At 70.1% G+C, this 57122-nt stretch carries 53 protein-coding genes, 1 tRNA gene and 1 pseudogene (2 of these 55 only partly in view); 20 read left to right on the top strand and 35 right to left on the bottom strand.

Features of this window, described 5'->3' with window-relative positions; all coding sequences use genetic code 11:
* The 12 genes from lysS to ftsH form a co-directional block, all read right to left on the bottom strand.
* Positions 1–1513: the 5' portion of a lysine--tRNA ligase gene (gene lysS / locus G6N23_RS01410; protein ID WP_085261433.1), read on the bottom strand. The gene continues 14 nt to the left of window position 1, outside the view; 1513 of the gene's 1527 nt are visible here — the first part of the coding sequence; the start codon lies at positions 1511–1513; its stop codon lies off the left edge, out of view.
* Positions 1514–1543: 30 nt separating this feature from the next.
* A complete protein-coding gene (locus G6N23_RS01405; protein WP_085261432.1) occupies positions 1544–2356 on the bottom strand; it encodes a type III pantothenate kinase in 813 nt (270 codons plus the stop codon).
* Between the two features lie 2 nt (positions 2357–2358).
* Positions 2359–2775, bottom strand: coding sequence for an aspartate 1-decarboxylase (panD, locus tag G6N23_RS01400; protein ID WP_019738037.1), 417 nt, complete (start codon positions 2773–2775; stop codon positions 2359–2361).
* Positions 2775–3746 carry a pantoate--beta-alanine ligase gene (panC, locus tag G6N23_RS01395; protein ID WP_085261431.1) on the bottom strand — a complete coding sequence of 324 codons (972 nt, stop codon included), beginning with the start codon at positions 3744–3746 and terminating at the stop codon, positions 2775–2777. Before panC ends, panD begins: the two co-directional genes overlap by 1 nt.
* On the bottom strand, positions 3743–4645 hold the full coding sequence (locus G6N23_RS01390) for a Rossmann-like and DUF2520 domain-containing protein (RefSeq protein WP_085261430.1): 903 nt from the start codon (positions 4643–4645) through the stop codon (positions 3743–3745). The genes panC and G6N23_RS01390 overlap by 4 nt, the downstream gene beginning before the upstream one ends.
* 124 nt (positions 4646–4769) lie before the next feature.
* Entirely contained in the window at positions 4770–6233 is a 1464-nt protein-coding gene (locus tag G6N23_RS01385; RefSeq protein WP_085261429.1) for a DUF6779 domain-containing protein, read from the bottom strand.
* Positions 6234–6377: 144 nt separating this feature from the next.
* On the bottom strand, positions 6378–6863 hold the full coding sequence (locus G6N23_RS01380) for a DUF3180 domain-containing protein (protein WP_085261428.1): 486 nt from the start codon (positions 6861–6863) through the stop codon (positions 6378–6380).
* The gene (gene folK, locus G6N23_RS01375; protein ID WP_085261829.1) at positions 6863–7420 is read right to left on the bottom strand and encodes a 2-amino-4-hydroxy-6-hydroxymethyldihydropteridine diphosphokinase; all 558 of its coding nucleotides are present in this window, start codon (positions 7418–7420) and stop codon (positions 6863–6865) included. Before folK ends, G6N23_RS01380 begins: the two co-directional genes overlap by 1 nt.
* A gap of 66 nt (positions 7421–7486) precedes the next feature.
* The gene (gene folB, locus G6N23_RS01370; protein WP_085261427.1) at positions 7487–7876 is read right to left on the bottom strand and encodes a dihydroneopterin aldolase; all 390 of its coding nucleotides are present in this window, start codon (positions 7874–7876) and stop codon (positions 7487–7489) included.
* Positions 7869–8705: a dihydropteroate synthase gene (gene folP, locus G6N23_RS01365; protein WP_085261426.1), complete on the bottom strand. Its 837-nt coding sequence runs from the start codon at positions 8703–8705 to the stop codon at positions 7869–7871. The genes folB and folP overlap by 8 nt, the downstream gene beginning before the upstream one ends.
* On the bottom strand, positions 8702–9280 hold the full coding sequence (folE, locus tag G6N23_RS01360) for a GTP cyclohydrolase I FolE (RefSeq protein WP_085261425.1): 579 nt from the start codon (positions 9278–9280) through the stop codon (positions 8702–8704). The genes folP and folE overlap by 4 nt, the downstream gene beginning before the upstream one ends.
* 16 nt (positions 9281–9296) lie before the next feature.
* A complete protein-coding gene (gene ftsH, locus G6N23_RS01355; RefSeq protein WP_085261424.1) occupies positions 9297–11663 on the bottom strand; it encodes an ATP-dependent zinc metalloprotease FtsH in 2367 nt (788 codons plus the stop codon).
* A 127-nt stretch (positions 11664–11790) separates the two neighbouring features.
* Here ftsH and G6N23_RS01350 point away from each other — a divergent pair, with 127 nt between their 5' ends.
* From G6N23_RS01350 to G6N23_RS01340, 3 genes are read left to right on the top strand one after another with little or no spacing between them, the layout of a single operon-like run.
* Complete coding sequence (locus G6N23_RS01350) at positions 11791–12774, top strand: alpha/beta fold hydrolase (protein ID WP_095174273.1); 984 nt, start codon at positions 11791–11793, stop codon at positions 12772–12774.
* Positions 12774–13970, top strand: coding sequence for an LLM class flavin-dependent oxidoreductase (locus G6N23_RS01345; protein ID WP_085261422.1), 1197 nt, complete (start codon positions 12774–12776; stop codon positions 13968–13970). The genes G6N23_RS01350 and G6N23_RS01345 overlap by 1 nt, the downstream gene beginning before the upstream one ends.
* Positions 13970–14986 (top strand): zinc-binding dehydrogenase, encoded by a 1017-nt coding sequence (locus G6N23_RS01340; protein WP_085261421.1) that lies wholly within the window; start codon positions 13970–13972, stop codon positions 14984–14986. Before G6N23_RS01345 ends, G6N23_RS01340 begins: the two co-directional genes overlap by 1 nt.
* 18 nt (positions 14987–15004) lie before the next feature.
* Here G6N23_RS01340 and G6N23_RS01335 read toward each other — a convergent pair whose 3' ends face one another.
* From G6N23_RS01335 to G6N23_RS01325, 3 genes are all read right to left on the bottom strand, one after another.
* Positions 15005–15853, bottom strand: coding sequence for an SCO6745 family protein (locus G6N23_RS01335; RefSeq protein WP_085261420.1), 849 nt, complete (start codon positions 15851–15853; stop codon positions 15005–15007).
* Positions 15854–16009: 156 nt separating this feature from the next.
* Positions 16010–16372 (bottom strand): STAS domain-containing protein, encoded by a 363-nt coding sequence (locus G6N23_RS01330; protein ID WP_085261419.1) that lies wholly within the window; start codon positions 16370–16372, stop codon positions 16010–16012.
* Between the two features lie 83 nt (positions 16373–16455).
* Positions 16456–17127: a PAS and ANTAR domain-containing protein gene (locus tag G6N23_RS01325; RefSeq protein WP_085261418.1), complete on the bottom strand. Its 672-nt coding sequence runs from the start codon at positions 17125–17127 to the stop codon at positions 16456–16458.
* A gap of 103 nt (positions 17128–17230) precedes the next feature.
* Between G6N23_RS01325 and G6N23_RS01320 the strand changes: the two genes are divergently transcribed.
* The gene (locus G6N23_RS01320; protein WP_085261417.1) at positions 17231–17977 is read left to right on the top strand and encodes an SIMPL domain-containing protein; all 747 of its coding nucleotides are present in this window, start codon (positions 17231–17233) and stop codon (positions 17975–17977) included.
* A gap of 28 nt (positions 17978–18005) precedes the next feature.
* Here the strand turns inward: G6N23_RS01320 and hpt are convergent, their stop codons facing one another.
* Genes hpt through dacB form a run of 4 tightly spaced genes read right to left on the bottom strand, consistent with a single transcriptional unit; the run spans position 18006 to position 22030 of the window.
* Positions 18006–18644 carry a hypoxanthine phosphoribosyltransferase gene (gene hpt, locus G6N23_RS01315; protein ID WP_162291757.1) on the bottom strand — a complete coding sequence of 213 codons (639 nt, stop codon included), beginning with the start codon at positions 18642–18644 and terminating at the stop codon, positions 18006–18008.
* A gap of 22 nt (positions 18645–18666) precedes the next feature.
* Positions 18667–19629 (bottom strand): tRNA lysidine(34) synthetase TilS, encoded by a 963-nt coding sequence (gene tilS / locus G6N23_RS01310; protein WP_085261416.1) that lies wholly within the window; start codon positions 19627–19629, stop codon positions 18667–18669.
* Entirely contained in the window at positions 19608–20657 is a 1050-nt protein-coding gene (locus G6N23_RS01305; RefSeq protein ID WP_085261827.1) for an Rv3626c family coenzyme F420 biosynthesis-associated protein, read from the bottom strand. The genes tilS and G6N23_RS01305 overlap by 22 nt, the downstream gene beginning before the upstream one ends.
* On the bottom strand, positions 20654–22030 hold the full coding sequence (dacB, locus tag G6N23_RS01300; RefSeq protein WP_085261415.1) for a D-alanyl-D-alanine carboxypeptidase/D-alanyl-D-alanine endopeptidase: 1377 nt from the start codon (positions 22028–22030) through the stop codon (positions 20654–20656). Before dacB ends, G6N23_RS01305 begins: the two co-directional genes overlap by 4 nt.
* A gap of 78 nt (positions 22031–22108) precedes the next feature.
* Between dacB and G6N23_RS01295 the strand changes: the two genes are divergently transcribed.
* Positions 22109–22597, top strand: coding sequence for an inorganic diphosphatase (locus G6N23_RS01295; RefSeq protein WP_085261414.1), 489 nt, complete (start codon positions 22109–22111; stop codon positions 22595–22597).
* Between the two features lie 110 nt (positions 22598–22707).
* On the opposite strand, the gene G6N23_RS01290 is transcribed toward G6N23_RS01295, so the two are convergent.
* Positions 22708–23403: a TetR/AcrR family transcriptional regulator gene (locus tag G6N23_RS01290; RefSeq protein ID WP_095174045.1), complete on the bottom strand. Its 696-nt coding sequence runs from the start codon at positions 23401–23403 to the stop codon at positions 22708–22710.
* 103 nt (positions 23404–23506) lie between these two features.
* Between G6N23_RS01290 and G6N23_RS01285 the strand changes: the two genes are divergently transcribed.
* Positions 23507–23944, top strand: coding sequence for a nitroreductase/quinone reductase family protein (locus G6N23_RS01285; protein ID WP_085261412.1), 438 nt, complete (start codon positions 23507–23509; stop codon positions 23942–23944).
* Here G6N23_RS01285 and G6N23_RS01280 read toward each other — a convergent pair.
* Complete coding sequence (locus G6N23_RS01280) at positions 23933–24937, bottom strand: TerC/Alx family metal homeostasis membrane protein (protein ID WP_085261411.1); 1005 nt, start codon at positions 24935–24937, stop codon at positions 23933–23935. The two genes, G6N23_RS01285 and G6N23_RS01280, sit on opposite strands and share 12 nt — an antisense overlap.
* A gap of 31 nt (positions 24938–24968) precedes the next feature.
* Between G6N23_RS01280 and G6N23_RS01275 the strand changes: the two genes are divergently transcribed.
* The 4 genes and pseudogenes from G6N23_RS01275 (at position 24969) to G6N23_RS22665 (ending at position 27744) form a co-directional block, all read left to right on the top strand.
* Positions 24969–26303, top strand: coding sequence for an MATE family efflux transporter (locus G6N23_RS01275; protein WP_234808651.1), 1335 nt, complete (start codon positions 24969–24971; stop codon positions 26301–26303).
* A 50-nt stretch (positions 26304–26353) separates the two neighbouring features.
* Positions 26354–27079, top strand: a complete 726-nt coding sequence (locus G6N23_RS01270) for a polyprenyl-phospho-N-acetylgalactosaminyl synthase PpgS (protein WP_085261409.1) — start codon at positions 26354–26356, stop codon at positions 27077–27079.
* Positions 27076–27408, top strand: a pseudogene (locus G6N23_RS01265) (DUF2304 domain-containing protein); the annotation flags it as partial. The gene G6N23_RS01270 and the pseudogene G6N23_RS01265, both read left to right, overlap by 4 nt.
* Positions 27409–27567: 159 nt before the next feature.
* The gene (locus G6N23_RS22665; RefSeq protein ID WP_264070570.1) at positions 27568–27744 is read left to right on the top strand and encodes an Rv1535 domain-containing protein; all 177 of its coding nucleotides are present in this window, start codon (positions 27568–27570) and stop codon (positions 27742–27744) included.
* A 45-nt stretch (positions 27745–27789) separates the two neighbouring features.
* On the opposite strand, the gene G6N23_RS01260 is transcribed toward G6N23_RS22665, so the two are convergent.
* A complete protein-coding gene (locus tag G6N23_RS01260) occupies positions 27790–32427 on the bottom strand; it encodes an HAD-IC family P-type ATPase (RefSeq protein WP_085261407.1) in 4638 nt (1545 codons plus the stop codon).
* A gap of 147 nt (positions 32428–32574) precedes the next feature.
* The gene (locus tag G6N23_RS01255) at positions 32575–33519 is read right to left on the bottom strand and encodes an NAD-dependent epimerase/dehydratase family protein (protein ID WP_085261406.1); all 945 of its coding nucleotides are present in this window, start codon (positions 33517–33519) and stop codon (positions 32575–32577) included.
* A gap of 32 nt (positions 33520–33551) precedes the next feature.
* Here G6N23_RS01255 and G6N23_RS01250 point away from each other — a divergent pair, with 32 nt between their 5' ends.
* The 7 genes from G6N23_RS01250 to G6N23_RS01220 all read left to right on the top strand — a co-directional run bounded on the left by G6N23_RS01250 (position 33552) and on the right by G6N23_RS01220 (position 42100).
* Positions 33552–35351 (top strand): hypothetical protein, encoded by a 1800-nt coding sequence (locus tag G6N23_RS01250; RefSeq protein ID WP_179961149.1) that lies wholly within the window; start codon positions 33552–33554, stop codon positions 35349–35351.
* Positions 35352–35458: 107 nt separating this feature from the next.
* A complete protein-coding gene (locus G6N23_RS22535) occupies positions 35459–36811 on the top strand; it encodes a PPE family protein, SVP subgroup (RefSeq protein WP_095174046.1) in 1353 nt (450 codons plus the stop codon).
* 22 nt (positions 36812–36833) lie between these two features.
* On the top strand, positions 36834–37133 hold the full coding sequence (locus G6N23_RS01240) for a PE family protein (protein WP_085261404.1): 300 nt from the start codon (positions 36834–36836) through the stop codon (positions 37131–37133).
* A gap of 19 nt (positions 37134–37152) precedes the next feature.
* Positions 37153–38439: a PPE family protein, SVP subgroup gene (locus G6N23_RS01235; RefSeq protein WP_095174048.1), complete on the top strand. Its 1287-nt coding sequence runs from the start codon at positions 37153–37155 to the stop codon at positions 38437–38439.
* 29 nt (positions 38440–38468) lie between these two features.
* Positions 38469–39230 (top strand): response regulator transcription factor, encoded by a 762-nt coding sequence (locus G6N23_RS01230; RefSeq protein WP_085261402.1) that lies wholly within the window; start codon positions 38469–38471, stop codon positions 39228–39230.
* Positions 39227–40780, top strand: coding sequence for a sensor histidine kinase (locus tag G6N23_RS01225; protein ID WP_085261401.1), 1554 nt, complete (start codon positions 39227–39229; stop codon positions 40778–40780). The genes G6N23_RS01230 and G6N23_RS01225 overlap by 4 nt, the downstream gene beginning before the upstream one ends.
* Before the next feature lie 264 nt (positions 40781–41044).
* A complete protein-coding gene (locus G6N23_RS01220) occupies positions 41045–42100 on the top strand; it encodes an IS110 family RNA-guided transposase (protein ID WP_095174049.1) in 1056 nt (351 codons plus the stop codon).
* Positions 42101–42137: 37 nt separating this feature from the next.
* Here G6N23_RS01220 and G6N23_RS01215 read toward each other — a convergent pair.
* Together G6N23_RS01215 and G6N23_RS01210 are read right to left on the bottom strand one after the other, a co-directional pair.
* Positions 42138–42213: transfer RNA gene (locus tag G6N23_RS01215), tRNA-Thr, on the bottom strand.
* Between the two features lie 29 nt (positions 42214–42242).
* Positions 42243–43466, bottom strand: coding sequence for a DNA polymerase III subunit delta' (locus tag G6N23_RS01210; protein ID WP_173675088.1), 1224 nt, complete (start codon positions 43464–43466; stop codon positions 42243–42245).
* A gap of 18 nt (positions 43467–43484) precedes the next feature.
* Between G6N23_RS01210 and G6N23_RS01205 the strand changes: the two genes are divergently transcribed.
* Positions 43485–45155, top strand: a complete 1671-nt coding sequence (locus tag G6N23_RS01205; RefSeq protein ID WP_095174051.1) for an adenylate/guanylate cyclase domain-containing protein — start codon at positions 43485–43487, stop codon at positions 45153–45155.
* Between the two features lies 1 nt (position 45156).
* Here the strand turns inward: G6N23_RS01205 and topA are convergent, their stop codons facing one another.
* The 3 genes from topA to G6N23_RS01190 all read right to left on the bottom strand — a co-directional run bounded on the left by topA (position 45157) and on the right by G6N23_RS01190 (position 48996).
* Positions 45157–47934 (bottom strand): type I DNA topoisomerase, encoded by a 2778-nt coding sequence (gene topA, locus G6N23_RS01200; protein WP_085260311.1) that lies wholly within the window; start codon positions 47932–47934, stop codon positions 45157–45159.
* Positions 47935–48048: 114 nt separating this feature from the next.
* Positions 48049–48660 carry a hypothetical protein gene (locus G6N23_RS01195; protein WP_085260312.1) on the bottom strand — a complete coding sequence of 204 codons (612 nt, stop codon included), beginning with the start codon at positions 48658–48660 and terminating at the stop codon, positions 48049–48051.
* A 132-nt stretch (positions 48661–48792) separates the two neighbouring features.
* Positions 48793–48996, bottom strand: coding sequence for a cold-shock protein (locus tag G6N23_RS01190; protein WP_005138711.1), 204 nt, complete (start codon positions 48994–48996; stop codon positions 48793–48795).
* Positions 48997–49326: 330 nt separating this feature from the next.
* Between G6N23_RS01190 and G6N23_RS01185 the strand changes: the two genes are divergently transcribed.
* Both G6N23_RS01185 and G6N23_RS01180 read left to right on the top strand, forming a co-directional pair.
* Complete coding sequence (locus tag G6N23_RS01185) at positions 49327–51678, top strand: DNA 3'-5' helicase SftH (RefSeq protein ID WP_234808563.1); 2352 nt, start codon at positions 49327–49329, stop codon at positions 51676–51678.
* A 319-nt stretch (positions 51679–51997) separates the two neighbouring features.
* Complete coding sequence (locus tag G6N23_RS01180; protein ID WP_085260314.1) at positions 51998–53029, top strand: PAS domain-containing protein; 1032 nt, start codon at positions 51998–52000, stop codon at positions 53027–53029.
* 8 nt (positions 53030–53037) lie between these two features.
* On the opposite strand, the gene G6N23_RS21745 is transcribed toward G6N23_RS01180, so the two are convergent.
* The 7 genes from G6N23_RS21745 to ssd form a co-directional block, all read right to left on the bottom strand.
* A complete protein-coding gene (locus G6N23_RS21745) occupies positions 53038–53340 on the bottom strand; it encodes an Rv3654c family TadE-like protein (protein WP_234808558.1) in 303 nt (100 codons plus the stop codon).
* A gap of 31 nt (positions 53341–53371) precedes the next feature.
* Entirely contained in the window at positions 53372–53719 is a 348-nt protein-coding gene (locus G6N23_RS21740; RefSeq protein WP_234808559.1) for a TadE family type IV pilus minor pilin, read from the bottom strand.
* A 6-nt stretch (positions 53720–53725) separates the two neighbouring features.
* The gene (locus tag G6N23_RS01170) at positions 53726–53941 is read right to left on the bottom strand and encodes a DUF4244 domain-containing protein (RefSeq protein WP_085260355.1); all 216 of its coding nucleotides are present in this window, start codon (positions 53939–53941) and stop codon (positions 53726–53728) included.
* 70 nt (positions 53942–54011) lie between these two features.
* Positions 54012–54587 (bottom strand): type II secretion system F family protein, encoded by a 576-nt coding sequence (locus G6N23_RS01165; RefSeq protein ID WP_179961148.1) that lies wholly within the window; start codon positions 54585–54587, stop codon positions 54012–54014.
* Positions 54584–55384, bottom strand: a complete 801-nt coding sequence (locus G6N23_RS01160) for a type II secretion system F family protein (RefSeq protein WP_085260316.1) — start codon at positions 55382–55384, stop codon at positions 54584–54586. Before G6N23_RS01160 ends, G6N23_RS01165 begins: the two co-directional genes overlap by 4 nt.
* Positions 55381–56565 (bottom strand): TadA family conjugal transfer-associated ATPase, encoded by a 1185-nt coding sequence (locus tag G6N23_RS01155; protein WP_085260317.1) that lies wholly within the window; start codon positions 56563–56565, stop codon positions 55381–55383. The genes G6N23_RS01160 and G6N23_RS01155 overlap by 4 nt, the downstream gene beginning before the upstream one ends.
* A protein-coding gene (gene ssd / locus G6N23_RS01150) for a septum site-determining protein Ssd (protein WP_085260318.1) crosses the window boundary here: on the bottom strand, positions 56562–57122 show its 3' portion. The gene runs 531 nt beyond the window's last position; only the last 561 of its 1092 coding nucleotides appear in the window; its start codon lies off the right edge, out of view; the stop codon is at positions 56562–56564. Before ssd ends, G6N23_RS01155 begins: the two co-directional genes overlap by 4 nt.

The following is a 57122-nucleotide window of genomic DNA, read 5'->3' as shown; positions in this document are numbered from 1 at the left end:
GCCGAACAATAGGGAACAAAACCGTGTCCCTAATTGACAGTCCCGTCAAGACCATCAGCAAGCGGTCGATACCCATTCCGGTGCCGGTGCACGGCGGCATCGCGTGTTCCATCGCTGCCAGGAAGTCCTCGTCGAGTGCCATCGCCTCGTCGTCGCCGGCCGCCGCCGCCCGCGCCTGCGCCGCAAAGCGTTCGCGCTGCACCACCGGGTCGATGAGCTCGGAGTAGCCGGTGGCCAACTCGACGCCCCGCATGTACAGGTCCCACTTCTCGGTGACCCCGTCGATACTGCGATGTTGGCGGGTCAGCGGCGTCGTCTCCACCGGGAAATCCCGGACGAAGGTCGGTGCGTTCAAGGCATTGCCGACCGCGTGTTCCCACAACTCTTCGACCAACTTGCCGTGTCCATAGCCGCGGTCTCTGGGAATTTCGACCCCCCGGTCGTCGGCAACGGTCCATAACCGCTCGGCCGGGGTCGCCGGAGTGATCTCCTCACCGATCGCTTCCGAGAGCGACGGATACATTTCCAACGTCGCCCATTCTCCGTCAATGTCATAGATGCTGCCGTCGGGCAACGGGAGTTGACGAGTCCCGATCACCTCGTCGGCAACCTCTTGAATAATCTCTCGAGTGGCCACCGCCGAGTCATCATAGGTGCCATAGGCCTGATAGGTCTCCAGCATCGAGAACTCCGGCGAATGGGTGGAATCGGCGCCTTCGTTGCGGAACACCCGATTGAGTTCGAAGACGCGGTCGAACCCGCCGACAACACACCGTTTCAGGAACAGTTCGGGCGCGATTCGCAGGTAAAGGTCCGCGTCGAGCGCGTTGGAATGGGTGACGAACGGCCGGGCGGCAGCCCCGCCGGCCAATGTCTGCAACATCGGCGTTTCGACCTCGAGGAATCCGCGGCGCTCCAGCGCGCAGCGCACCGCGCGGATGACCGCGATCCGCTGGCGGGCCACGGTGCGGGCCTCCGGGCGGACGATCAGGTCGACGTAGCGCTGCCGAACCCGGGACTCCTCGCTCATCTCCTTGTGCGCGACGGGCAACGGACGCAACGACTTGGACGCCATCTGCCAGAAGTCGGCCAGCACCGACAGTTCACCGCGGCGGGAGCTGATCACCTCGCCGTGAACGAAGACGATGTCGCCGAGGTCGACGTCGGTCTTCCACGCCTCCAGCTCCTGCTCGCCGACGCTGGCCAGGCTGATCATCACCTGCAGCTGGGTGCCGTCACCCTCCTGCAGGGTGGCGAAGCACAGTTTGCCGGAGTTGCGGGCGAACACCACCCGGCCGGCGACGCCGACGACGTCGCCGGTTGCGGTGTCGACGTCCAGGTCTGGGTAGGCGGCCCGGATCTCGGCGAGCGTGTGGGTGCGATCCACCGCGACCGGGTACGGGTCGCGGCCCTGCGCCAGCAGCCGCGCCCGCTTGTCGCGGCGGATCCGGAACTGCTCGGGGAGGTCGGGATCCTCATGCTGCGACTTCTCTGGGGTATCGGCGGAGCTCACGACGTGCCAGCTTAATCAACCGGCAGGCGCTCAGCGCGCCGGCCGCAGCCTGCCCCGTTGACTGTCCCGGTTGCGTTCGAAAACCAACCGCAGTCCGTCCAGGGTGAGATTGGCGTCGTAGTGGTCGACCGTCTCCAGGTCGGCGAGCAACAACGGGGCGGTGTGCCCGGTGGCCACCACGGTCACGTTGTCGGCGAGCGCGGGCGCATCATCGCGGACCCGGCGGACCAGCCCGTCGACCAGCCCGGCGAAGCCGAACACCGCGCCGGCCTGCATGCATTCGACGGTGTTCTTGCCGATCACCGAGCGCGGGCGGGTGAGCTCCACCCGCCGCAGCCCCGCCGAGCGGGCCGCGGCGGCGTCCGAGGAGATCTGGACGCCGGGTGCGATCGCACCGCCCAGGAACTCGCCCTTGGCCGAAACCACGTCGACGACGATCGACGAACCGAAGTCGACCACGATCGCCGCCGTGTTGAATTTGTGGAAAGCGGCCAGGCAGTTGACGATCCGGTCAGCGCCGACTTCCTTGGGGTTGTCGACCAACAGCGGGATCCCGGTGCGCACGCCCGGTTCGATGAGCACCGATGCCACCGAGGGCCAGTACTGATCGAGCATCAGTCGCACTTCGTGCAGCACCGACGGCACGGTGGACAGCGCCGCAGCGCCGGTGATCTGTTCGCCGTCCTCGCCGATCAGGCCGTCCAGCGTCAGGGCCAGCTCGTCGGCGGTGATCTCCGCTTCCGTGCGAATCCGCCACTGCTGTACGACGTTTCCGTTCTCACCCGACCCGGCGATCAGGCCGATGACGGTGTGGGTGTTACGGACGTCGATCGCCAGCAGCACGGCTACCCCACGCTTCTGGGCGAGAGCAGGTCCGCCACGTCATCGGGCACGAACGCCGGGTCGTCGCCGAGGTCCACCTGCTTGTTGTCGGAGTCGACGAACACGATCCGGGGCCGGTAGCGACGGGCCTCGGCGTCTTCCATCGTGCCGTAGGCGATCAGAATCACCAGATCGCCTGGATGCACCAGATGTGCTGCGGCACCGTTGATCCCGATGACACCGGTGCCCCGCTCCCCGGTGATGGCGTAGGTGACCAGCCGAGCGCCGTTGTCGATGTCGACGATCGTCACCTGCTCGCCCTCGAGCAGGTCGGCAGCCTCCATCAGATCGGCGTCGATGGTCACCGAGCCGACATAGTGCAGGTCAGCGTGAGTGACCGTGGCACGGTGAATCTTCGACTTCAGCATCGTCCGAAACATCAATTCCTCCGGCTTTCTCCGGTTGATACGTGATATCCATCTGGACCGGCCTCCGAACCGGCTAACGCCACCTCGGCGTCGATGGGAAGTCCGAGCGTGATCGCCGCGTTGTCGATCAGTCGTGTGGTACCCACCCGGGCGGCGATCAGCAGCCGTCCCGAGCCGTCCGCGGGCGCCGGGCCGAGGTCGACGCCTCGAACCTCCAGGTAGTCGACATCGACGGCAGGCACCGCGGACAACACCGCGGCGGCGGCATCCACGGACGCTTGGGCGCCGGCCGCAGCCGCGCGCTCGCCGGCCGCCAGAGCGGCCGACAGCGCCGTCGCGGCTTCGCGCTGCGCGGGGTCCAGGTAGCGATTACGCGACGACATGGCCAGGCCGTCGGCTTCGCGTACCGTGGGCACGCCCACCACGGTCACGTCGAGGTTCAGGTCGGCGACCATCTGCCGCACCAGCACCAGCTGCTGATAGTCCTTCTCGCCGAAGAACACCCGGTCGGGTCGCACGATCGACAACAGTTTGCCCACCACGGTGAGCATTCCGGCGAAGTGCGTCGGGCGGGCGGCACCTTCGAGCTCGGCTCCCAACGGACCCGGGTGCACCGCGGTGCGGGAGCCGTCGGGATACATCGCGGCGGCGGTCGGGGTGAAGGCCATCTCGACGCCCTCGGCGCGCAGCAGGGCCAGATCGTCGTCGAGGGTGCGCGGATAGGCGTCCAGGTCCTCGCCCACGCCGAACTGCAGCGGGTTGACGAAGATCGACACCACCACCACCGAGCCGGGCACTTTACGGGCGGCTCGCACCAGCGCCAGGTGACCGGCGTGCAGCGCCCCCATGGTCGGCACCAGCGTCACCCGGCGACCGGTCGACCGCAGCGCGCGGGTGACGCGGGCGATCTCATCCGGCCGGGCGTAGACGTTGAGCGCACCGGCGGTGAAGGTGGGCTGGGGGGCCCCGGCGTGCGGCCTCACCGGGCCAGCACCGTCAGCACGTCGTCGGCGGCGTCTGCGCGGTGTGCCGTGCGCAGCGCATTGGTGCGATAGGCCTCGGCCAGATCGGGGTCCACGCCGGCCAACGCCTGCAGGTGCCGGCCCAGGGTGGCCGCGTCGCCCCGGGCCACCGGCCCGGTCAGCGCGGCCCGGCCGTCGCGCAGGGTGTTGGCCAGCGCGGCCCGTACCAACGGCCCCAGCACGCGTTCGGCGACGCCGTCGGGGTCCGCTACTTCGCTGGTGCCGAGACGGCCGGGCAGTGCCGCCCGCAATGCCGCCAGGGCGTCGTCGATCACGGTGACCACGTGGTTGCCGCCGTGGCACAGCGCGGCGTGGTAGAGGGTGCGGTCGGTCTCGTCGACCCGGAACGGCACGGCGCCGATCTCCAGCGTCAGCGCCTCGGCGATGGCGTAGCCGATCTCGTCGGCGGCGGTGATGCCGAAGCAGCTGTCCGCCAGCCGGTCGATGTCCTCGTCAGCGCCGGTGAAAGTCATCGCGGGGTGGATCGCCAGCGGCAGACAGCCCTGTTCGGTCAGTGGCGCCAGCACGCCGATCCCGGCGGCACCAGAGGTGTGCACCACGATCGTCCCGGCCCGCACCGCACCGGTGGCGGCCAGGCCCGCCACCATGCCGGCCAGTTCGGTGTCGGGAACGGCCAGCAGCAGCAATTCCGCGTCGCCGGCGACATCGTGGGCCGGACGCACCAGGGTGTCGGGCAGTCGCCGCCGGGCACGCTGTCGCGACTCTTCGGAGATGGCGCTGCACGCCACCACGACGTGCTCGGCGCGTTCCAAGGCGACGCCCAGAGCGGTGCCGACCCGGCCCGCCGAGATGACGCCTACCTTGAGTCGGGCGGGCCGCAGTCCGTCGAACTGCACCATCGCAGACGGCCTCACAGGTTCTCTTGGTTCGTTCCAGTCCCGCGCTGCGGGTACCGGACGGTCGCCGGAGAGTCTATCTCGCTCGACCCGAACCCGGCGAGTGACATTCGTCGCAGATGCGCCGTCACTCCTCGCGGCGGCGCCGGCGGCGGCCCACGGTGGGGGTGGCCTGCAGCCGGGCCAGCAACTCGGCCACCGACTGGCCGCCGGTGTTCGGGGCGGCTTCGGTTCCCGGCTCGGCGCCGGCGGAATGCCGTGCCGTGCCGGCGGCGGCGCTCGCGGGCTCCGGGTGGGCCGGTTGGGCAGGGTGGGGGGCCGAGTCCACCGAGTGCCGGGAGCGCGCCCGCCGGCGCCCCTCCCCGTCGTGGGGTGCCGTCTCGGCGCCGTTCACCGGGCCGTCGGCCACCGCGCCGGGGCCGGCATGGCGGCCGTGCCGGGACGGCGCTTCGGCACCCCGCTCGGGCGCGACTGCCGCGTGATCGCCGAAATGCTGGGACTCGGCGGCACCGTGCCGGCCGGAGTCGCCGGGGGTCTCCGCGGACCAGTTGCTGCCGGGTGCGGCCGGTGGTCGCCATTCACCCTCGGCGCCAACGGGTTTCCAGGTTGGGGCCGACGCGGGTGGCGGCGCGACCCAGGGTTGCTGCGGTGCCGGTGGCGGGGGCGGCGGCGGTTCGGGCTCGCGGCGGGCTTCCGGCGGGACGAACGGCTGCGGAGGTGGGGTCCACCGGCCCGCGGGTTGCTGGATTTCGTCCGCGGCCCGGCGGGGAGCCTCGTCCGCGGCCCGGCGCGGGGCTTCGTCGGCGGCCCGGCGCGAGGCTTCGTCGGCGGACCGGCGATGCGAACCCCGATAGGTCGTCTCGGCCGACGGCTGAGGTGGCTGCGGAGCTTGCGGGGCGTGCTGGGCCTGAGGTGTTTGAGACGACTGTGATGTCTGTGAGGTCTGGGGCATGGGGATCCCGCCGGTCGGAATCCGCACCTCCGGAACGTCGATGATCGGATTCTCGGCGGTCTGGCTGACCGAGTCCTCGGGGTAGAAGGTCGCGGCGGCCGGCGTGGCCCGGGCAGCACCGGAATCCCCGCCCGAGCGGGCCCAGTCGCTGTAGGCGCGAACAGTCGTGCGCGCCGAGGAATCAGTCTCCAACGCCGCTCGCTGACTCAGGTCGGCGTCGAAGAGGATCTCCAGGTTGGTTCGCAACGCGGCCAACTCGGCGCGCAACGCGGCGACCTCGTCTGCGGCCTGAGCCCGCAGCTCCGATGCCAACTCGCGGCGCAGCTGCGACTCCACCGTCAGCTCGTATTCGCGCCGCGCCGAGATCTCCCGATCCAGTTGCAGGTCGTAAACCAGCTTCAGGTCACGGGCGCGGGCCTGGTCCACATCGCTCTGCCGCCGATAGATCACCGATACGAACGCGGCTGCGACCGCCGCCCACAGCGCCACGATGACCGCGAGTTTCAACAGCTCGACCCGGCTGGTGAACACCAGTGCCGAACTCGCCGCGATCGCAAGGATCAGCAACGCCGTCATCAACGTCCAGCCGGGCCTGCGAGCACCGCGCCGGCCTGGGGCGCGGGACAGGACCGAATTCATCTGCGCCGCTCCACCTCGTCGCCTTGGCCCCCTTGCCGCTGCGCGGCTGGGGGTGCCCACACCGCAGCCGCATCTTTGCTGGCCCGCATTGCCCGACTGTACCTGTACGAGGTCGCTCCGCGTGTCGCCCCGCTCCGGCGATTCTCACCCCGGTTGGTTTCCGGTCAGCGGCCCGGACTGCCCGGGATCCTGCGGTGACTTGCAGCAGTTCTGCAACCACAACGCGGCGACGAGCAGCGCCAGCGCACTGGCCGCGGCAACCACGGCGCCGCCGGTGTCCTCGACGGCGACGTGCAGGGTGGACCGGTGCGGCAGCAGGTAGCCCAGCACGCCCACCCAGAAGCCCAACACCAGCGCACCCATCCAGGCCGAGGCCTTGGCGACCACGACGGTGCGGGCCACCGCCAGCGGATGCAGCCAGCCGGATCCGACACCGATCTGGCCGTCATCGATCTTGCCGCGGACGTAGCGGCCCCAGGCCGCCTCGGCGATGGCCACCACCAGCAGCGATATCCCGGTCCACACGGTGATCGGCGGGAACCATCGGTACAACAGCTGCACCGCCACGAAGCTGAGGACGGCGGCGGCCGCAGCGGCCGCGGTGACGTCGCGGGTACGGGTCGGACCCATCAGCGCTCCCCGGCCCGGTCGGCCCAGTCGCTGCGCTGCAACACCAACTCGGTCCGCCGAAGCTCGCTGCGGTCGGCGGGGTCCAGTTCGTCCAGCAGGTCGGCCACCGCACAGTGCCGGCCGGCGACCGTCAGCCACGCCTCCGGTTCGACCTCCAGCCACGGGACCATGACGAAGGCGCGCAGGTGGGCCAGCGGATGCGGCAGGGTCAGCCCCTTGTCGCGGGAGAGCAGCTCCGTCGATCGGCCGGCCGCGGTGTCGCGGCAGCTGATCACGTCGACGTCCAGGGTTCGCGGGCCCCAGCGTTCACCGCGCACCCGGTCCGCCGCGTGCTCGAGTTCGTGAGCCCGGCGCAGCCAACCGTGTTCGTCTGTCGCCGGGTCCTCCACGATCAGCACCGCGTTGAGGAAGCGCCCCTGCTCGACCACGCCCCACGGCTCGGTCTCGTACACCCCGGACACCTCACGCACCGCCGCGCCGAATCCGTCGACGGCCGACTGCAACCGGGCCAGCCGATCACCCAGGTTGGACCCGATGGAGAGCACCGCTTCAGTCATGGCGCCGCTGTCCCCCTCGCCGCTGCGCGGCTGGGGGTGCCCCCACCGCATCGTCGACAGCGCGCGTCACGCCGGGACCACCGTTGGGCGCCGGTCGCGCCGGGAGCGCCGCGCGACCACCGCGACGTCGGCGAACGTCAGTGGGATCGGGGCGTGCGGCTTGTGCAGCGTCACCTCGACGGCCTGCACCCGCGCATCGGCCATGACCTCCTCGGCGATCTCGGCGGCCACGGTCTCGATGAGGTCCCGGGCCGGGCCGTTGACGATGTCGGCGGCCCGCTGGGCCAGCACCCCGTAGTCGTAGGTGTCCGCCAGGGCGTCACTGGCGGCCGCGGCCGACAGATCCATCCACACCGTGATGTCGACGATGAAATCCTGACCGTCGGCCCGCTCATGGGCGAACACGCCGTGGTTGCCGCGCACCCTCAGGCCCCGCAGTTCGATCCGATCAGTCATCGCTTGTGCCTCCTTGGGTCCAGGCTTCGACGACCCTCAGCGCGTCGATCGAGCCCCGCACGTCGTGCACCCGCACGCCCCACGCCCCGTGCAGGCCGGCCAGCGCCGAGACCACCGCGGTGGCCGTCTCCCGCTCATCGGGCGGCCGCGGTGCGCCGTCCGCCCCGGACAGTAGGGTACCGAGAAACCGCTTGCGCGACGCACCGACGAGAACCGGTATGCCGGCGTCGACCAGCTGCGGCAGCCCGTTCAACAGCGCCCAATTGTGTTGCGCCGTTTTGGCGAAGCCCAGTCCCGGATCGATGATCAGCCTCCCCGGGTCCACGCCGGCGGCGACGGCGGCGTCGACGGATGCGAGTAGATCGTTGCGGACCTCGGCGACGACGTCGCGGTAGTCCGGTACCCGATGCGGGTGTTCGGGATCGACCGGGCGCCAGTGCATCAGCACCCACCGGGCATCCGAGGAGGCCAGCAGGGGCGCCATCGCCGGATCTGCCCGCCCTCCGGAAACGTCGTTGACGATCGCGGCACCGCAGTCCAACGCCGCCCGCGCCACCGGAGCGTTCATCGTATCGATACTGACCGTAATGCCCTGGGCGACAAGTTCTTTCACGACCGGAATGACCCGTTTCTCCTCCGCGCCCGGATCGGAACGCACCGCACCGGGGCGGGTCGATTCACCGCCGACGTCGATGATCGCCGCTCCCTGGGCCGCCAGCACCAAGCCGTGTTCGACGGCGCGACCGGCGTCCAGATAGCGCCCGCCATCGGAGAACGAGTCGGCGGTGACGTTGACCACCCCGACGACCTGGGCGCGTGTGGGGCTCACCTTCGCCGGATGAGTTCCAGGGCTTCGGCGCGCGACGCGCTGTCGGATTTGAACTGGCCGCGCACCGCCGATGTCGTGGTGATCGCGCCGGGCTTGCGCACGCCGCGCATCGCCATGCACAGGTGCTCGGCCTCGACCACCACGATGACGCCGCGCGGATCGAGTTTGCGCATCAGGGCGTCGGCGACCTGACCGGTCAGCCGCTCCTGCACCTGGGGCCGCTTGGCATAGAGGTCGACGACCCGCGCCAACTTGGACAGGCCGGTGATCCGGCCGTCGTCGCCCGGGATGTAGCCGACATGGGCGACGCCGTGGAACGAGACCAGATGGTGCTCGCAGGTCGAGTACAGCGGAATCTCCTTGACCAGCACCAGTTCGTCGTGCTGCTCGTCGAAGGTGGTCTCCAGCACCGTGTCCGGGTCGGTGTAGAGCCCGGCGAACATCTCCTGGTAGGCCCGAGCCACCCGCGCCGGGGTGTCGAGCAGACCCGGACGGTCCGGATCCTCGCCCACCGCGTACAGCAGTTCACGCACCGCGGCCTCGGCGCGCGCCTGATCGAAGACTGTCGAAGTCATCGCCGATCCCACTCTCTCAATCGCCGGACGGCGGTTCGGACCGAGTCTTCTCCGAGCCACGCTGGTGGCCGTCGCCCTCGCCGGGCGGTGCCGGCGGTGGTGGCGGCGGCGCGGGATACGCCTGATAGGGCTGGTAGGGCGGTGCGGGCGGGGCAGGCGGGTAACCACTGGGCGGCCACTGCTGCGGCGGGTACCAATAGCCGCCCTGCTGTGACGGCGGCGGCCAGCCGGGCGCCCGCCAGCCCGCCGGGGCACCGTAGTCGGGCTGGGTGCCCGGCGGCACCGGGTCGTCGCCGGTGGGCGAGCCGTTGCTGCCGTTGGGCGCGTGGCCGCCAGCTGCCTCGGAAGCCATGGCCTCCCGCGAGGCCTGCGCGATGGCGGCCTTGAACGCCGGCTCCGGCATCGGTTGCGGCCACGGCTCACCGCGCTCGATGGCCAGCTCGCCGGGAGTCTTGATCGGCGGCTTGTCGGACGGGACCCGCCCGCCGAAGTCGTCGAAGAGGGTCAGCCGGGGCCGCTTGGCCACGTCGCCGAAGATCTTCTGCAGGTCGGCGCGGTGCAGCGTCTCCTTCTCCAGCAGCTCGCCGGCCAGGATGTCGAGCACGTCGCGGTACTCGGTGAGAATCTCCCAGGCCTCGGTGTGAGCCGCCTCGATGAGCTTGCGCACCTCGTCGTCGATGTCGCGGGCCACCTCGTGGGAGTAGTCGGGTTGGGTGCCCATGGTGCGGCCCAGGAACGGGTCGCCGTGTTCGCTGCCGTAGCGCACCGCGCCGAGCTTGGCGCTCATGCCGTACTCGGTGACCATCGCCCGGGCCACCTGGGTGGCCTTCTCGATGTCGGAGACCGCGCCGGTGGTCGGCTCGTGGAAGACCAGCTCTTCGGCGGCGCGTCCGCCCATGGCGAACACCAGCTGGGCGATCATCTCCGAGCGGGTTCGCAGCCCCTTGTCCTCCTCGGGCACCGCCACCGCGTGCCCGCCGGTGCGGCCGCGGGCCAGGATGGTGACCTTGTAGACCGGGTCGATGTCGGGCATCGCCCACGCCGCCAGGGTGTGTCCGCCCTCGTGGTAGGCGGTGATCTTCTTCTCGTGTTCGCTGATGATCCGGCTCTTGCGGCGCGGACCGCCGATCACCCGGTCCACCGCCTCTTCCAGCGCCGCGCCGGTGATGACGGTGCCGTTCTCCCGCGCGGTCAGCAGCGCGGCCTCGTTGATCACGTTGGCCAGATCGGCGCCCGACATGCCGACCGTGCGCTTGGCCAGTCCGTCCAGATCGGCGTCGGGCGCGATCGGCTTGCCCGCCGAATGCACCCGCAGCACCGCGCGCCGGCCCGCGATGTCGGGGTTGCTCACCGGGATCTGGCGGTCGAACCGGCCCGGACGCAGCAGGGCGGGGTCGAGGATATCGGGCCGGTTGGTGGCCGCGATCAAGATGACGCCGGCGCGCTCACCGAACCCGTCCATCTCCACCAGCAGCTGGTTGAGGGTCTGTTCGCGCTCGTCGTGCCCGCCGCCCAGACCGGCGCCGCGCTGCCGGCCGACCGCGTCGATCTCGTCGACGAACACGATGCACGGGCTGTTCTGCTTGGCCTGCTCGAACAGGTCGCGCACCCGGGAGGCGCCCACACCGACGAACATCTCCACGAAGTCCGAGCCGGAGATGGTGAAGAAGGGAACGCCCGCCTCCCCGGCCACCGCCCGGGCCAGCAGTGTCTTGCCGGTGCCGGGGGGGCCGTAGAGCAGCACCCCCTTGGGGATCTTGGCCCCCAGCGCCTGGTAGCGGCCGGGGTTCTGCAGGAAGTCCTTGATCTCGTAGAGCTCCTCGACCGCCTCGTCGACGCCCGCGACGTCGGCGAAGGTGGTCTTGGGCATGTCCTTGCCCAGCTGTTTGGCCCGTGACTTGCCGAACCCGAAGCCCATCCGGGCGCCGCCCTGCATCCGGGAGAACATCACGAACAGCCCGATCAGCAACAGCATCGGCAGCAGGTAGATCAGCATCGAGCCCAGCACGCTGCCCTGGTTGACGACGGTGTTGATCTCCGCCTTCTTGTTGGTCAGCGCGGTATAGAGCGGAACCGCGTACCCGGTCGGGTACTTGGCGATCAGCTTGTCGACCTTCTCGGCTTTGCCCGGTTTGGCGGCCTTGTCGCCTTTGTCGGACACCTCGACGCTGGTGAGCGGGTTCTTCAAGACCAGGCGCAGCTGTTGCTCACGGTCGTCGATCTGAGCGCTTTTGACGTTGCCGCTGTGGATTTGGGCGACCGCGACCGAAGTGTCGACCGGCTTGTACCCGCGGGTGTCGTCACTGAAATAGAAGAACGACCACCCGAGTAGCAGTATCACTGCGATCGCGGTAATGGTGCGGATCACGTTTTTGCGATTCATCAGACATCGGCCGGCCTCGGCCCAAATCCTTCCAGTACTTGCAGCTGGGCATGTTCAGGCTACCGTCCGGGTGCTCAGACCGGGCAACCTCTTCTCCGTCCGCACCCAGGTGTGCTTTGGTGGGACCGTGGCCAACCCCATCGAACGTTTCGTCAACACCAACGGCGTGACCCTGCGGGTCATCGAAGCGGGCCAGCACAATGGGCCCAATGCCCCGGTCGTTCTATTGGCGCATGGCTTTCCGGAACTGGCCTATTCCTGGCGACATCAGATCCCGGCGCTGGCCGACGCGGGCTTTCATGTGCTGGCCCCCGATCAGCGCGGCTACGGCGGTTCGACGCGCCCGGACGAGCTCACCGCCTACGACATCACCGCATTGACCGGCGACCTGGTCGGGCTGCTCGACGACGTCGGGGCAGACCGCGCGGTCTGGATCGGTCACGACTGGGGCGGCCCGGTGGTGTGGAGCGCCGCGCAGCTGCACCCCGAACGGGTGTCCGGTGTGGTGGGGCTCAGCGTTCCGCCGGTGCCCCGCCCGCAGGTCCGGCCGACCGAGGCGTTCGGAAAGATCTTCGGCGAGAACTTCTTCTACATGCTCTATTTCCAGCAACCCGGCGTCGCCGACGCGGAACTGGGTTCCGACCCGGCGCGCACCATGCGCCGGATGATGGGCAGCCTCAGTCCGGCCGACCGTGACTCGGCGCTGTTGATGACCGCCCCCGGCCCGATGGGCTTCATCGATCGACTGGCCGAACCGGCCGCGCGGCCGGACTGGATCAGCGCCGACGAACTCGACCACTACATCGCCGAGTTCACCCGCACCGGTTTCACCGGCGGGTTGAACTGGTACCGCAACCTCGACCGAAATTGGGAGATCATGGCGAATCCGCCGTCGGCCACTATCGACGTCCCCGCACTGTTCATCGCCGGAACCGCCGACCCGGTGCTGGCTTTCACCCGGCGTGACCGGTCCCATGAGCTGGTGAGCGGCCCCTACCGCGAGGTGCTGATCGACGGCGCCGGCCACTGGTTGCAGCAGGAACGGCCCGACGAGGTCAATGCGGCGCTGCTGGAGTTCTTGGCGGCCGTACCGTCCGGGCGGGTGTCATGATGGCCGCGCCGCTTCGCTTCGGGGTCTTCATCACACCGTTTCACGCGCTGGGGCAATCGCCCACGGTCGCACTGGAATACGACCTGGAACGAGTGGTCGCCCTGGACCGGCTGGGGTTCGACGAAGCCTGGTTCGGCGAGCACCACTCGGGCGGCTACGAGCTGATCGCCTGCCCCGAGGTGTTCATCGCGGCGGCCGCCGAACGCACAAAGCACATCCGGCTCGGCACCGGAGTGGTCTCGCTGCCCTACCACCACCCGCTGATGGTGGCCGACCGCTGGGTGCTGCTGGATCACCTGACCCGCGGCCGGGTGATGTTCGGCGCCGGGCCGGGCGCCCTGCCCACCGACGCCCACATGATGGGCATCGACCCCGTCGAGCAGCGCCGGATGATGCAGGAGTCCCTGGAGGCGATTCTGGCGTTGTTCCGCGCCGAGCCCGGCGAACTGGTCACCCGGCACTCGGACTGGTTCACCTTGCGCGACGCCGCACTGCACATCCGGCCTTACACCTGGCCGTATCCGGAGATCTCCACGGCGGCAATGGTTTCCCCGTCGGGTCCGCGACTGGCCGGCGCGCTGGGCACGTCACTGCTGTCGCTGTCGATGTCGATTCCAGGTGGCTTCGCCGCACTCGAGAGCGCCTGGGAGGTGGTGCGCGAGCAGGCCACCAAGGCAGGCCGTGAGGAACCGGACCGGGCCGACTGGCGGGTGCTGAGCATCATGCACGTCGCCGACACCCGCGATCAGGCCCTGGACGACTGCACCTACGGCCTGCAGGATTTCGCGAACTACTTCGGTGCGGCCGGGTTCGTCCCGCTGGCCAGCTCGGTCGAGGGCGAAGCGCAGTCACCACGGGAGTTCGTCGAGGCCTACGCCGCGGCCGGCAGCTGCTGCATCGGCACCCCCGACGACGCCATCGAACACATCACCGACCTGCTGGACCGCTCCGGCGGCTTCGGTACCCTGCTGTTGCTCGGTCACGATTGGGCCTCTCCGGAGGCCACTTACCACAGCTACGAATTGCTGGCCCGCAAAGTGATTCCGCACTTCAAAGGACAACTTATCGCACCCCGGGCATCGCACGAATGGGCCAAGGGCATGCGCGACACCTTGTTCGGCCGGGCCGGCGAGGCGATCCGCAACGCCGTGGTGGAGCACACAGTCGAGCACGCCGCCGACACCGGGCCTCGTTGATGCGTGCGGCGGTGCTGCGCGACCGGCGCATGGTCTACCGCAACGACGTACCGGAGCCCACGCCCGGCCCGGGCCAGGTGCTGGTCGAGGTGACGGCCTGCGGCATCTGCGGTTCGGACCTGCACTTCGCCGCGCACGGCGAGCAGGTACTGGCGGCGACGCAGTCCATGTCGGGCAGCCCCTCGTCCAGCGCGTCCGTCGACCTCGCCGCCGACATCTTCATGGGCCACGAGTTCAGTGCACGGGTGCTGGAGGCGGGACCCGGAACCGACACGTTTCCGGCCGGCACACCGGTCACCTCGATTCCGGTGTTGTTGGCCGCCAAAGGTATCGAGCCGATCGTGTACTCCAACACCACGGTGGGCGGCTACGCCGAGAAGATGCTGCTGTCGGCCCCGCTGCTGGTTCCCATCCCCAACGGAATGGACCCTCGCCACGCCGCGCTGACCGAGCCGATGGCCGTGGGACTGCACGCGGTCAACAAGTCCGGCATCACCCCCGGCGAAACGGCATTGGTGCTGGGCTGCGGCCCGATCGGGATGGCGATCATCGCCGCACTACGCACTTCTGGCGTGGAAGACATTGTGGCCGTGGACTATTCCCAGATACGGCGTGAACTCGCGACGGCGATGGGTGCACACCGGTCACTCGACCCGGCGCAGGGGTCGCCGTTCGACACGATCGAACCGAAGGTGGTCTTCGAAGCGGTCGGCGTGCCCGGCATCATCGACGACGTGCTGCGGCGAACGCCGGTCGGCAGCCGACTGGTCGTCGCAGGGGTGTGCATGCAGCCCGACACGGTGCACCCGTTCTTCGGCATCGCCAAGGAGATCAGCGTGCAGTTCGTGTTGGCCTACGAGCCGGCGGAGTTCGCCGCATCGCTGCGGGCCATCGCCGAGGGAGACATCGACGTCGCGCCGCTGATTACCGGTGAGGTCGGGCTCGACGGCGTGGGTACGGCATTCGACGACCTGACCGACCCCGACCGGCACTGCAAGATCCTGGTCACGCCCTAGCCAGACGGCGACGGCCGGCTACGGGAACGCGCCGGCCTCACGCAGCCGGTGCGACCATCCGCCCACCAGTTCGACCAGCTCATCCAGGTCGTCGCCGAGGCGGGCGACGACCGGGGCACACGCCGCATCGGTCGCCGTCTCGACCGACTCGCGGGCCGCGCGTCCCGCATCGGTGAGCGCGCCGTCGTGCGCCAGATCCCGCTCGGCCAGCCGCGCCTCACCGGCGGTGAGATCCTCATCGCTCCACGCCCTGGTCCGCACGTAGCTGCGCGGCGGAAGTCCCCGGTAGAGCTCGGTGATCAGCCCGATCTCGACCCCGTCGAATCCGGCGGCGGTCCAAGCGTTCACGTGCGCGTCGCCGCGGAACTCCCGCAGTTGATCGGCCAGCTGCCAGGCCTCGGTGAGCGGGTCGCCCGACAACCCGTCGGCGACCAGCCCGGAGAACAGCGGCTTGCCGGCCATCGACAGGCCGTCGGCGGCGCGGCGCAACAGCTGCACCGCGCGGTCGACACCGTCGGGAGCGACCCCGAGGACGCGGCGCAGCTGGGCAACCGAGCCTTCGGTGCGGGCCGCGCGGATGGTCGGCGCGTCGGTGAGGGTCCAGCCGTAGTCGACCGCGGGCACCACCACCGCGGGGTTGAACACGCCGAAGGTCGCGGCGATCACCTCCCCGGAGGCCTGCCCCAGCGCCGAACCGCGACTGCAGAAGTAGGCCGGCCCGTCCGGCATCTCGACCCCACCGGAAGTGGCGGGACTGGGCTGAAAGCCCAGTGCCGCGTAGCCGCGGTGACATTCTGGTGCGAAGTACACCTGCCCCGCGAAGGCTTCGATGGCGCTGGACAGTGCTCTGGAGGGCGCGACAGTCATGCCTTGACTTCCTGTTGGCGGGATCTCACGACGTGATCGCATCGCAGGGGCACTCGGCTTCCCTGCGCGGTGCACACCGTGGCGACATCATCAGCGAGACTATCGGTACGGGGCAGGCGCATCCGCGGCCGGTGTTGTGCCGGCTCGCCGAGGACGTCACGTCTTGGCGGAGGTGGTGCCGACGATCGCCTCGCTGACAGTCGGGTAGAGCGCCAGAACACTGTCCAGCTTGGTGACCCGGATGGGATCGAGGACCTCCGGTCTGTTTGCGACCAGTCGGACCGAAGCTCCGTTGGCCGTGCCCTTCTCGTGACAGGCGAGCACGGCGTTGAGCCCTGCGCTTCCGAAAAACGTCACGTCCTGCAGGTCGACGACGAGCGGCCTTGACGGGTCGCAATCCTGGGGAATCGCTGTGGCCAGACGCTCGGCGAACTCCCCGACATTGCTGGAGTCGATCTCTCCCGCGACCCGCAGCAGCACAGCGCCGTCGACGCTCTCCTGACGAACGATCAATTCCATCCCCACGCCTCCACTTGTTCATGTGTCAACATCGAGACCGGCAACTAACGCGAACCAGAATAGTCGCCCGCGCGGCGTTCGACTCAAGTCCCGGTACCGTCTTTGTCGTCCCGCCGGTGAACGGTCAGCAGCAGGTGGTCGAACTGGCTTCGGGCAGTCGCCGGCACGGGGGGCAGGTCATGCATTTCCTCGATCAACCGGGTGGCCAGGGTCCGCAATTTGGTGTTGGTCTCCTGGGAGCGCCACTGCAATATCCGGAACGCCTGTCCGGCGCTGATGCGGTAGGCATACATCAGCGCCCCTTTCGCCTGTTCGATCACCGCCCGGCCTTCGAGCAGCCCCGGCAGGACCTCGTCGAGCAGCCCCTGGCGGGTCTCGTCGACCGTGTCGGTCAGATCGATGTAATAGCCCTCCGTTCCGGCGACCGCGCCGCGCTCGTCATACATCCGGTCGGCGACGACGATCGCGTCGTGCTCTTCTCCGGCGGCGTCGAGGAAGCGATGCCGGCTGGAAAACGATTCCGCTGAGTGCAACGCCCGGTCGAGCAGATCTTGGACGTCGCGACGATCATCGGGATGCTTGTGGGTCAGCACCAGCTCCGTCGTCGGTGTGATCTGGCCCGGCCGGTAGCCGTGCATTTCGGCGACCTCATCCGACCATTCCCAGCGCTGACCGACGAACCAGAAGCGAAAGGACCCTACGGTCAGATACCGCCGGGGAGCCGCGGGGGCGGCGTCGTCGGGCTCGTCGTTCATGTGTCGAATTATCCGCCAGCCGGTACGCGCCCGGCTGGCCCATCGACAGAATCCATGGCCACGATCGCCTGCGCCGTCGCGCGACTGGGCTAGGGTGCCACTCATGCCGACACACCCCGCCCGGAAGGTTCACCGCTGGTCGACGACGCTGGCCCTGGCCGGTCTCGTGGGCGTCGCGGTGGCCGGATGCGACGCCGTGCCGAGTGGCGGCGGCGCGGATCAGCCCCGCCAGGTGACCGTCATCGGATCCGGTGAGGTGCAGGGCGTTCCGGACACCTTGACCACCGAGGCGGGCATCGAGTTCATCGCCGGCGACGTCACCAATGCGATGAACCAGACCAGCGAGCGTCAGCAGGCGGTGATCGACGCGCTGGTGGAGGCGGGGGTGGACCGCAAGGACATCAGCACCACCCAGGTGAGCCTGCAGCCGCAGTACGGCAACGCCGAACCGGGCGGGTCGGCCAACATCACCGGATACCGGGCCGGCAACACGATCCGGGTCAAGGTGGAACGGGATTCCGCCTCGCAGGTGCTGGCCGTGATCGTGCGGGCCGGCGGGGACGCCACCCGGATCAACGGGGTGAGTTACTCCATCGAGGACGACTCGCAGCTGGTGCGCGACGCCCGCGAGCGGGCCTTCAACGACGCCAAGGACCGCGCCGAGCAGTACGCGCACCTGTCCGGGCTGCGACTCGGCCAGGTGATCTCGATCTCGGAGGTGGCCGGTGGAGCTCCGCCCCAGACGTCGGTCGGGATGCCGATGCCGCGCGCGATGGCCGCCCCGCCCCCGGTCGAACCCGGCCAGCAGACGGTGAGCTTCTCGGTGACCGCGGTATGGGAACTGACCTGATCGGCGCGGAGCTGCTGCGGCGCCGGCTTCAGCTCTGGTAGATCCGCGGGTCCAGAGTGCCGATGTAGGGCAGGTCGCGGTAGCGCTCGATGTAATCCAGTCCGTAGCCGACCACGAAGTCGTTCGGGATGTCGAAACCGACGTAGGCGATGTCCACGGCGGCGCGCGCCGCGTCCGGTTTGCGCAGCAGCGTGCAGACCCGCAACGACCGGGGCCGGCGGGCGGCCAGGTTGCGCAGCAGCCACGACAGGGTCAGACCGGAGTCGACCACGTCCTCGACGATCAGCACGTCGCGGTCGCTGATGTCGCGGTCGAGGTCCTTGAGGATGCGCACCACCCCCGACGACGACGTGGACGATCCGTAGGAGCTGACCGCCATGAATTCGAATTGGGTGGGCAGCGGGATCGCCCGGGCCAGGTCGGTGACGAACAGCACCGCGCCTTTGAGCACGGTGATCAGCAGAAGGTCGCCGCCCTCGGCGCGATCGCGGCCCTCGGCGTAGTCGGCGGCGATCTGCGCACCGAGTTCGGCGGTGCGGGTCCGGATCTGCTCCTCGGTCAGCAGTACCGATTTGATGTCACCCGCGTATGACTCGGGTGTCTCCCCCGGCGAGAACGCAGCCACCAGCACAGCGTGCCATGGGTGATGTTCGACAACCAACTGCACCGCACAAAATCACCGCGGATGCTCAGCACGGCTCCCGGCGCAGCCGCAGCAGACCGTCGCCGCGGACCGCGAACAGCCGCTCACCGCGCAGGTCCGATCCGACCGCCACTCCGCCCTGTCCGCGCCAGTGCGTGACCAACCGATCGACCGCCCGGATCTGCAGGTCGGTCAACCCGCGGCCGCCGCCGGCCAGCAGCCAGCGCCGGATCACCGCCCGCCGCACCGGGCCGGGCAGCGCCACGAGGCCGGCGGTGTCCAAGCCGGCGCCGGCCGTCGCGCCGGGCAGCGCCTGCTCGGCCAGCGCATCGACGAGCTCGGTGTTCTCCCGCAGCGCGGTCGCGGTGCGGGCCAGCGCTTCGGCCACCCCGCCGCCCAGCACCTCCTCCAGCAGCGGCAGCACCTCGGAGCGCAGCCGCGCCCGGGTGAAACGCTTATCGCTGTTGTGCGGGTCGAGCCACGGCGTCAATCCCAGCTCGGCGCAGGCGTCTCGGGTCAGCTCGCGGCGCAGCCCCAGCAGCGGGCGGCACCACGGCGGGTCGTAGGGCCGCATCCCGGCCATCGAGCGGGGCCCCGAGCCGCGGCCCAGTCCCAGCAGCACCGTCTCGGCCTGGTCGTCGAGGGTGTGGCCCAACAGCACGGGGGCCCGGTCGCGCGCCTCGTCCAGGGCGGCGTAGCGGGCGGTGCGGGCCGCCGCCTCGGGGCCACCCTCGGCTCCGACGGTCACCGCGATGGTCTGCGCGGCGACGCAGCCCAGCTCGAGGGCCTGGCTGCGGGCCAGGTCGGCCACCTGCGCCGAGCCGGGTTGCAGGCCATGGTCGACGATCAACGCCGTGGTGGGCCGCTCGCGCGCGGCGACGGCGGTCAGGGCCAGCGAGTCCGGCCCGCCCGACAGCGCCACGCACCAGCGGCCCGCCTCCGGCAGCTGCTGCTCGGCGAACGCCACCAGCGCGGCACGCAGCCGGGCTACAGCACGCGGTCGATCCACCGCTGCGGCTCTTCGATCTCGGCGGGCAGCGGCAGGGCCTGCGGACCCGACCAGACCGCGTTGAACCGGTCCATGCCGACCCGGCCGACCACGGCGTCGACGAAAGCCTTGCCGCGGGTGTACTGGCTGAGCTTGGCGTCGAGGCCCATCAGGGCCCGCAACAACCGTTGCAGCGGCGGCTGGCTGCGCTGGCGACGTTCCTCGAAGCGGCTCCGGATCGTCGCCACCGACGGCACCGCCGCCGGCCCGACCGCGTCCATCACGTGGTCGGCGTGGCCCTCGAGCAGTGTGCCCAGGGTCAGCAGCTGGTCCAGGGCGGTGCGCTGCTCCTCGGACTGCACGGCGCGCACCAGGCCCAGGATCCCGGACGGGCCCGCCGCGTCGGCGTCGTCGTCGGGACGGCCGCGCAGATAGTCGGCCAGCCGGCCCACCACCTGGGTGATGTCCGGGCTGCTTCCACCGGTCAGCACCGCCAACGCGTCCGACATGTAGCCGGGCAGCCACGGATTCACCGAGAACTGCACCCGGTGGGTCACCTCGTGCAGGCACACCCACAGCCGGAAGTCGGCCGGCGGCACCCGCAACTGCCGCTCGACGGCGATCACGTTGGGGTAGACCAGCAGCAGCTGCCCCGTCCGGCCCGCACTTTCAGTGCAGAACGGGTCGTACTGGCCGAGGATGCCCGAGGAGACGAACGCCAGCAGCGCGCCGGTCTGCGCCCCGGCCAGCCGGCCGGTGACGAACCCGGCCGGCTTCTCGGTGCCGCCCGTCATCAGCCGCATCGACTCGGCGGCGGCGGCGATCCACTGCGGCCGATCGATGACGCGCGCGTCGGGCACCGGACCGTCGGCGCCCAGCCCGGTCACCTCCCGCACCAGCGGTTCGGCGTTCGCGGCGCTGCGGTGCAGGTCGTCGATCACCTGCTCGCGGGTGTAGTCGGTCATCGGCGGCGCGGGGCGCGCCAGCCGGCGACCCACCGTCCCGGCGAACCCCCAGTCCACCGCGCGTCCGACGTCGAGCTCGGTCATGTGCATCCGCAGGTCCGCAACACCGCGGCCAGCGCATCGATCGACATGCGACCGGTCGGCCCGGCGTCGTTGGAGATGAATGCGAACGTCAGCACCCGGCGGTCCCGGTCGGTGACGATCCCGGCCAGCGCGTTGGTGCGGGTCAGCGAGCCGGTCTTGGCGCGCAGCCAGCCGGCCGCGCCGCGGCCGGTCTTGGGGTTGAGGAAGCGATCGGACAGGGTGCCGCTGCCGCCGGCGACCGGCAACATGTCCAGCAGCGGGCGCAGCTCCGGCTGGTCCGGCCCGGCCGCCGCCTGCACCACCGAGTCCAGCGTCCGTGCCGACAACCGGTCGTCGACGGACAGCCCGCTGGAATCCATCAACGTGGCCCCGCTGACGGCGATGTGGGCCGTGGCCAGCCGGTTGGTCACCGCGTCCACCGCACCGGCGAAGGACCGCGGCCGGCCCATCGCCGCCGCTACCTCCCGGCCGATGCATTCGGCCATCACGTTGTCCGAGGCGTTCATCATCTCGCCCAGCCGCGCCACCAGCGGCGCCGAGGAGACCGAGCCCAGTTCCCGCCCGGTCACCGAACCGGTCGCGATGCTGACCCTGTCGGTGTCGACGCCCAGCGCAGCGGCCAACGCCTGGCCGGCGTCCAGAGCCGGGGTCAGCGACCGCCGGGACTCTACGGTGGTGGGCTGAATGCGGCCGCCGTCGACCATCACCGACTCGATCGGGGCGATGTCGCCGCCTTCGATGTCCTCGGGATCCCAGCCCGGGGCCATGCTCGGGCCGCTGAACGCCGAGGTGTCGACTCGGACCTCGGTGGGCGTCACGCCACTGCGGCGGATTTGATCGGCCAGATCGCTGATCCGGGCGGCGTCGCGGTACCAGGTGTCCTGCCCAACGGCGGCCGTCGACAGCGTCGGGTCGCCGTCGCCGACCAGCACCACCACGCCGGGCTCATCACCGGTGATCACCCGGGTGGTGACGCGGGCGCCCGGGTCCAGCGCCAGCAGTGCGGCCGCCGCGGTGAGCACCTTGTTGGTCGACGCCGGCTGCATCAGCAGGTCTTCCTGTTGCGTCCACAGCGCCTGACCGGTCAGCGCATCGGTGATCCGGCCGGTGAGACGGCCCAGGTTGGGGTCGGCCAGCGCGGCGGACATGGCTGCCGCCAGCGCGCTGCCGGTCGGGACCGGGGCGTCGTCGCTGACCGGCACCACCCCGGGTTGGGCGGTCGCCATCGGCGCCGGTGGCACCGAACGCGCACCGGCCCCGGACTCGTCCGGGAGCACGACCGCTGCCACCACCACCACGGCGGCGGCCAGCGCCAGTACCGCGGCCGCGACGCCCAGATGGGTGCTGCTGTGTCGCCACCGAGTGGAGTGCATGTCTCTCCTGCCTGTCGGGGCCAATTGTGCCGGACGGGCAGAGTCCGAGCTTGAATCCGGCCGCTCTAGACTGACCCGGTGCAATTCGACGTGACCATCGAAATCCCCAAGGGCCAGCGCAACAAGTACGAGATCGACCACGCCACCGGCCGGGTCAAGCTCGACCGCTACCTGTACACGCCGATGGGCTACCCCGCCGACTACGGCTTCATCGAGGACACCCTCGGCGAGGACGGCGATCCACTGGACGCGATGGTGCTGCTGCCGCAGTCGGTGTTTCCCGGCGTGCTGGTCGAGGCCCGTCCGGTCGGCATGTTCCGGATGACCGACGAGGCCGGCGGCGACGACAAGGTGCTGTGCGTGCCGGCCGGTGACCACCGCTGGGATCACATCTCCGACATCGGCGACGTGCCGGCGCACGAGCTGGACGCGATCAAGCACTTCTTCGTGCACTACAAGGATCTCGAGCCGGGGAAGTTCGTCAAGGCCGCCGACTGGGTGGGCCGCGCCGAGGCCGAGGCTGAGGTCTCCCGATCGATCGAACGGTTCAAGACCTCCGGTCACTGATCCGGCGGTTTAGCGAGGCTCGACGCAGGAGAGCCGAAGCTGGAACCGCCGCGTTAATCCGGCGGTTTAGCGAGGCTCGACGCAGGAGAGCCGAAGCTGGAACCGCCGCGTTAATCCGGCCGCTGCGCGAACAGCTCCAGCAGCAGCCCGAGCTGGGCGTCGAATACCGCGCGCGGTTGCGTCAAGGTGTCGGCGCCGTACCCGCCGAACACTTCCAGGCTGATCGCGCCGACCACGGCGGCCCACAGCAGGAAGCACTTCGCGACGACGGCATCGTCGCCGTCGAAGCCGAACTCCTCGCGAACGCGGCCGTAGTCCGACGACAATGGTTGCGCTGCAAGATTATTCGTAGAGGCGATGTCTCCGGCGGTGATGCCGTCGGCGACCGCTTCGAAGAACACCCGGACGACGCGGGTGCCCGGAGCGACGGTCTGTTCAGCGGGCGCGTGATAACCGGGGACCGGGCTGCCGTACAGCAACGCCCACCGGGCCGGATGCTCCAGTGCCCAGTCCCGCACGGCGTGGGCGATGGCCCCGATGTCGTCGCGCCACGACGACGGCGGGGACGCCGCTGCGCGGGCCCGGTCCACCGCGTCGGCCAGGTCCGAATAGGCGTCGACCAGCAGCAGCGTGAGCAACTCGTCGCGACTGGCCACGTAGCGATAGACCGCCGACGACACCATGCCCACCTCGCGCGCGACGGCACGCAGCGACAGCCCCGCCGGCCCGTGCGTCAGCAGGTGGCGCCGGCCGACCTCGATGATCTGCGCCTCGATGCGTTCCCGCGACTCCTGTCGTTTGCCCACCCGGCGAGTCTGCCAGATTCGCGAGCACTGCTCTTGTTTTTTCCGGACCAGCGTGTCAGGATTCCTCTGACGAGAGCACTGCTCTCATAACGAAAGGGGCAACATGGCCACGCACTACGACCGGCCGAACGGACCGGCCCGATTCGCCAATGCGCTGATCCGCCGCCTCGCCGAAGCGGGCATCAGCATCGCCGGCACCCGCGCGCTCGTCGTCCGCGGCCGCAAGACCGGCAAGCGCCGCGGCGTCGTGGTCAACGTGTTGACCGTCGACGGGGTGGACTACCTCGTCGCGCCGCGCGGCAATACCGAGTGGGTCCGCAATGTGCGGGCCGCCGGCCGGGTGCAGCTCGGACCGCGGTGGCGTCCGACTCCGGCCCGGGTCACCGAACTGGGCGACGACGCCAAGCCGGCGCTGCTGCGCCCGTATCTGCAGCGGTGGTACTGGCAGGTCAAAGGGCACATGGCCGGACTGACACCACAGTCCAGCGACGATGAACTGCGCAGCGCGGCGCCGGCGATCCCGGTCTTCTCACTCAGCTGACGAGCCGGCCTGCGCCCCGCGGGTCCGATACAGGCTGGCCGCCGTCGTCAGCACCAGCACTCCCACGACGACGGTCAGGCTCGCCGGGGTCGGGATCTCCGGGACATTGAGGTTGCGCCCGGAGTTGATGAACCACACCTCGTTGGTTCGCAGCGCGTGCAACACCATCCGCACTCCGATGAACCCCAGAATCAAAGCCAGACCCCGGGACAGATACACGAACCGGTTCAGCATCTTGCCGAGGATGAAATAGAGCTGACGCAGCCCCATCAGGGCGAACACGTTGGCGGTGAACACCAGATACGGCTGGCGGGTCAGCCCGTAGATGGCCGGAATGGAGTCCATCGCGAACACCAGGTCGGTGGTGCCCAACGCCAGGGCCACCAAGAACATCGGGGTGAGGGCCCAGGCACCGGTCTTGTCCCGGATGAAGAACCGCACGCCGGCCCAGCGATCGGTGACGTTGAAGTGCGTCCGGGCGAACCGCACCACGACATTGTTGCCCCCACCACCGCCCTCGCCGCCGTGGTCGCCGTGGTCGCCGTGGCGGAGCAGTTTGATCGCGGTGAAGGCCATGAACGCGCCGAACAAGTAGAACGTCCACGACAGCCGTTGCACGGCGACCCCGCCCAGCGCGATGAACACCGACCGGAACGACAACGCCAGGACGATGCCGACGAACAGCGCTTCCTGCCGGTACTTCTTGGGCACGTTGAAGCTGTTCATGATGATGACGAAGACGAACAGGTTGTCCACCGACAGGCTGTACTCGGTGAGCCAGCCGGCGAAGAACTGCATGCCGTACTTCGAGCCGTGATGCCACCACACCCAGACGCCGAACGCCACCGCCAGGCTGATGTAGAACGTCAGCCGGGTCGCAACCTCGCGAATCGTCGGCTCATGCAGCCGGCGGGCGACCAGGAACAGGTCGAACCCCAGTACCGCGGCCAGTCCCGCGAACGTCACCAGCCATTCCAACAGCGACGGGTCCAACGGTGGGCCTCCGGTCGTTCAGTGTTGTCGAATGGAAGATCTGCGGGGACGACCGACCGTACCCCGCAGCCCGCTTAGTATTTTCGCCGTGGTGACCGATATCGGTGGTACCGGACCCCGCCGGTCCGCCGGTGGGTTGCCCGCCGGACCCGTCACCCGGGCCAGCGTGGCCCGGGTCGGCACCGCGACACTGCTGAGCGCCCTGTGCGGCTACGCCGTGCTGTACCTGGCGGCACGCGATCTGGATCCGGCCGGTTTCTCGGTGTTCAGCGTGTTCTGGGGGGCGTTCGGCCTGGTCGCCGGCGCCGCCAACGGCCTGCTGCAGGAAACCACCCGGGAGGTCCGGTTCGCCCGCGAGGCCGGGCCGAGCCGCACGGCGACCCAACACACCCGGCCACTGCGGGTGGCCGGGCTGACCGGGCTGGTGGCGGCCGGACTGGTCGCGGCCAGCGCACCGCTGTGGAGCGGCCACGTGTTCGTCGAGGCGCGCTGGCTGTCGGTGGGGCTGCTGAGCGTCGGGCTGGCCAACTTCGCCGTGCACGCCACGCTGCTGGGCATGCTGGCCGGCACCAATCGGTGGACCCAGTACGGGGCGTTGATGGTGACCGATGCGGCAATCCGGGTGGCGGTGGCCACCGCGACGTTCGTGATCGGCTGGGGGCTGGTCGGGTTCTTGTGGGCCACCGTCGCCGGTGCGGTGGCGTGGCTGCTGCTGCTGGCCACCTCTCCCGCCGCCCGCTCGGCGGCGCGGCTGCTCACCCCGGTGGGCACCGTGGACTTCCTGCGGGGCGCAGCGCATTCGATCACCGCGGCCGGGGCCAGCGCGATCCTCGTGATGGGTTTCCCGGTGCTGCTGCAGGCCACCTCCGGCGAACTGGGCGCCGAGGGCGGCGTGGTGATCCTGGCGGTCACCGTGACCCGCGCACCGCTGCTGGTGCCGCTGACCGCCCTGCAGGGCAACCTGATCGCGCACTTCGTCGACCAGCGTGGACGACGATTGCTGGCGCTGAGCACGCCGGCGGCATCCGTGGCCGCACTGGGCGCGGCCGGCGCCATCGCAGCCGGTCTGGCCGGACCGTGGCTGCTGCGCACGGTGTTCGGCCGGGACTACAACACCGGCGGGCTGCTGTTGGCCGGCCTGACCACCGGGGCGACCGCGATTGCGCTGTTGACCCTGACCGGCGCGGCGACGGTGGCCGCGGCGCTGCATCGCGCCTACGCGCTGGGCTGGGTGGGCGCGACGGTGGCGTCCACCCTGTTGCTGCTGCTGCCGTTCGACCTGCCGACCCGAACCGTGGTCGCGCTGCTGTGCGGACCGCTGGTGGGAATCACCGTGCATCTGGCCGCGTTACGCGCAGCGCCCTGAGGGCCGACGGCCCGGCTAGGCCGTTGCGAGGGCGTCTTTCTGAGTCGGGCGTGTATTTTTTAGGCATCGAAACCAGGTCAACGACCCGTTACCCCGACGTCTGGATCATCGTCCCGGCCTTCGGCGAGGCAGCCGTCATCGGCGACGTGATCGCCGGCATCCGGTCGGTCTTCGCCTCCGTGGTCTGCGTGGATGACGGCAGCACCGACGACACCGCCGCCATCGCACGGCGCGCGGGCGCCTACGTCGTGCGCCATCCGGTCAACCTCGGTCAGGGCGCGGCCATCCAGACCGGAGTCGAGTTCGCCCGCCGGCAGCCCGGCGCCCGGCTGTTCGCCACCTTCGACGCCGACGGCCAGCACCAGGTGGCCGACGTGGTGCGCATGATCGGGCGGCTCGACAGCGCGGACCTCGATATCGTCATCGGCACCCGATTCGCCGCACCCGCGGCGGCCGCCGCGGTACCGCCGATCAAACGACTGGTGCTGCGGGCCGCGGTGGCGCTGAACCCGCGGATCCGCCGGCTGGGACTTTCCGATGCCCACAATGGCCTGCGGGTGTTCAACCGGCGGGTCGCCGATCGGTTGGACCTCACGATGAACGGGATGAGCCACGCCGGGGAGATCATCGCTCTGATCGATGAAAACCGTTGGCGGGTAGGCGAAGAGCCGGTCGAAGTGCTCTACACCGACTACTCCAAGTCGAAGGGTCAGCCGCTGCTCAACGGCGTCAACATCATGTTCGACGGCTTGCTGCGCAAGAGGATGTCGCGATGAACTGGATCAAGGTGCTGCTGATCGCGGCGGTGATGGCGCTGTTGATCTACCTGCTGCTGTCCCGGCGGTCCGCCCAGTCCCGGGCCTGGGTCAAGGTCGGCTACCTGGTGTTCGTGGTGGCCGGCATCTATGCGGTGCTGCGCCCCGACGACACCACCGTGGTGGCGAACTGGGTCGGCGTGCGCCGCGGCACCGACCTGATGCTCTATGTCCTGATCATCGCGTTCGCGTTCACGACACTGAGCACCTACATGCGGTTCCGCGACTTGGAACTGCGTTACGCCCGGCTGGCCCGGGTGGTGGCGATCGCCCAGGCCCAACCGCCGGAAGCGCCGCCCGAACCGCGTGAATACCGCGGTTCAGCGAGGCTCGACGCAGGAGAGCCGAAGGTGGAACCGCCGAATAAAACACAGTAATTCGGCGACAGTTGGCCTCGCGGTCACAACAGGTTTGCCGCTCGTCTGGATCCGGCCGTCACGCTTGGGCATATGAGGAGGGCGACCGAAGTCCTGGCGGAACCACTGGCCGAAGTCACGGGGCAGGTTCTGACGGTGCCGGTCATCGAGTTGTACGCGTTGCTCTGGCGCGCCGGTCTGCTCGAGGTGCGCCATTCCGCATCGAAGCGCCCGCCATCCGACCTACGGCACCTTCGAAGGGCAGGCTGACACCCGGTGCCATGAAGGGGATCAGTTCGATGAACCAGAGACGGCTCAGCGCACCAGTTCCAGCTTCCGGGACGTCTTCTTCGGGGCGGCCTTCGTGACCGGGGTCTGCTTGGCCGAAGTCTTCGCCGTCGGAGCCTTCTTGACCGGCGTTTTCTTGGCCGGAGCCTTCTTCGCCACCGGAGCCTTCTTGACCGGGGTCTTTTTCGCCGCCGGAGCCTTCTTGACCGCCGGAATCTGCTTGGCCGGAGTCTTCTTCGCCACCGGGGCCTTCCTGACCGGGGCCTTTTTCGCCACCGCAGCCTTCTTGACCGCCGCAATCTGCTTGGCCGGAGCCGCTTTGACCAGGGCCACTACCGGGGGCACCTCGAGCGGGACGTTCGCCGGGTCCTTGACGGGGCCGTCCTCAGCGACACCCGAGAACCGGCTTGCCACGGCCACCGCTGCGGTGGCCGCTGCGGCCGTGCCGACACCCTGCGCCCAGCCGATCGGGCCGACCGGCGTGCAGCCGAGCAACTGGCTGATGCCGGGGGTGCTGACGAGCGCGGCGAACAGCGCGAACGATCCGGCCGCGGTCGCCAACACCATCGGCGCCCGCGAATCGACCACGGTCTGACCGAGTTCGGTGGTCACCAGGGAGATGAGCGCCACCGTCGCCGCCCGCTGCGGCATGCCGGTGACCGAGGCCATCGCCCAGGCTGCGGTGCCCGCAGCCGCGGTGACTCCACCCCGGAACGCCACCGCCCGCCACAACTTCCGTTCGTCGAGTCCGGCCACCGCGCTACCGATCGGGCCGGCCGGTGTGCTCACCGCGACGGCCGTGGCCGGCAACGCATCCGTCAGGGTGTTCATCAGCAGCAACTGGCGGGTGTTCAGCGGCGAGTTCCCAGTGACCGCCGTGCCGATGACGGAGAAGATCACTTCGCCGGCATTGCCGCCGAGCAGCCCCGAGATCGCCAGCTGCACGCCCTTCCACAGCCGGCGGCCCTCGTCGATCGCGTCGATCAGCGATCCGATCTTGCCGTCGGTCAGCACCACGTCGGCGGTGGCGTGCGCCGAGTCGCTGCCGTGTGCGACCACACCGAGCCCCACGGTGGCGGCCCGGATCGCGGCGGCGTCATTGGCGCCGTCACCCACCATCGCCGACACCCGGCCGGCGCGCTCCAGCGTCTGGACGATCTGCACCTTGTTCTCCGGCGACATCCGGGCGAAGATCACCCGCTCGCAGACCACCCGCTCTTGTTCCTTGCGGTTCAGCGCATTCCACTCCGAGCCGGTGATGACCTGCTCGGCGCCGACGGCGACACCCATCTCGGCGGCGATCGCGGTCGCGGTGATCGGGTGGTCACCGGTGATCATCCGGATATCCACCCCGCGAGCGGTCAGATCGGCCAGCAGCTGCGGCGCATCGGCCCGGGGAGTGTCGGCCAGACCGAGGAAGCCGATCAGGGTCAGCCCGGAGGCGCTCACCTCGACGAGCCGGTCGGAGTCATCCCGCACGGCCCGCACCTGCGCGGCGGTCAGCCTGCCCTGCGCCACCGCGATCACCCGCAGGCCCTGAGCCGCCATCTGGGCCACCTGCTGCTCCACCTCGGCACCGGCGTTGCCGCAGGCCTCGAGCACCACTTCCGGTGCGCCCTTGACCAGTAGCTCCGATCCCAGCACCGACGCCGAGAAGGCCCGGCCGGAACGGAACGGCAGGTGAGCATCGGGTTCGGTCCACGACCGGGCACCCGCTGAGGCCGCCGCGCCCTCGACGATGGCCTGGTCAGTGGCGTGCGCGTGCGCCGCACCGTCGGGAGCCGGCGCCGCCTGGGCGGCGGTACTGAGCACGTCGTCATCGGAGTATCCGCGCAGCGGGCGCACCGTGGTGACCCGCAGCCGGTTCTCGCTGAGCGTTCCGGTCTTGTCGAAGCAGACCACGTCGACCCGGCCCAGAGCCTCCACCGAGCGCGGGATTCGCACCAGCGCACCGGATTTGCTCAACCGCTGCGATGACGCGTGCTGAGCCAGGGTCGCCATCAGCGGCATCCCCTCCGGCACCGCGGCGATCGCCACCGCGATCGCATTGCCCAGCGCTATCCGCAGTCCGCCCCGGCGAAGAAGGCCCAGCGCGCCGACCGCCACCCCGCCGGCAGCGCTGTAGGGGAAGGTCCGGTACATCAGCTGGGACAAGTGATGCTGCAGACCGACCTCGGGCAGCTCACCGGAGGCCAGTTCGGAGGCCCGGCGGGTCTGGGTGTCGGCGCCCACCGCGGTCACCATCGCCAGCGCCTTCCCGGCGATCACCGTGGTGCCGGCGTAGAGCATGGAGCTGCGCTCGGCCAGTTCGGCGCCCGGGGTGGGTTCGAGCTGTTTGCCGACCGACAGCGATTCGCCGGTGAGCGACGACTCGTCGACCTCGACGTCGGCCTCCTCGATGACGCGGGCGTCGGCGGGCACCACCTCGTTACTGCGCACCTCGATCAGATCGCCGGGCAGCAGTTGTTCGGCGACGATCTCGTGGTACTGCCGAGTGCCGTCGGCACCGGTCAGCACGACCCGGGCCGGCGGGGCCTGCTGGGCGAGCAAGATGTTCAGTCGGCTCTCGGCCCTCAGCCGCTGGTAGGCCGCCAGCATGGCGTTGCCGGTGAGCACCGTGCCCACCATCACGGCGTCGATCGGCGAACCCAGCATGGCCGTCGCCGCCGAGCACAGCGCCAGGATCGGCGTCATCGGGTCGGACAGCTCCTCGCGCACGGCGTGCACGTACGGCCAGAACATGCCCTGCGATGCCGTCTCGATCGGAGCGCGCTCGGCCGGCTGTAGCACGTTGTCCGGAGTCAACAGCTCCTGCACCTGCTCGACCGTCATCGCGTGCCACTCGTAGGCCGGCGCAGGCTGCGGCGCGCGAGCCCGCAGCACCCGGCGGGCCAGTAGATACCCGGACAGCATCCCGGCACCGGCGCCGACGGTCACCGGACCGGGGCCGCGGCTCGGTCCCGCCCCGACACCGGGGATGGTCGCCCTGACCCCGCGAACCAGCAGCAGCCCGGCGATGGACGAGGCTCCGATCGAGATCGCGACACCCCGCTCGGTGGCGGCGCGGGCGGCCGGGAGCGCGCGCAACACCTGCCATGCGCCGGCCAGATCGGCCAACAGCAGGTCGGCATAAAAAGGCGGAGGCAGGATGTCATTTTCGCTCGTCGGCATGACACCCAGCGCCAGATCCGCCGACGCCAGCGCCTGCGCCGCCGAGGTCGACAGCACCGCGACGGTCCGGCCGGCTTGCTGCAGCTCGGTGACGGCCGCGGCCAGGGCGGCGTCGACGTCGTCGGTGTCGGCTCCGCCGGCCACCGGGCGGATGTCGTCGAAACCGGGACGCAGCTCTCCGAGGATCTCGGTGTCCACCGTGACCAGCTCCGCGCCGGAGGCACGCCCTTCGAGCACCACCGCCGAGGCCAGCGCGTGGTGTGCGGGCAGGATCAGTGCCTCCACCGCGTCGGAGCGGTCGCGGGCCGTCATACGGACCCGGTGCCAGCCCGGGCGCAGTCCGGGCTTGTCGAGCAGGCCTTGTGCGCTGGCCCAGGCTTGCGGCAGCTCGTGGTCGCTTGCGCCGCGGATCTGCACCACGCGGCGTTGTTCACCGGTCAGCACCCGCGGGTCGATGACCACGGTGTCGATCTTGTCGAGGCGCCGCAGACCGTCCGGCCGCAGCGGCAGCACCCCGTGCGCGTCCGCCAGCCCCTGGCCCAGGGTCGCGGCGAACGATTCACAGCTGGTGCGCACCGCTTTCGGCGAGGCGGCCAGGATCGCGCTCGAGGTCATGTCCAGGTTGCGGGTGAGCCCACCCACCACGCCGGCCGCGACCACCTGTGCCAGCGCCGTGCGCTTCAGGTGGCGCTCGGCAGCACCGTCCGGACGCGGGACAGGCCGTGCGGTGGGGTTCAGGTCCGGGTGGTCGGCGTATCGGGCCAGCGCCGGTTCGTAGCGATTCCAGGCCAGCGCACCGGCGCGGGTCTCGGCGGCTTTCAGGCCCTCCACCATCATGTCCACCGCCAGGATGGCCGGCGACAAGGTGATGACGTGCGAGCCGAGCGAGACCAGCGAGAGCACCGTCTCAGCCCGGGCGGGCCCGATCTGGCGTTCCAGCAGGTTGCGGACCAGCGGCTGGTACCGCGCCACCGACGCCGCGGCGTCGAAGATCTTGGGTGCGGCCGGCAGGCGCATCGCACTGCCCACGGTGGCGATCGCCAGCCCAACCGCGTTGGCCCCCACCATGGCGCCCTTGGCGGCCAGCAGCAGACCGTCACCGGGCAATGCGGCGGTCTCGGTCGCGCTCAATTCGGTGTCTTTTTCGACCGCTTCCACCGCGGCGCACAGGTCGGCCAGCGATGTGTTGTCGTCGATTTCGACGACCACCCGGGACAGCGGGCGGTTCAGCCGCACCGAGCCGACGCCCGGCCGATTCCGCAGGGCGTCGAGCACCGCGGGACCGATGTCGGCGCCGCCGGGCTCATCCAGCCCGCGGACTTCGATCCAGGCCCGTCCCGCACCGCGCCAGCTGCGCCGGCTGGTCAGGTCGGAGCGTTCACCGGCCAGAAGCTTGGCGCCTTCGCGCAGCGGGATGACGGCGAGGTCCAGGCTGGCCTCCAGAACGGTGCCGACAGCGTCCAGACCGAAGCGGCCGAGCGAAAACACATCCATGGATCTCCTCCAGCGTCATTGATGCCGCTGGAGGTCTCTTCCGCCGGTCACCGGCCCACAGCACCGGTCGTCCGATGACGGGCGACGAGTTGACGACACTGCGACGAAGGAATACTCCCCTCCGTCGAGGAAGTATGCCACAGAAGTTCAGGCCGGCTTCACCTGCCGGAAGTACGACACGGTGCGGGCCACGCCGTCGGCCAGCGCGACTCGGGGTTGCCAGCCCAGCACCTCACGGGCCCGGGAGATGTCCAGACACGACCGTTTCAGATCGCCGAGCCGGGGCGGGTGGAACTCCGGGTCGTCGGGTGCCCCGACCGCGGCGGCCACCGCCGAATGCAGTTGGCGATCCGAGGTTTCCACCCCGGTGCCGACGTTGAACCGCTGCCCGTCGCCCGCTCCGCCGGCGGCCCGCACGAAGGCGTCCACCACGTCGTCGACGAACACGTAGTCGCGGGTGTTGGATCCGTCCCCGAACACCTTGGTCGGTGTGCCGTTCAGCAGTGCCTGGGCGAAGATCGCCACCACACCGGCCTCGCCGTGCGGGTCCTGCCGGGGGCCGTAGACGTTCGCCGGCGCGATATGGGAGCACTGCAGCCCATAGAGGTGCCGGAACGTGTTGAGGTAGATCTCACCGGCCACCTTGCCGGCGGCATAGGGTGACGCCGGATCGGTGGGGTCGTCCTCACCGGTCGGGTACCGCGGCGGGGTGCCGTAGATCGACCCACCCGAGGAGGTGTGCACGATTTTGCGCACCCCCGCGGCGCGGGCCGCCTCGGCGAGCCGGATCGTCCCGAGCACGTTGACCGAGGCGTCGAAGTCCGGGTCCGCCACCGAATGGCGCACGTCGATCTGGGCGGCCAGGTGGAAGATCACCTCAGGGCGATACCGTGCCAGCACATCGCCCAGGTCGGCGGTGACGATGTCGGCCTCGACGAAACTGAAGTCGGCGTCGCCGGTCAGGTGCTCGATGTTGGTGGCCCGCCCGGTCGCGAAATTGTCCAGGCCGACCACCGGGTGACCGTCCGCCCGCAGGCGGTCGACCAGCGTCGATCCGATGAATCCGGCTGCTCCGGTGACCAGTGCTCGCACCGGGCCACCATACCGGCAGGTAAGAAAGACCAATGCGCACGCGCACTGCTACGACCACCCTGCCCTGGGTCTGCTGGGCGGCGGTGGCGCTGATCGCCGCGCAGCTGGCGGTCCGGGCGGTGGTGGCGTTCGGGGGCTACTTCTATTGGGACGACTTGATCCTGATCGGACGGGCCGGCACCCACGAGCTGTGGTCGCCGGCGTACCTGTTCGACGACCACGACGGTCATGTGATGCCGGGGGCGTTTCTGGTGGCCGGGGCGTTGACCCGGGCCTGGCCGCTGCAGTGGGCGGCGCCGGCGGCCAGCCTGGTGGTGCTGCAGCTGCTGGCGTCGTCGGCGCTGCTGCGGGTGCTGTGGGTGATTCTGGGCTGGCGGCCGGTGCTGCTGGTGCCGCTGACGTTCGCGCTGTTCTGTCCGCTGGGCCTGCCGGCGTTCGCGTGGTGGGCGGCGGCCTTGAACTCCCTGCCCATGCTGGCGGCGCTGGCCTGGGTGTGCGCCGACGCGATCCTGCTGGCGCGCACCGGAAACCGGCGCTACGCCTACACCGGCACGCTGGCCTACGCGGGCGGTCTGCTGTTCTTCGAGAAGGCCGCGGTGATCCCGTTCGTGGCGTTCACGGTGGCGGCGCTGCTGCGTTATGTGGCCGGTGAGCGTCCGTTGGGTGCGATCGCGCAGGCGTGGCGGGCCGGGTCGCGGTTGTGGACGGCGACGCTGGTAGTGACCGCGGTGTGGGTCGGGGTCTACCTGGCGGTGGTCAACCAGAAGCGGTGGAGCTTCGACCTGGTCATGACCCGCGAGTTGCTGTGGCGCTCGATCACCCACGGCATCGTCCCGAGCCTGGCCGGTGGCCCGTGGACGTGGGCCCGTTGGGCGCCGGCCTCGCCGTGGGCGCTACCGGGCCCGGTGGTGATGGCGCTGGGCTGGCTGGTGCTGGCGGGTCTGCTGGCGGTGTCGCTGGCGCGCAAGCACCGGGTGGTGCCGGTGTGGCTGGTCGCGGTCGGTTACGCCGCGGCCTGCCAGGTCCCGGTCTATCTGATGCGGTCGTCGGCGTTCACCGCGCTGGAGCTGGCCCAGACCCTGCGGTACCTGGCCGACCTGGTCGTGGTGCTGGCGATTCTGGGCGCCGTCGCGTTGTGCGCGCCGAACCGGGAGTCCTCACATTGGCTGGACGCCTCGCCGGCCCGGGCGGTGGCGGTGGCCGGACTGGCGGTGGCCTTCACCGCCAGCAGCCTGTATTCGACGGCGACGTTCCTGTCCCGCTGGCGCGATGACCCGGCCCGGTCCTATCTGCAGAACGCCCGGCACGCCCTGTCGGCGGCCCACGCCGACTCGGATGCACCGCTGCTCGATCAGGAGGTCGACCCGCTGGTGTTGCAGCGGGTGGTCCACCCGGAGAACCTGGCCAGTCACCTGTTCGCACTGGTTCGGGACCGACCGGAGTTCGCGTCGGCGACAACGCAGTTGAGGATGCTGACCAGCGCGGGGACGTTAGCCGATGCACAGGTGACCTGGGTTCGGTTCATCGTGGCCGGGCCGGTGCCCAAGTGCGGGTATCTGGTGCAGCCGGACCTGCCGGCCACGCTGGGACTTGACGGTCCGCTGCTGCCGGCCGACTGGACGGCCGAGATCAACTACCTGGCCAACGTCGACGGTTCGATGACGCTGTCGCTGTCAGACGGACCCGGGGTGCGGGTCAGGGTGCGCCCGGGACTCAATCGTGTTTTCGTGCGGCTTCCCGGCGCCGGCTACAACGTCACCGCCCGCGCCGACACCGCGGCACTGTCGGTGTGTATCGCCTCGGGTCCGGTCGGGTACGTCGCACCACTCTGACTCCCCCGGACACGGCAGATATGCGTTTCGTATGAGTCCGGGCTGTCGGGTTGCCCGGCGGGTGCGGCCGAAAATACCTTCGGATATCGGCGATTTGAGGAGTGCCGATGAATTTTGCAGCGTTGCCGCCGGAGGTCAACTCTGCGCTGATGTATTCCGGAGCCGGATCCGGCCCGATCCGCGCCGCCGCGAGCGCCTGGAAAGCCATGGCCGCCGAACTGGAATCCGCAGCCAACTCCTACCGCAGCGTCATCGCCGCACTCACCGACGAAACCTGGCAAGGCCCCGCCGCCACCGCCATGGCCGCCGCCGCAGCCCCCTACGCCGCCTGGATGAGCACCACCGCCGCCCAAGCCGGCCAAGCCGGCACCCAGGCCGACGCCGCCGCAGCCGCCTACGAAACCGCCTTCGCCATGACCGTGCCACCAGCCGTCATCGCCACCAACCGCACCCAACTGACCACCCTGATCGCCACCAACTTCCTCGGCCAAAACACCGCCGCCATCGCCGCCAACGAAGCCCTCTACGGGCAAATGTGGGCTCAAGACGCCACCGCCATGTACGGCTACGCCGGCACCGCCGCCACCGCCACCCAACTACCCACCTTCACCGCACCCCACAACACCGCCACCCCCACCACCTCAACCCCCCAGAGCGCCGGCACCGCCGCCGCCACCCACGCCCTGACCACCGCCGGCCAACTGGCCGGCTCCGCCGCCGACTCCTCCGGCGCCTACGAAGGTGCCGGCGCCCCCGGCCTGCTGCTGGACGTGCTGGTCGCGGTTCTCGAGGTGGACAGCATCGCCCCCTTCGAGGGCGGCGGCGCGGGTTTGGAATTCGGTGGCCTGGCGATCGAGGCGGCCAGTCTGGGGCCGTTCGCCGGGCTGGGCATCACCGGCGAGTTCGGCGCAGCGAGCGGGCTGGGTCTGATCGGGCAGACGACGCCCGCCGCCGGTCTGCTCGGTCTCACCCCGCCCGCCGGCGGTCTGGGTCCCGCGGCCGGGCTGAGCGGCGCCGGCCGGGTCGGCGCGACCTGGGCGAGCATGGGCAAGGCGGTGCCGCTGGGCGCACTGTCGGTGCCACAGGCCTGGGCCGCCGCCGCACCGTCTGCGCTGCGCGAGATCACCTTGGTGTCAACGCAATCCGCTGCGGCATCGGCCACGGCGGCCGCGGGATCCGGCGCCCCGTTCGCCGAGATGGCCCTGGCCGGCATGGCCGGACGCGCCATGACAGGCACCCTCGGCCCGGGACGCCACGCACCGATGCCCACCCCTGTGCAATCCACCGCAGCTCGTCTCGAATCACCGGATGAGCCCGGCGAATCCGAAACCGAGGTGACGGGCGTCGAGATCCTCGCCGAACTGCGGGGCCTGGCAGAACTGCGGGACTCCGGGGTGCTGACCGATGAGGAATTCAACAAACAACGAGAACGCGTGATCGAAAGCTTTGTCGACGAGTGAATTCGAAAGGGGAGGTTCGTAGATGTCTTTCGTGGTGACCCAACCGGAGCTGTTGTCCGGGGCGGCCGGCGATCTTCAGGGAATCGGTTCGGCGGTGCAGGCGCAGAGCGCGGCGGTCGCCGCCCCGACCACCGCGGTGGCGGCTCCCGCCTCCGACGCGGTATCGATGACGATTGCCGCGCGGTTCAGCGCCAACGGCGCGCTGTTCCAGAATGTGGCCGCGCAGGCCGCCGCCATCAATCAAATGTTCGTCGCCGCGCTCAACGGCGGCGGGATCTCCTATGCGACCGCCGAGGCCGCGAACGTTTTCGCCGCGAGCTGAGCCGGACGGGAATCAGCCGATGAATTTTGCAGCGTTGCCGCCGGAGGTCAACTCTGCGCTGATGTATTCCGGAGCCGGATCCGGCCCGATCCGCGCCGCCGCGAGCGCCTGGAAAGCCATGGCCGCCGAACTGGAATCCGCAGCCAACTCCTACCGCAGCGTCATCGCCGCACTCACCGACGAAACCTGGCAAGGCCCCGCCGCCACCGCCATGGCCGCCGCCGCAGCCCCCTACGCCGCCTGGATGAGCACCACCGCCGCCCAAGCCGGCCAAGCCGGCACCCAGGCCGACGCCGCCGCAGCCGCCTACGAAACCGCCTTCGCCATGACCGTGCCACCAGCCGTCATCGCCACCAACCGCACCCAACTGACCACCCTGATCGCCACCAACTTCCTCGGCCAAAACACCGCCGCCATCGCCGCCAACGAAGCCCTCTACGGGCAAATGTGGGCCCAAGACGCCACCGCCATGTACGGCTACGCCGGCACCGCCGCCACCGCCACCCAACTACCCACCTTCACCGCACCCCACAACACCGCCACCCCCACCACCTCAACCCCCCAGAGCGCCGGCACCGCCGCCGCCACCCACGCCCTGACCACCGCCGGCCAACTGGCCGGCTCCGCCGCCGACTCGCCCGCCGCGATCTCGCCCGGTTTGGCGTTCGATCTGGCGGGCGCGGTTCTCGAAGTGGGCAGCGTCGGCCCGTTCGGCGGAATCGGCCTGGGTGGTGCGTTCGGCGGCTTGGCGATCACCCTGGGCGAACTCGCCTTCCCCGAGGGCGCGGAGGGCCTCGGGGCGCTGGGCGGCCTGGGCCTGCTGAGTCAGACGGCGCCTGCCGTCGGCGGTCTGGGAGCCGCGGCCGGCCCGGTCGGCGCGACCTGGGCGAGCATGGGCAAGGCGGTGCCGCTGGGCGCACTGTCGGTGCCACAGGCCTGGGCCGCCGCCGCACCGTCGGCGCTGCGCGAGATCACCTTGGTGTCAACGCAATCCGCTGCGGCATCGACCGCGGCGGCCGCGGCCGCCGGATCCGGCGCCCCGTTCGCCGAGATGGGATTGGCCGGCATGGCCGGACGCGCCGTGGCCGGCACCCTGGGTGCGGGACGCCACGCACCGATGCCCGCCCAGCCCAACCCCACCGCGCCACCCAGGCCGGCCGAGGGACCCGAGGAGCCGGACAAACCGGCCAAGGCCAAGGTGATCGGCGTCGTCGCCGAACTGCGCGCACTCGTCGAACTGCGGGACTCCGGAATTCTGTCCCAGGAGAAATTCGTCGACCGCAAGCAGCGCCTCCTCGGCGAATGACCGCGAGGCCGGGTGGACAATGATGATCGATGTCGGGTAACACGGAGCATCGGAGTCCGCGCAAAGCGATCCTCGGGCAACTGCCGCGGATCAATCGGCCCGACGGATCACCGATCCGGGTCCTGCTGGTCGACGACGAGCCGGCCCTGACCAATCTGGTGACGATGGCCCTGCACTACGAGGGGTGGGTCGTCGACGTGGCCCACAACGGGCGCGACGCGGTTACCAAATTCCACAGCGGCGAACCCGATCTGCTGGTTCTCGACATCATGTTGCCCGATGTCGACGGGTTGCAGATTCTGCGGCGGGTCCGTGAATCCGACGCCTACATCCCGACGCTGTTCCTCACCGCCCGCGACTCGGTCACCGACCGGGTCACCGGTCTGACCTCGGGCGCCGACGACTACATGACCAAGCCGTTCAGCCTCGAGGAGTTAGTCGCGCGGCTGCGCGGACTGCTGCGCCGTTCCGCCCAGTTGACGCCACCGGTCGACGAGGTGCTCACCGTCGGGGACCTGACGCTCGACGGCGCCAGCCGGCAGGTCAGCCATGGCGGCATTCCGGTGTCGCTGTCCACGACCGAGTTCGAGTTGCTGCGGTTTTTGATGCGCAATCCCGGCCGGGCGCTGCCTCGCGCGGAAATCCTGGACCGGGTGTGGAATTACGATTTCGCCGGCCGCACCAGCATCGTCGACCTCTACATCTCCTATCTGCGCAAGAAGATCGACGTCGACCCCCCGATGATCCATACCGTGCGGGGGGTGGGTTACATGCTGAAGCCACCGCAATGACGCACTCGGCCAACTTATCTCGGCGGCCGCGGGCGCTGCGCCGGCAGTTGGTGCTCGGGGTGTCCACCGTGGTGACGGTGGCGTTCGTGGCCGTCGGCGTGGTGTCGGTGCTGAGCCTGCGCAGCTACGTCACCGCGACCAGCGACGCCGATGTGTCCGAGTCGCTCAACGCGTTCAGCCATTCGTTTGCCAAGTATCGCCGCGTCGAGAACTCCATCGGTCCCGACGGCATGTCGACCATCGGACGGGCCTTGCTCGGTTTCAGCGATCAGACCCCGGGCAATGTGCTGGCGGTGCTGCGCGACGGCAAGGTGGTCGGCTCGGCGGTGTTCACCGAGGAGGAACCCTATCCGGCTCCGGCCGACGTGGTGGCCGCCATCGACAAGCACCATTGGCACAACGGACCCCCACAGACGATGGAATTGGGCAGCCTGGGCACCTACCGGGTGGAGACCCGCGTCGTCGACGACGACGACATGTTGTTCATCGGCGGGTCACTGAACCTGGCGAACCGCACCATTGCCCGCCGAATGGCCGCTGCCGCAGCGCTTTACACGGTGGCGTTGCTGATCACCGCCGGGCTGACGATCACGGTGGTCAGCTACGCGTTGCGCCCGCTGCGGCGAGTCGCCGCCACCGCCGCCTCGGTGGCGGCGATGCCACTCACCGACAGCGACGAACGCATCACCATCCGGGTGGCCGACGACGACGTCGACCCCGACCACGAGGTCGGTATCGTCGCCGGCGCCTTGAATCGCCTGCTGGACAACGTCGATAGCGCTCTGGCTTACCGAAGCGATGCCGACCGGCGGATGCGGCAGTTCATCACCGATGCCAGTCACGAGCTGCGCACACCGCTGGCGGCGATCCAGGGCTACGCCGAGCTGACCCGGCAGGACAGTTCCACGCTGCCGCCGACCACCGAATACGCGTTGGCCCGCATCGAATCCGAGGCGCAGCGGATGGCGTCGCTGGTCGAAGAGCTGCTGCTGCTGTCGCGGCTCAGCGAAGGCCAGGACCTGCAGGTCGAAGACGTCGACCTGGCCGACCTGGTGCTGGACGCGGTCAACGACGCCGCGGCCGCCGCACCGAGTCACCACTGGGTCAAGGTCCTGCCGGACACCTCGGTGTGGGTCCGCGGTGACCGCGCCCGGCTGCACCAGGTCGTCACCAACCTGTTGAAGAACGCCTGGGTGCACACACCGCCCGGGGTGACCGTGACGACCGCCATCGCCGAGGACCGTTCCGGGGTGGGCGGACCGGTGGCGGAGTTGACGGTGGCCAACGACGGGCCCGGGATCGACCCCGACATGGTGCCGCACCTGTTCGAGCGGTTCGTCCGCGCGGACAAGGCCCGCTCGGGCGAGCTGGGCAGCACCGGGCTGGGGCTGGCGATCGTCGCCTCGATCGTCAGCGCGCACCGCGGCTCGGTGGGCGCGGAATCGGCCGACGGGGCCACGGTGTTTCGGGTTCGGCTGCCGATGGTGGAGCCGAACCTGGCGCCCTCGCCGGCGACAGCACCCGGCGAGCGTGCGCAGAATGCCGGCTAGAGCCGCGTGTCGCCGTGCAGACACGCACTCAGTGTCAGGGTGGTGATCGCCGCGTTGCGGTGGTTGGGTTCTTCGCACCTGGTGTTTGGCTCAGACACGCACTGTCGCCCGCGAGGTCGACCAGCGAGCATTCTGCCGGCACCAGGTGGGAAGGACCGACCGGCGTGACTTGATAGGAGCGTGGCACCGCCCCCGACTGAGATGTGTCCGCCGGCCGGCCCAACCTTCCTTGCATCCCCGTCGAGATGAAAGAAGGCACCGTCCATGGTGGTCATTGGGACCGATGTACACAAGCGCACCCACACTTTCGTCGCCGTCGACGAAGTGGGCCGCAAAATTGCAGACAAAGCCGTACCCGCAACCACAGAGGGCCACCTGGCAGCGTTGGCCTGGGCCAAGACCACCCTCGGCGACGACCTGTTGTGGGGTATCGAGGACTGCCGCAACCTGTCGGCCCGCCTCGAACGTGACCTGCTGTCCACCGGCCAAAAGGTCGTGCGGGTGGCACCCAAACTAATGGCTCACGAACGCGCGGGCGCCCGCACCCGAGGCAAGTCCGATCCCATAGATGCCTTGGCAGTGGCACGGGCGGTGTTGCGCCACCCTGACCTGCCGGTGGCCGGCCACGACGAGGTGTCGCGGGAATTGAAGTTACTGGTCGACCGCCGCGAAGACCTTGTGGCACAACGCACAGCAACGATCAACCGGTTCCTGGGCCGGATCCATGAACTCGACCCCGCTCAGTCGCCCAAGAAGGGATCGTTGGATCGCGCAAAGACCCAGATCGCGCTGGCCGCCTGGCTGGCCACCGTCGACGGCCTACTGGCTGAGTTGGCCACCGACGAACTCGGCGACATCATCCGACTGACCATGACGATCACTGCGCTGACCCAACGCATCACCGACACGGTGCAGGCGGTAGCACCGAACCTGCTCGCACTTGTCGGCTGCGGCCCGTTGACCGCCGCCAAACTCGTCGGCGAAACCGCCGGCATCACCCGCTTCAAAAGCGAAGCCGCGTTCGCCTGCCACAGCGGCACCGCCCCCATCCCCGCCTGGTCCGGCCACACCGCCGGCCGAGTCCGCCTCAACCGATCCGGTAACCGACAACTCAACGCCGCTTTGTACCGCATCGCGATCACGCAAGCCCGCCTCACTGACAGCCCCGGCCAGATCTACTACCGCAAACGACTCGCCCAAGGAGACTCCACCAAAGAAGCTCTCCGCTGCCTCAAACGACGACTCACCCGCGTCGTCTACAACCACCTCCACGCCGACGAGAAATCACGACACCCCACACCCCACGCCGCCGCTACTTGACATAGGAGCAATGCTCGCGAGAGTTGGGGTGGGGGTGTGGAGCCGCCTAGGAGAATCGAACTCCTGACCTATTCATTACGAGTGAATCGCTCTACCGACTGAGCTAAGGCGGCCTGCCCGGCGCTTCCGGGACCAGCCGAGTTTACAGGTCGTCCCGCAGCGCCTGACCGATGGTGGCGACCATGGCGCCGACGGCGAACCGGGGTTTCACGTTCGCGGCCAGCGCGTCGCGGCATTCGAGCACCGCCTCGATGCAGCGCAACAGCGCCTCCGCCGACGCATGCGCGGCCATCGCCGCCACCGCGTCGGTCATGTCCGGGTGACTGGGCCGGGCGGTGCCGACGCCCGATGCGGCCAGCAAAGCGTCCCGGAAATAGGTGGCGAGGTCGATCAGGGCCCGGTCCAGCGCGTCGCGCGAGGCCCTGGTCTGGCGCGACTTCTGCCGCCGCTCCAGATCCTTGATCACCCCGGCGGTGCCACGCAGCGTCCCCGCGGTGCCCTTGCCGGTGCCGCCGGCGCCCAGCGCGGTGCGCAGCTCCTCGGTCTCGACCTCGGCCCGCCCGGCGGTCAGCTCCCTGGCCTCGGACTCCGCGGCGGCCACCAACTCGTCGACCGCGGCGAACGCCCGCGACGGGGTGGCCGCATCGCGGGCCAGCGCCAGCGCCCGCTGACGCCGCTGGCGGGCCTCCGGATCGGTGGCCAGCCGCCGGGCCCGGCCCACGTGGCCCCCGCTGACCGCCGCCGCCCAGGCAGCCGTCTCGGCGTCGAGGCCGTCGGTGTCGACCAGCACCTGGGCGATCGCCGCAGGCGCCGGGGTCACCAGCGCCACGTGCCGGCACCGCGACCGCAGGGTGATGGCGATGTCCTCCGGGTCGACCGAGGGGGCACACAGCAGGAACACCGTCGACGGCGGCGGTTCCTCGACGACCTTGAGCAGGGCGTTGGCCGCCCCCTCGGTGAGCCGGTCGGCGTCCTCGATCACCACGATCTGCCACCGGCCGGTCCCGGGCCGCCGGGAGGCGACCTGCACGATGGCCCGCATCTCGTCGACGCCGATGGACAACCCTTCCGGCACCACCCGCCGCACATCGGCGTGCGTGCCGGCCATCGTGGTGGTGCAGGCCCGGCACCCTCCACAGCCCGGCCCGCCCTCGGCGTCGTCGGCGGTGCACTGCAGCGCCGCCGCGAAGCACAGTGCCGCGATCGATCGGCCCGAACCGGGCGGCCCGGTGATCAGCCAGGCGTGCGACATACCGCCTGCGGTCACCGCGCTGTGAGCGGAATCACGCCGGGCTGACCGGGCCGCCGCCAACAGCTCGGCCTCCACCGCCTGCTGGCCCACCAACCGTGCGAAAACCCCGGACATCATCGGTCACAGTAGCGGCTGGCCGGGACATTCGGACTCCGGCTTCGCCGCCCCGCCGGATACGGTGTCCTGGTGAGTACCAGGACCCTGCCGGGGCGGATCAACCGATTCGTCCGGTGGGTGGTGCGCACTCCGTGGCCGGTGTTCACCCTGAGCCTGTTGCAGGCCGACATCATCGGCTCGCTGTTCGTGTTCGGCTTCCTGCGGTTCGGGCTGCCGACCGAGGACCGGATCAACCTCCAGGACCTGCCGCGCACCAACCTGGTGATCTTCGCCGTCACCTTGTTGTTTCTGTTCGTTTTCGGCTTCTCGGTGAGCACCGCGTTGCTGATGCCGGTGTTCCGCTGGCAACGCCGCGAAGCCCTGCTCACCGATCCCGACGCCGACACCGACCCCGCCGACACCGAACTGGCCCGGTCCCGGGCGCTGCGAATGCCCTTCTACCGCTCGCTGATCAGCATCAGCTACTGGACGGTGGGCGGGGTGGTATTCGTCATCGTCAGCTGGCCGGTGGCCCACGACGTCGTGCCGGTGGTGGTCACCGCCACCGCTCTGGGCGCGGCCGCCACCGCGATCATCGGCTACCTGCAGTCCGAGCGGGTGCTGCGGCCGGTAGCCGTCGCGGCACTGCGCGGTGGGGCGCCGGAGAACCTGCGGGCACCCGGTGTCATCCTGCGTCAGCTGCTGACGTGGCTGCTGTCGACCGGGGTGCCGCTGCTGGCGATCGTGCTGTCGGTGCTGGCCGCCAAGACCTCACTGCTCAACGCCTCGGCGGACAAGCTGTTCACCCCGATCCTGTTCATGGCGCTGGCTGCGCTGGTCATCGGGCTGGCCGGCACCGCGCTGGTGTCGATGTCGATCGCCGACCCGCTGCGCCAGCTGCGCTGGGCGCTCGGGGAGGTGCAACGCGGCAACTACAACGCGCACATGCAGATCTACGACGCCAGCGAACTCGGCCTGCTGCAGGCCGGGTTCAACGACATGGTGCGTGATCTGGCCGAGCGGCAGCGACTTCGCGACCTGTTCGGGCGCTACGTCGGTGAGGATGTGGCCCGGCGGGCGCTGGAGCGCGGCACCGAGCTGGGTGGCCAGGAACGCGATGTCGCGGTGCTCTTCATCGACCTGGTGGGCTCCACCCGGCTGGCCTCGACGCGACCGCCCAGCGAGGTGGTGAACCTGCTCAACGAATTCTTCCGGGTGGTGGTCGAGGCCGTCGGGCGGCACGGCGGTTTCGTCAACAAGTTCCAGGGTGACGCCGCGCTGGCGATCTTCGGCGCGCCGATCGAGCACCCGGATGCCTCGAGCGCGGCGCTGGCAGCGGCCCGGGAACTGCACGACGGGCTGCTGCCGGTGCTCGAGTCGGAGGAGTTCGGCATCGGTGTCTCCGCCGGGCGGGCCATCGCCGGGCACATCGGCGCCCGGGCCCGCTTCGAGTACACCGTGATCGGCGACCCGGTCAACGAGGCCGCCCGTTTGACGGAGCTGGCCAAGCTGGAGGAGGGCCACGTGCTGGCTTCGGCGGTCGCGGTCAGCGGCGCCGTCGACTCCGAGGCATTGTGCTGGGAGGTCGGCGAGATCGTCGAGCTGCGTGGCCGCGCCGTGCCCACTCAGCTGGCGCGGCCGTTGAATCTTGCCGTGGTCGAAGCGATCCCGGCCCAGGACGCCGAGACCTCGGCCGCGGCGGACTGACTCAGCGTTTGGCGGCCTTTTTCGCCGGCGCCTTGCGGGTGGTCTTCTTGGCGGCCCGTTTCACCGGCCCCTTGGCCCGGCGGTCGGCGAGCAGCTCCGCAGCGCGCTCATCGGTGATCGAAGCCACCTCGTCACCCTTGCGCAGGCTGGCGTTGGTCTCACCGTCGGTCACGTACGGCCCGAACCTGCCGTCCTTGATCACCATCGGCTTGCCGGTCGCCGGGTCGGCGCCCAGTTCGCGCAGCGGCGGTGCCGAAGCCGCTTGGCGGCCACGGCGTTTCGGCTCGGCGTAGATCTTGAGCGCTTCCTCGAGGGTGATGTCGAAGATCTGTTCCTCGCCTGCCAGCGATCGAGAATCGGTGCCGCGCTTCAGATACGGGCCGTAGCGGCCATTCTGCGCGGTGATCTCCTCACCGGACCCCGGGTCGACACCGACCACCCGCGGCAACGACAACAGCTTCAGCGCGTCCTCGAGGGTCACCGTCTGCAGATCCATGCTGCGCAGCAATGACCCGGTGCGCGGCTTGGGACCGGTCGGCTTTTTGCCCTTCTTTGCCACCGCGCCCGACTCGTCGTCCGGCGGGGGCGGCAGAACCTCGGTGACATACGGGCCGTAGCGGCCGTCCTTGGCGACGATCTCATGCCCGGTGGCCGGGTCGACGCCGAGCGAGCGGCCCTCCTGCGGGGTGGCGAAGCGTTCCTCGGCCAGCGCCAGGGTCAGCTCGTCCGGCGGCAGCGAGTCATCCAGGTTGGCCCGCTGCGGCGTCGGCTCGCCGTCGTCGCCGGTGACCATGCGCTCCAGGTAAGGCCCGTTCTTGCCGACCCGGACATACACCGGCCGGCCCTGCTCGTCGTCGAACAGGTTGATCGAGTTGATCTCGCGGGCGTCGATGCCCTCCAGGTTGACACCGACCAGCTTCTTGAGGCCCCCGGCGCGGGCGATCGAGTCCTCCACCCCGTAGTCGCCGCCGAAGTAGAAGTTGTGCAGCCAGTCGGTGCGGCGCTGCCGGCCGGCGGCGATCGCGTCGAGCTCGTCTTCCATCGCCGCGGTGAAGTCGTAGTCGACCAGCCGGCGGAAGTGCTGTTCGAGCAGCCCGATGACGGCGAACGCGACCCAGGATGGGACCAGCGCGCTGCCCTTCTTGTAGACGTAGCCGCGGTCCTGGATGGTCTTGATGATCGACGAGTAGGTCGAGGGCCGCCCGATACCCAATTCCTCGAGCGCCTTGACCAGCGAGGCCTCGGTGTAGCGGGCCGGCGGGTTGGTGGAATGCCCGTCCGGGGTCAGTTCGGTGGCGTCCACCCGCTGGCCCTGGCTCAATTGCGGCAGCCGGCTCTCGGCGTCGTCGGCTTCACCGCCGGCCAGCTCGTCGACGGTCTCCACGTAAGCCTTGAGGAACCCGGCGAAGGTGATGGTGCGGCCGCTGGCGGCGAACGTCACTTCTTGAGCCCCGGACTGTCCACCGATCCGCAGGCTCAGCGTGGTGCCGCGCGCATCGGCCATCTGCGAGGCCACCGTGCGCTGCCAGATCAGCTCGTAGAGGCGGAACTCGTCGCTGCCCAGCTCGTTGCGCACCGCGTCGGGAGTGGCGAACGTCTCGCCGGCCGGCCGGATCGCCTCGTGGGCCTCCTGGGCGTTCTTGACCTTGCGGGTGTACTGCCGCGGCGACGGCGAGACGTACTCCTCGCCGTAGAGCTGACGGGCCTGGGTGCGCGCGGCATCGATGGCGCTGGCCGACAGCGTCGTCGAGTCGGTACGCATGTAGGTGATGTAGCCGTTCTCGTAGAGCCGCTGGGCGATGCTCATCGTCCGTTCGGCGGAGAACCGCAGTTTGCGGCCGGCTTCCTGCTGCAACGTCGAGGTCATGAACGGCGCGTAGGGCCGCCGGGTGTAGGGCTTCTCCTCCACCGAGGTCACCGATAGTGACGCCCCGCGCAACCCGGCCGCGAGCGCGGTGGCTGCGGCCTCGTCGAGCACGGTGACTTCGGCCGGTTTCTTCAATGCCCCCAGCGAGTCGAAGTCGCGGCCGCTGGCCACCCGCTGCTCGTCGACGGCGACCAGTCGGGCGGTGAAGGTGGGCGGGGACGCGGTCGGGTCGGAGACGCTGGCGTCCAGTTGGGCGACCACGTCCCAGTAGGAGGCGCTGCGGAACGCCATCCGCTCGCGTTCGCGCTGCACGATGATGCGGGTGGCCACCGATTGGACCCGGCCCGCCGACAGCTTCGGGGCGACCTTCTTCCACAGCACGGGGCTGACCTCGTAGCCGTAGAGCCGGTCCAGGACGCGTCGGGTCTCCTGGGCGTCCACCAGGTCGATGTCGAGGTCACGGGGGTTCTCGGCGGCATTGCGGATCGCCGGTTCGGTGATCTCGTGGAAGACCATCCGCTTGACCGGGATACGCGGCTTGAGGGTCTCCAGCAGGTGCCAGGCGATGGCCTCGCCCTCCCGGTCACCATCGGTGGCCAGATAGAGCTCGTCGACGTCTTTGAGCAGGCCCTTGAGCTCGGTGACCGTGCTCTTCTTGTCCGGACTGACGATATAGAGCGGCTCGAAATCGGCGTCGACGTTGACACCCAGGCGTGCCCACGGTTCGGTCTTGTACTTCGCCGGCACGTCCGCGGCGTTGCGCGGCAGATCCCGGATGTGCCCGCGGGAGGACTCCACGACGTAGTTACTGCCCAGGTAACCGGCAATTTTCCGTGCCTTCGTGGGCGACTCGACAATGACGAGTCGCCGCACAGGTGAATTTGTGCCGCCGTTGCGGCCGGGGTCAGCCAACTGCGCTTACGCTCCACTTCTGTCCGCACCTGCAGGCCGCGCCGCCGGTGGACAACTGACAATCTCGCACTCACGGCCATGCCGACGCAAACCGGCGTACAGCGCAGAATTGTCTCAAAGGTGACGCAGATGGCCCGGCATCGGCGCCTCGACACGCGGCCACTGGGCCAACGCCTCGGGATCAGGCGGGGATTCCCCGACGTTTTCCACCAGCCGCGAGAGCCTGCGTCGACCGGTGATCCGCAACGCGGGCCTGGTGCCGCGGGTGCCGATCAAGGTGGGTGCTATCCCTACCCGCATCATGGCCGAGGCCAGCGGCGCGAAGGTGTCCGGTGCGTGCGGGTCCAGCCCGAGCAGGTACCGGTCGGCCTCCGCGGCGCCGGACGCCAGCGTCCATGCCCGCAGAACGCGCGGGCCCGGCAGCCACTGCGGCGGCACGGTCTTCACCGCTCCGCGGGTCCAGGCATCAGCGAGCACACGCAGCCGGGAATCCACCGCGGTCCGCACCAGCGGGGTGTCCTCCTCGGTGCGGGTGATCTCGGGCAGCAGACCGGCCTCGCTGATCAGCTCGGCCAGGGCCACCGCCCGCCACTGCGCATCGACCACGACCGACAGTCGCGCGCCGCCGGCCGCCACGACGATCTGTCCCGGGCCAGCCAGCACCCCGGTGAGGTCGGCGACGCTGGGCGGTACCGACTCTGCCGAAAAGAAGGAAAGCTGGCTCACGTCACCGACAGTAAGCCGCTCCGGCATTCGGCGGCGTCGGGATCGGCCCAACCGGTCCGACCCACCCGAAACGAAACCCCCCGGTTCTGCTCCGTTGGGGGGAGCTGCCCGGGGGGTGCCGAATCCAGTTGCTTAGACGGCGCGAACGCCCGTGGCCTGCGGGCCCTTGGGGCTCTGGCCGACCTCGAACTCCACGCGCTGGTTTTCCTCGAGGGTGCGAAAGCCGGACCCTTGGATTTCCGTGTAGTGGACAAACACGTCCGCTGACCCGTCTTCAGGCGCGATGAAGCCGAAGCCCTTCTCCGCGTTGAACCACTTCACAGTTCCCTGTGGCATTTGTCGATCTTTCCTTACTCTTCTTGCACCGGTGCATTGCACCGTTGTTCGGGGCACCGCCCTTCGCTGCCCCGGGCCTGTTCCGGCCGCCGTACCCTGGCGTTCGGGCGGTGCTTCCACCGACCCCTTCCCCGCGGGTACTGCGGCCGCAACCACAGATCCTGCGAAGGCTTGACACGAACACAGAAGCTACGACCGCCCATCAGTCAACCATGTTCAGCCCGCCGAGGACAGACTGCGGTGCCTAAATCACCGGTTGAAGGTTTGAGGCAGGGTGAACAATACGGCGTCGGACTTTCTATGCAGGCGATTAGGGGCGGGCCAGTGACGGTGAATTTCGGCGGTGAATTGCTGGCCGCCGCCCTCGCCGGCACCGAACCAGGCGAACATCCGCTGCGCCACGTCGCCGACCTGCCGGCATCGGAGGGGCAGGTGGGCGCCTGGCCGCGGTGGGCCGAACCCGACGTCATCGCCGCTTTCACCGGGCGCGGCATCGACGCGCCGTGGTCGCATCAGCTCGCTGCCGCCGAACTCGCCCACGCCGGGCGTCACGTGGTGATCAGCACCGGCACGGCATCGGGAAAATCACTGGCCTACCAGCTTCCGGTGCTGCACGCGCTGGCGGCCGATCCGCGCGCCCGGGCGTTGTACCTGTCACCGACCAAGGCGTTGGGCCATGACCAGCTGCGCACCGCGCACACCCTGACCGCGGCGGTTCCGCGGCTGGACGGCGCCGCGGGTATGGCCGGGGCGGTGGCCCCGACCGCCTATGACGGCGACAGCCCCGCCGAGCTGCGCCGGTTCGCCCGGGAGCGGTCGCGCTGGGTGTTCTCCAACCCGGACATGATCCATCTGTCGATGCTGCGCAACCATGCCCGCTGGGCGGTCTTCCTGCGGGGGCTGCGCTTCGTGATCGTCGACGAATGCCACTACTACCGGGGCATCTTCGGGTCCCATGTCGCGATGGTGCTGCGCCGGATGCTGCGGTTGTGTGCGCGCTACTCGTCGGGGCCGGGGCCGACGGTGATCTTCGCCAGTGCCACCACCGCCGAACCGGGCGCCAGCGCCTCGGCGTTGATCGGCCAGCCGGTCGCCGAGGTCACCCGGGACGGGTCACCGCACGGTGCCCGGACGGTGGCGTTGTGGGAGCCGGCCCTGCGCACCGACCTGACCGGGGAGAACGGCGCACCGGTGCGCCGCGCCGCCGGCACCGAGGCGGCCCGGGTGATGGCCGACCTGATCGCCGAGGGCGCGCGCACCCTGACGTTCGTCCGGTCCCGCCGCGGCGCCGAACTCACCGCGCTGTCAGCCCGCACCCGGCTGGAATCGGTCGCCCCGGCGCTGGTCGACAAGATCGCCTCCTACCGGGCTGGTTATCTGGCCGAGGACCGCCGCACCTTGGAACGCGCGCTGGCCGACGGCGAACTGTACGGCCTGGCGACCACCAACGCCCTGGAACTCGGGGTGGACATCGCCGGGCTGGACGCGGTGGTGATCGCCGGCTTCCCCGGCACGGTGACGTCGTTCTGGCAGCAGGCCGGGCGGTCGGGCCGGCGCGGGCAGACGGCGCTGATCGTGCTGATCGCCCGGGACGACCCGCTGGACAGCTACCTGGTGCATCATCCCGCGGCGCTGCTGGACAAACCGATCGAGCAGGTGGTGATCGACCCGGCCAATCCCTATGTGCTGGGGCCTCAGCTGCTGTGTGCGGCCGCCGAACTGCCGCTGACGATCAGCGAGGTGCGCCGGCTCGGCGCCGAGCAGGTCGCCGAGGACCTGGTCGACGACGGGCTGCTGCGCCGGCGGTCCGAGAAGTACTTCCCGGCACCCGGGCTCGACCCCCATCCGGCGGTGGACATCCGGGGGTCGGCCGGTGGGCAGGTGGTGATCCTCGAAGCCGACACCGGCCGACTGCTGGGCAGCGTCGACGCCGGCCGGGCGCCGGCCACCTTGCACACCGGGGCGGTGTATCTGCACCAGAGCGAGAGTTACCTGGTCGACTCGCTGGACACCGAGCGTCAGATCGCCTTCGTGCACGCCGAGGATCCCGGCTACGCGACGTTCGCACGGGAGATCACCGACATCTCCGTGACCGGTGACGGTGAGCGCGCGTTCTGCGGGCCGGTCAGCCTCGGCCTGCTGCCGGTCACGGTGACCCGCCAGATTGTCGGCTACCTGCGCCGACTGCCCACCGGCGAGGTGCTGGACTTCATCGAGCTGGACCTGCCGCCGGCGACGCTGCCGACCACCGCGGTGGTCTACACCGTCACCGCCGAGGCGCTGGCGGATTGCGGTATCGCCGAGCCGCGGATCCCCGGGTCGCTGCACGCCGCCGAGCACGCGGCGATCGGGCTGCTGCCGTTGGTGGCCAGCTGCGATCGCGGTGACATCGGCGGCCTGTCGACCGCGCTGGGGCCCGGCGCACTCGGCGGGCTGCCCAGCGTGTTCGTCTACGACGGCCATCCGGGCGGCGCCGGGTTCGCCGAACGCGGATTCCGCGCGGCATCCACCTGGTTGGCGGCCACTGCGGCGGCGATCGAGTCCTGCGAATGCCCGCACGGCTGCCCGTCGTGTGTGCAATCACCCAAGTGCGGAAACGGCAATGAGCCCTTGGACAAGGACGGCGCGGTGCGGGCACTGCGTTTGGTGCTCGGCGAGCTGAACGGTGCCGGTCTGCGCTAGGGGATCGCCGGCGGCAGGGGCGCAGGCGACTGCGGGAGTCGGCCGACCCCCCGAACGGCCGACTCCCCGAGCCGCTGGCCCCGCGGACTTGCCGTGGCAGATGCGCCACGCCCAAGCGCCGACGGAGCGGCAAGACGAACGGTCGAAAAAGCGAGCCGTTCCCAAACCCGGTAACAAGCCGGATGCGGCCGTAAGTTACCGGCTGTAACGGAGCAGCGCAACTCGAAAACCAATCAGGCTACCTGTGGTCAGCCGGCGAAACGGGTTAAACGGCTGCTTTGGTGCTGGTAATGAACCGTTGGCCGTAAAATCCCAGGTTATGGCGCACGACTGGTTGCTGGTGGAGACACTCGGCGATGAACCGGCCGTCGTCGCACAGGGACGCCAGGTGAAGAATCTGGTGCCGATCGCCCAGTTCCTGCGTCGTAGCCCGCACCTGGCCGCGATCCAGACCGCGATCGCCGAATCGATGCGAACCGGGCAGAGCCTGGTCAGCATCACCCCGAAGCGCGATCGGGTGATCCGCACCGAGCCGGTGGTGATGTCCGACGGCCGCGTGCACGGCGTGCACGTCTGGAGCGGGCCGACCGATGTCGAGCCACCCGAGCGCCCCACCCCCGGCCCGCTGAAATGGGACCTGACGCTGGGGGTCGCCACCGACACCAAGGAATCCCTGGCCAACGGCGGCAAGGATCCCGAAGTGGAGGCCACCCACGGTCGGGCCTTCGCCGAGGAGATGCCCAGCCGGGACTTCAGCCCGAACGAGAACAAGGTGCTGGCGTTGGCCATTCGAGCCGAGCCCGGCCAGACCATCTGCAGCAGTTGGGATATCGCCGATTTCCGCGGCGAGACCATCCGGGTGGGCTTCGTGGCGCGTACCGCCTGGGAGTCCGATCCCATCAGCGGGCGTGACCACCTGGTGTCGCGGGGCATGAACTGGCGCGGGCAACTCGACGGCACCGTGCAACGTCCCGATTTTTTGGCGCAGCAGATCCTGCACGGGCTGGCCCAGCCCGGTGTGCACCGGGCCATGGTGGACCTGGCCGACTGGCGATTGCTGAAGTGGCTGGATGACCCGTGCCCGTTCTACGACTGGCGCGGCACGGTGGACGCGCCACGGGTTCATCCCGACGACGAAGCCCTGATCACCCGGATGACAACCGATTTCACCCAGGGTCCGACCACCGGGGTGCTGCGGCTGCGCCAGGCCGACGGCGGCTGGGAGCCGGTGCATGTGACGGTGAACCGGGTGGAGCTCGAAGCGGGCACCTACGCCGGTTTGATCGCGCTGCGGCTGCCCACCGCACGGGATCTGGCCGACGCCGGACTGGATCCAGCCGGCGCGTCCTAGCCGTCGCATCAACTCGGGCCGGCCGGCCCGGCTCGGGCCGTCGCTCGGGCCGGACCGATTCGCCAGCCGGGCACGGCGACCGCGACGGTGATCACCACGTCGAGTCCGTCTACCGCACAGTCGCTTTCGTCGGCTCCCATGCGCGCGGCCAGCCGCTGCGCTTGGGCGCAGGCCATTTCCGGCCCGGCGGGGATTTGGGCCGCACCGGCCAGGGCGGCAAGGTCGGCGGCCGCCTGCGCCCGGTGCCGGGCGATGACCGCCGCGCCGAGCAGGACGCCGCCGCCGGTGAGGCTCAGCAACACCGCGACCATCGCGGCGGCGGCAACGGTGGCCGCGCCGGCATCACCGGGAAGGCTCCGCGGCCGACACCGCCTCGGCAGCGATAGCCAGCCCGGGCAGCAGAGCCGGCCGGACGGTGACCGTCGCGACCACGAACGCGCCGTCGGAGCGCAGCTGGATCGCGGCGCCGGCGGGCGCGATCCGCCGCACCACGGCCGTGGCCGCCGGGGTGTCGCCGCGCGCAGCCAGCCGGGCGGCCTCCCGGGCGGCGTCGAGGCAGCGGACCTGCGCGGACACCGCGCTGATCCCGGCCAGACACAACACCAGCACCGAGACCAGGGCCGCCAGCGCGAACGCCGCCTCGACGGTGCTGGCGCCGGTGTCGCCGCCAAGCCGGCCATGACCGGTCAACGCCCGTCAGACCTTGGTGTTCAGCGCACGCCCGATGACCCGGTTCAGCGCCGAGACGATCGAATCGCCGGTGACGACGGTGTAGAGGATCGCGCCGAAGGCGGCAGCAGCAATCGTGCCGATCGCGTATTCGACCGTCGACATTCCGGACTCATCGGACGCCAGCAATACCAGCCTGAGCTGGATGACGCGAAATATGTTGCGCGCCTGGGATACCTGCATTCCCACGGAAACCTCCTTCATCTATCACCCGGTGTGGGTTCTCGCGGCTCTTCCGCGAAGCATCGGCTGGTCACAGCAGCCCCGACCGCAGCACGTCGCCAGCCAGCCCGGCGACCACCGGCACGATGCCCAGGCAGACGAAAGCCGGCAGAAAGCACACCCCGAGCGGCCCGGCGATCAGCACTCCGGCGCGCTCCGCGGCGGCCGTTGCCGCGTGTGCCGCCTCCTCGCGGCAGTGCGCCGCGAGCTCGGCGAGTCCGGTCGCCAGCGCCGCGCCGGAGGAACCCGACCGCCGGGCCAGTCGGAGCACTGCGATCGCCGACGGGTCGAGGGCACGGTCCTTCGGCGCCGACCAGGCGATACCCGGGTCGGCGCCCAGGGCCAACAGGTCCGCACCGCGGCGCAGCGCGCCCGCCAGCTGCGGCGGCGCAGACCGGGCGGTAGCGGCAGCCGCAGCCGAGACCGGCATTCCCGCGGTCAGGCACAGCGCGAACACGTCGAGGCCGGCGGCCAGGGCCAGCGCATCGGTGCCCGGCACCGCCCGGTGACGCACCCCGGGTTCCGGCCGGGGCACCCCGGCCCGTGCCCGCACGGTCGACGGGGCTACCAGCATGGCCGCAGCCAGTAACACCGCGGCGGTGCTCACGGGGCGGCGCCCACACGGCTGGTGATCCGGTCCGACCACAGCAAGCCGGTGCAGACCAGGCTCACTCCGACCACGGACAGCACCCCGCCCGGCCCGTCGAGCAGAAACTCGACTGGGCGGGCGCCGATCAATTCACCCAGCAGCACTCCGAGCACCGGCAGGCAGCCCAGGATGGCCGCGGAGGCCCGCGCACCCGCCATACCGGCATCGGCTTGCGCTGAAAACCGTTGCCGGGCGCTGATATCGCGTTGAGCGGCCTGCATCAAGGTGGCCACCGCCAGGCCGTGCTCGCCACCGAGCTCCCAGTAGACCGCGAGGCGTTCCCAGTGCGAGGGCAGCGCCGAGGACTTGGCCGCATCACGCAGACCGGTCGCGACATCGGCGCCGAGCCGGGCCCGGGCGACCACGCCCCGCAGGCCGGCGGCCACCGAGCCGTGGCCGGTTTCGGCGGCGGCAACGGCGAAGGCCCGCACCGGGTGTGCGCCGATACGCAATTCACCGACCAGAACATCGAGCGCGGTCTCCAGGGCCCGTGCCTCCGCCACGGCACGCCGGCCCCGGCGACGACGGCGCTGGCGCAGCGCGGCCGTGGCACCCAACACCGCCGCGGCCAGGCAAGTACTCGCCGGCAGCATGATCGCGGCCAGCGCCCCGGCGCACCCTCCCAGCGGGCCGAGGGCACCCCACCGGTTGACCCGGTGACCGGTGCGGTCCGCCGGCCGCAGCCGGCGGAGCGGGGAGACGCCGAGCAGCGCCGCCGCGGCCAGCGCCAGCGCCGCGACCGCCGGGCCGGTCATGCCGGACTCCGATCACGTACCAAAGCGCGGAACTCGGTGACGTGCTCGCTCAGCCCCCGCTCGACCTGCCACACCGGCGCGGCGTGCACCACGCCGGAGGCGGTGCGGCGCAGCAGCGAGATGTCGGTGAGTCGGCGCCTGCCGCAGAGATCGCGGCCGACGTGTAACAGCACTTGTACGGCCGCGGCCAATTGGCTGTGCAGCCCGGCGCGGTCCAGCCCGCCGAGTGCGGCAAGCGCTTCGAGTCGGGCCGGAACCTCGGCCGGACTGTTGGCGTGCACGGTCCCCGCGCCGCCGTCGTGCCCGGTGTTCAGCGCGGCCAGTAGGTCGACCACCTCGGCGCCCCTGACCTCACCGACCACCAGCCGGTCCGGCCGCATCCGGAGCGCCTGCCGGACGAGATCGCGCAGGCCCACCTCGCCGGCGCCCTCGACGTTGGCCGCGCGGGCCACCAGCCTGACCAGATGCGGGTGGCGGGGCTGCAATTCGGGGGCGTCCTCGACGCAGACCAGACGCTCCCCGGCCCGCACTGCGCCCAGCATGGCCGCCAGCAGAGTGGTCTTCCCGGCGCCGGTGCCACCGGAGACCAGAAACGCCAGCCGAGCATCGATGATGTCGGCCAGCAGCGCCGCCGCCGGTGGCGCGATCGCACCGGCGGCGATCAACGCGGCGATGTCCTGGGTGGCCGGCCGCAGAACCCGCAGCGACAAACAGGTCCCGTCGGCGGCGACCGGCGGCAGTATCGCGTGCAGGCGCACGGTGAACTCACCGGTGCCGATAGCGTCGAGGTGGCCGTCGACCCACGGTTGGGCGTCGTCGAGCCGGCGTCCCGCGGCCACCGCGAGCCGTTGGGCCAGCCGGCGCACCGCCGCCTCGTCGGCGAACCGGATCTCCGTGCGCCGCAAGCCGTCTCCGTCGTCGACCCACACCGCGTCAGGGGCGGTGACCAGCACATCGGTGGTGCCCGCCGCGCACAACAACGGTTCCAGGATCCCGGCGCCGGTCAGCTCGGTCTGCAGCACCCGCAGGTTCGACAACATCTCGGTGTCGCCGAGCACCCCGCCGGATTCGGCCCGGATCGCCGCGGCCACCACTTGGGGACGCAACCTCGTGGGCTCCCGGGACTCCCACGACTCCGAGGCGAGCCTTTCCCGGACCCGCTCGATCAACGAATCCCTCATGCCGCCAGAGTCTTTCGCGCGGGCAACACGGCGAGAACCCGGTCGGCGGCCATCGCCAACGCGGATCGGCGGTGCAGACGCAAGCCCGAGTGTTCGAGCCGCTCGGCCAGCCGCGGTTCGGCCCGCAGCGTCGCCAGCAGCGGCAGCCCGATGATCTCGGCGACCTCGGCGGCGCGAAGTCCGCCCGGAGCCGGCCCGCGCGCCACCAGACCGACGTTGGGATTGGCCGCCTGCAGGCGCGGTGCGATCACGGCGCCGGCGGCACACGAACGCACATCGCACGGGCTGACGACGACGATGAGATCGGCTGCGCTGAGTGCGGTCTCGACGGGGTCGGTCAGGGCGCGGGGCAGGTCACAGACCACGGTGGACCCGCCGCGGCGGCCCGCATCCACCACGGCGTCGACGGTTGCGGCGTCGACGTCCCGAACCTCAGGGGTCTGCTGGGCCTCGAGGCCGCACCGGGCTCCGGAGAGCACACTGACGCCGTGCTTGCGGGGCAGCGCTTCGCGCAGTGCCGGCCAGGTCAGCCGCCCGCTTCGCGCGGTCAGATCGCA

The organism is Mycolicibacter terrae (assembly GCF_010727125.1).
GTDB lineage: Bacteria > Actinomycetota > Actinomycetes > Mycobacteriales > Mycobacteriaceae > Mycobacterium > Mycobacterium terrae.
Note: the sequence above shows the minus strand (reverse complement) of the source record. Positions and strands in the feature narration are given on the sequence as shown.

Coding starts and splice junctions, on each gene's coding strand:
- G6N23_RS01390 (WP_085261430.1), bottom strand. CDS start 4,645: ATGGTGCAGTTCGACGGACTGCGGCCCGCCCGACTCAAGGTAGGCGTC.
- panD (WP_019738037.1), bottom strand. CDS start 2,775: ATGTTTCGGACGATGCTGAAGTCGAAGATTCACCGTGCCACGGTCACT.
- G6N23_RS21745 (WP_234808558.1), bottom strand. CDS start 53,340: ATGGTCGCGGTGTTGCTGAGCCTCACCGGCGGCGGCGTCCTGCTCGGC.
- G6N23_RS01155 (WP_085260317.1), bottom strand. CDS start 56,565: ATGAGGGATTCGTTGATCGAGCGGGTCCGGGAAAGGCTCGCCTCGGAG.
- folE (WP_085261425.1), bottom strand. CDS start 9,280: ATGACTTCGACAGTCTTCGATCAGGCGCGCGCCGAGGCCGCGGTGCGT.
- G6N23_RS01305 (WP_085261827.1), bottom strand. CDS start 20,657: ATGACCGAGCTCGACGTCGGACGCGCGGTGGACTGGGGGTTCGCCGGG.
- G6N23_RS01260 (WP_085261407.1), bottom strand. CDS start 32,427: ATGGATGTGTTTTCGCTCGGCCGCTTCGGTCTGGACGCTGTCGGCACC.
- G6N23_RS01220 (WP_095174049.1), top strand. CDS start 41,045: ATGGTGGTCATTGGGACCGATGTACACAAGCGCACCCACACTTTCGTC.
- G6N23_RS01190 (WP_005138711.1), bottom strand. CDS start 48,996: ATGCCACAGGGAACTGTGAAGTGGTTCAACGCGGAGAAGGGCTTCGGC.
- G6N23_RS01285 (WP_085261412.1), top strand. CDS start 23,507: ATGGCCACGCACTACGACCGGCCGAACGGACCGGCCCGATTCGCCAAT.
- G6N23_RS01180 (WP_085260314.1), top strand. CDS start 51,998: ATGGCGCACGACTGGTTGCTGGTGGAGACACTCGGCGATGAACCGGCC.
- G6N23_RS01335 (WP_085261420.1), bottom strand. CDS start 15,853: ATGACTGTCGCGCCCTCCAGAGCACTGTCCAGCGCCATCGAAGCCTTC.
- G6N23_RS01170 (WP_085260355.1), bottom strand. CDS start 53,941: ATGCAGGTATCCCAGGCGCGCAACATATTTCGCGTCATCCAGCTCAGG.
- G6N23_RS01385 (WP_085261429.1), bottom strand. CDS start 6,233: ATGAATTCGGTCCTGTCCCGCGCCCCAGGCCGGCGCGGTGCTCGCAGG.
- G6N23_RS01345 (WP_085261422.1), top strand. CDS start 12,774: ATGGCCGCGCCGCTTCGCTTCGGGGTCTTCATCACACCGTTTCACGCG.
- G6N23_RS01160 (WP_085260316.1), bottom strand. CDS start 55,384: ATGACCGGCCCGGCGGTCGCGGCGCTGGCGCTGGCCGCGGCGGCGCTG.
- G6N23_RS01210 (WP_173675088.1), bottom strand. CDS start 43,466: ATGTCCGGGGTTTTCGCACGGTTGGTGGGCCAGCAGGCGGTGGAGGCC.
- G6N23_RS01320 (WP_085261417.1), top strand. CDS start 17,231: ATGCCGACACACCCCGCCCGGAAGGTTCACCGCTGGTCGACGACGCTG.
- G6N23_RS01230 (WP_085261402.1), top strand. CDS start 38,469: ATGTCGGGTAACACGGAGCATCGGAGTCCGCGCAAAGCGATCCTCGGG.
- G6N23_RS01340 (WP_085261421.1), top strand. CDS start 13,970: ATGCGTGCGGCGGTGCTGCGCGACCGGCGCATGGTCTACCGCAACGAC.
- folK (WP_085261829.1), bottom strand. CDS start 7,420: ATGACTGAAGCGGTGCTCTCCATCGGGTCCAACCTGGGTGATCGGCTG.
- G6N23_RS01235 (WP_095174048.1), top strand. CDS start 37,153: ATGAATTTTGCAGCGTTGCCGCCGGAGGTCAACTCTGCGCTGATGTAT.
- G6N23_RS01225 (WP_085261401.1), top strand. CDS start 39,227: ATGACGCACTCGGCCAACTTATCTCGGCGGCCGCGGGCGCTGCGCCGG.
- G6N23_RS01330 (WP_085261419.1), bottom strand. CDS start 16,372: ATGGAATTGATCGTTCGTCAGGAGAGCGTCGACGGCGCTGTGCTGCTG.
- dacB (WP_085261415.1), bottom strand. CDS start 22,030: ATGCACTCCACTCGGTGGCGACACAGCAGCACCCATCTGGGCGTCGCG.
- G6N23_RS22665 (WP_264070570.1), top strand. CDS start 27,568: ATGAGGAGGGCGACCGAAGTCCTGGCGGAACCACTGGCCGAAGTCACG.
- folB (WP_085261427.1), bottom strand. CDS start 7,876: ATGACTGATCGGATCGAACTGCGGGGCCTGAGGGTGCGCGGCAACCAC.
- G6N23_RS01325 (WP_085261418.1), bottom strand. CDS start 17,127: ATGAACGACGAGCCCGACGACGCCGCCCCCGCGGCTCCCCGGCGGTAT.
- G6N23_RS01275 (WP_234808651.1), top strand. CDS start 24,969: ATGGAAGATCTGCGGGGACGACCGACCGTACCCCGCAGCCCGCTTAGT.
- G6N23_RS01240 (WP_085261404.1), top strand. CDS start 36,834: ATGTCTTTCGTGGTGACCCAACCGGAGCTGTTGTCCGGGGCGGCCGGC.
- ftsH (WP_085261424.1), bottom strand. CDS start 11,663: ATGAATCGCAAAAACGTGATCCGCACCATTACCGCGATCGCAGTGATA.
- G6N23_RS01380 (WP_085261428.1), bottom strand. CDS start 6,863: ATGGGTCCGACCCGTACCCGCGACGTCACCGCGGCCGCTGCGGCCGCC.
- G6N23_RS01250 (WP_179961149.1), top strand. CDS start 33,552: ATGCGCACGCGCACTGCTACGACCACCCTGCCCTGGGTCTGCTGGGCG.
- G6N23_RS22535 (WP_095174046.1), top strand. CDS start 35,459: ATGAATTTTGCAGCGTTGCCGCCGGAGGTCAACTCTGCGCTGATGTAT.